Consider the following 56,285-nt stretch of genomic DNA (forward strand, 5'->3'; position numbering starts at 1 on the left):
ACTTCTGGTACAAGTACGTTGGTTTCGGTGGCAAGATCATCGGTATGACAACGTTCGGCGAATCTGCACCAGCAGGCGAGCTATTCAAGATGTTCGGTTTCACTACTGAAAACGTAGTAAACACCGCGAAAGAGCTTCTTGCTTAATCATTGATTGCTAGCTTAGTGCTAACAATGAAATGAATAAAAAAACCGAGCGCTGAGCTCGGTTTTTTGTCTCTGGGATTTGTTTCTCCTAGACTCATCTCTATAAGCAACAGATCAATCTGTCATGAACAAGCTGAGTTATTCAAGTAATGCCTTTTGGGTAGGATTCAGTTATCATCTGTTGCACGAAATTTTGGTTAGATGTACGGAACTATGCTAAAAGTCGCGATAAATGGATTTGGACGAATAGGGCGTAATGTATTGCGCGCTGTCTATGAAAGTGGCAAAAGCCAACAAATCAAAGTAGTAGCGGTCAATGAGCTTGCTCAGCCTGACGCTATGGCTCACCTATTGCAGTACGACACCAGTCACGGCCGCTTCGGTAAGAAAATCTCTAACGATCAAGAGCACATTTATGTCCATCATGGCATTGGTGCTGAAGACAAGGGTGAGTTTGATACCATTCGTATCTTACATCTTGCTGATATTGAGCTGTTGCCTTGGCGTGACCTTGAGGTGGATATCGTTCTCGATTGTACCGGTGTTTATGGTTGCCGAGATGACGGCCTCGCGCACATTGCTGCAGGGGCGAAAAAGGTACTGTTTTCTCACCCCGGTGCCAATGACCTCGATAACACCATTATCTATGGTGTGAACCACGATACCATCGAAGCGGACCACCAAATCGTTTCTAATGGTTCGTGCACCACCAACTGTATTGTCCCTATCATTAAGGTTCTTGATGACGCCTTTGGTATCGAGTCCGGTACGATTACGACTATTCACTCTTCAATGAATGATCAACAAGTTATCGATGCGTACCACAGCGATTTGCGTCGTACTCGAGCAGCAAGCCAATCGATCATTCCTGTCGATACCAAGTTGCATAAAGGTATTGAAAGAATCTTCCCGAAATTTTCCAACAAATTTGAAGCTATATCTGTGCGTGTGCCGACGGTAAACGTAACAGCGATGGATTTAAGTGTCACAATTAATGCAAATGTGAAAGTTAATGACGTAAATCAAACCATTGTTAATGCATCCCAGTGTACATTACACAATATAGTTGACTATACTGAAGCGCCGCTCGTTTCCATCGACTTTAATCACGATCCCCATAGCGCAATCGTTGATGGTTCACAAACGCGAGTGAGCAACGGCCACTTAGTTAAAATGCTAGTGTGGTGTGATAATGAATGGGGCTTTGCGAACCGAATGCTGGATACGGTTCTTGCAATGCAAGCTTCTGAAGGCAAGAAGTAAGACCTAGAAGCAAATGTGCGGATTATTTATTTTTTAGCTTGAAATAAATACTAAGAGTCCACATATTATTAGTAGTGAAAGAATTACCAGTTGAATAATTTATAGGCTTAGCAGGGTTGCTGAGTTTCCAAAACTTTATATTTATTTAAATTTGAGAGGACAAATCATGTCTGTGATCAAGATGACTGACCTGGAACTTGCAGGTAAACGCGTATTTATCCGTGCTGACCTAAACGTACCAGTAAAAGACGGTAAAGTAACTTCAGATGCACGTATCCTTGCATCTCTACCAACTATCAAACTTTGCCTAGAAGCTGGCGCAAAGGTAATGGTTACTTCTCACCTTGGTCGTCCTACTGAAGGCGAATACAACGAAGAGTTCTCTCTAGCTCCTGTAGTTAACTACCTAAACGACGCACTAGACTGCGAAGTTAAACTAGCTAAAGATTACGTAAACGGCCTAGAGCTAAACGCTGGTGAACTTGTTGTTCTTGAAAACGTTCGTTTCAACAAAGGCGAGAAGAAGAACGAAGAAGCACTTTCTAAGCAATACGCTGCACTATGTGACATCTTTGTAATGGATGCATTCGGTACAGCTCACCGTGCTCAAGCTTCTACACACGGCGTTGGTACTTACGCTCCTGTAGCATGTGCTGGCCCTCTTCTAGCTGCTGAGCTTGAAGCGCTTGGTAAAGCAATGGACAACCCAGCTCGCCCACTAGTGGCTATCGTTGGTGGTTCTAAAGTTTCTACTAAACTAACCGTTCTAGAATCTCTTTCTAAAATTGCTGACCAGCTTGTTGTTGGTGGTGGTATCGCGAACACATTCATCGCTGCTGAAGGCCACAACGTAGGTAAGTCTCTATACGAAGCTGACCTAGTTGAAACGGCTCAAAAGCTAATGAAAGAGTGTGCTATCCCAGTAGCAACTGACGTTGCATGTGCTAAAGCATTCGACGAAAACGCAGAAGCTGAAATCAAGCACGTTTCTGAAGTTCAAGACGACGACATGATCTTCGACCTTGGTCCAGATTCAACTGCGGCACTAGCTGAAATCATCGGCAACGCGAAAACAATCCTTTGGAACGGCCCTGTAGGCGTATTCGAATTCAAGAACTTCGAAGCGGGTACAGCTGGTATCTCTAAAGCAATCGCTGAGTCTGCAGGTTTCTCTGTAGCAGGTGGTGGTGACACGCTAGCAGCTATCGATAAGTTCGGTATCAAAGCTGACGTTTCTTACATCTCTACTGGCGGTGGCGCTTTCCTTGAATTCGTTGAAGGTAAAGTACTTCCTGCAGTAGCAATGCTTGAAGAGCGTGCTAAAGCATAATTGATTTAGAAAGGCGAGATGTGAATCTCGCCTTTTAACGTTTGCTGCATATCACACTTTTTTGCTAGAATGGCATAAGTTGTGAGCAAACGATTGCAAGTTTTTAAACTTAAGTTTTTTAATCTTAAAACGATAGAATAAATAGGACTATTTCCATGTCTAAGATCTTCGATTTTGTAAAACCTGGTGTGATTTCTGGCGATGACGTACAGAAAGTATTTGAAGTAGCAAAAGAAAACAAATTTGCTCTTCCTGCTGTAAACGTTGTTGGTACTGACTCTGTAAACGCAGTACTAGAAGCAGCTGCTAAAGTTAAAGCTCCAGTAGTTGTTCAGTTCTCTAACGGCGGCGCTGCATTCTTCGCAGGTAAAGGCGTTAAACTTGAAGGTCAAGGCGCACAAGTTCTTGGCGCTGTAGCTGGTGCAAAATACGTACACGCTGTAGCTGAAGCTTACGGTGTTCCAGTTATCCTGCACACTGACCACGCTGCTAAGAAACTTCTTCCATGGATCGACGGTCTACTAGACGCTGGTGAAGAGTTCTTCGCACAAACTGGTAAGCCTCTATTCTCTTCTCACATGCTAGACCTTTCTGAAGAGTCTCTAGAAGAGAACATCGAAACATGTGCTAAGTACCTAGAGCGCATGGCTAAAATGAACATGACAATCGAGATCGAACTTGGTTGTACTGGTGGTGAAGAAGACGGCGTTGATAACTCTGATATGGACGCATCTGAGCTTTACACTTCTCCAGAAGACGTAGCATACGCTTACGAGAAACTAATGGCTGTTAGCCCACGTTTCACTATCGCTGCATCTTTCGGTAACGTACACGGTGTTTACCAAGCTGGTAACGTTGTACTTACTCCAACTATCCTACGTGACTCTCAAGCATACTGTGCAGAGAAGTTCGGTATCGCACCTAACGCTCTAAACTTCGTATTCCACGGTGGTTCTGGTTCTTCTGAAGCAGAAATCCAAGAGTCTATCGGCTACGGTGTTATCAAAATGAACATCGATACTGATACACAGTGGGCAACTTGGGACGGTATCCGTCAGTACTCTGCTGACAACTTCGATTTCCTACAAGGTCAAATCGGCAACCCAACTGGCGAAGCTGCTCCAAACAAGAAGTACTACGATCCACGCGTATGGCTACGTGCTGGTCAAGCTTCAATGGTTGCTCGTCTAGAGAAAGCATTTGCTGACCTTAACGCTGTAGACGTACTATAATTCTTTGAATTAAGTACTCTTTAAGTTTTAAAAACCCGCTCATTGAGCGGGTTTTTTTATATCTGATAAAAACTTGTACTAAATATGTGAAAAACCTAGCGTGCGGTGAATAAATTTCGTAGTCTTTTAGTTATCGGTATTTGTGTTTATCGGTAAGTTTTAATAATTCAAAAGCTTACATAAATATGACTTTGCAATCTGTCAAAGATAGGATATCGTGCCGAAAAACTGAACTTGGTTCAGTTTATAAAAAGGACTTGGCTTTAATTTACTTTTAACACAATGACTTAACGGTAATTACACTGTTTATTATATTGCAGAGTAAATGAGGCTTAAGGCAGTTTAGCCCATAGCATATTATATAGAGGATGCACATTATGGCTGATAGTTCGACAGCGATTGAGACTCCACTTGTGGATGGTTTGTCTCAAGCAGAGCAGTGGTTAACAAATAATTCAGATTTATTTATCCAATATGGCGTAAATATCATTTCAGCACTGATAATTCTATTTATTGGTAACCTTATTGTTAAAGCAGTAGCGAATAGCGTGTCTAAGGTTCTTCAGAAGAAGAAAATGGACCGAGCAGTTGTGGAGTTCGTCCATGGTTTAGTTCGTTACTTGTTGTTTGTGATTGTTTTAATTGCTGCACTTGGTCGTTTAGGTGTTCAAACGGCATCTGTAGTTGCTGTTATTGGTGCGGCTGGTTTAGCCGTTGGTCTTGCACTACAAGGCTCACTATCTAACTTTGCTGCTGGTGTACTTATCGTTGCATTCCGTCCATTTAAGTCTGGTGACTATGTGGAAATTGGTGGTGTGGCAGGTTCAGTTGATTCTATTCAAATCTTCCAAACGGTTCTAACAACGCCAGACAACAAAATGGTTGTAGTACCTAACGGTAGCGTTATCGGCAGCCCAATCACAAACTATTCTCGTCATGCGACGCGCCGTATTGATCTAATGATTGGTGTTTCTTACAACGCTGATCTTCAGAAGACAAAAGCGCTACTGACTAAGATCTGTGAATCTGATGAGCGTGTACTGAAAGAACCTGGCGTTCAAGTTGGTGTTCATACGCTTGCTGATTCTTCAGTTAACTTCGTTGTTCGTCCATGGGTTAGCACTGCTGACTACTGGAATGTTTATTTCGACCTGATGCAAGCAATCAAAGAAGGCTTGGATAACGAGGGTATCGAAATTCCATTCCCGCAAATGGATGTACATATGAATAAAGTAGAAGCTTAATTCCTAGTTAGTTTTTATAACTATAAGCTTTTATAAGGAAAGGCGGATAACTTAGGTTATCCGCCTTTTTTGTTGGTTTCATGAAGCTAAATAGATTTACCAGTATTGCTCAATAAGTCCATCGGTAAGCACCGTTGCTATGGCGAACATCATGGTTGCGACTGCGATATCAATGCCTTTCTTAACCTTAGGTTTAGATAGCGTCGGGCCTAGTTTTGCAGCGCCTAATGACAAAGAATAGAACCAGACGAACGAAGCCAATATAGTCCCCATAGCAAATGCAATTCTGTCGTTGCCTTCAAATTGCCCACCAATGGATCCAAGAATTACCACGGTATCCAAATAGAGATGTGGGTTTAATACTGTTACTGCCAATGCCCCTAAAATAACGGTGCGCTTGCCACGCGCTAATATCTCACCTTTCGACTCATCACTGGTGCGCACTTTGAATGCACTGCGTAGTGAGAGCAAACCATACACAGTCAGAAAAGCGATGCCACCTAGTGTCACTGAGGTAAGCAGTAATTCATTTTGCGACAAGATCGCTCCGCCGCCAAAAATGCCTAATGAGATAAACAGAGTATCGAGCAGGCTACAAATCGTTGCTGTCGTTAAATGATGATTGCGTTTTATCCCTTGATTTAGGACGTACGCATTCTGAGCGCCAATAGGGATAATCATACTTGCCCCTAGACCAAAACCTTGTAATAAAACCCAAAAACTCATTTTAACCTCCACTTATTTAACGATATTTACGTGCTATATGGCGAAGATACTCTGACCCTTTAAATAAGTATAATTAATGATTTTAATCCATTATTAGAGTTGCTAATGTGGTGATGAGTTAGCTTAAAAAGGAAGCAAATTGATGCGCGGATTGGATTATAAATGGATTGAAGCACTGGATGCTGTAGTAAAACAACGTAGCTTCGAAAGGGCTGCTGAGCAGTTATATATCTCCCAGTCGGCGGTATCTCAACGCATCAAACAGCTGGAAAAGTGGTTGGCTCAGCCAGCCTTGGTGAGAGAAAGCCCGCCTAGGCCAACGCCTGCGGGTAAAAAACTACTGGGCTTATATCGCCGTGTTCGTTTGTTAGAGCACGAGCTTGTGCCTGAGTTGATGAATGAAGAGGGTAATCAACCACTATCGATATCCATAGCCACCAACGCTGATAGTTTGGCGACATGGTTGCTACCAGCTTTGTCGGATGTGATTAAGTCTCGCCAAGTCGAGTTGAACCTCGCGATTCATGGTGAGTCGAGAACCATTGAAAAGATTAAAAGTGGCGAGGTGGCCGGTGCAATCAGTTTGGAGTCTCAAGCGATTCCTGGCTGCAGTGCTGACTATCTCGGTAGGATGGATTATGTGTGCGTGGCTAGCCCTGACTTTCATCAGCGTTACTTTGCAGAGGGCGTAAACTACGCCACCTTAAGCAAAGCACCTGCGGTTTCCTATGATCAATACGATGATCTGCATAAGAAGTTTCTGCATGATCATTTTAACGTCCCGAGAGACAGTGTGATCAATCATACAGTCGGCAGTTCAGAAGCATTTGTGCGCTTGGCATTATCGGGTGTAGCCTATTGCTTGATCCCCCGATTACAGATTATCGATGAGCTCGAGTCTGGTGCTCTGATTGATATTACCCCTGGCTTTCTGCTCTCTTATCGCATCTATTGGCACCATTGGCAGCTTGAGAGCGGAGTATTAAAAGAGGTATCCCAAGCAATATTGAGTTTTGCTCACAATCACTTACCTCAGTAAACTGTTGGTTTTTTTAGCGTCAAAGTTCTGTTAGAAGTGTGTGCTCTGGATTGGCTAAACGATAAATTGCTCTATGATGAAAGGACATTTGTTTAGCATAGGTCATACCTAATGAAGCTTGTACCAAAGATGTTAGCAACGTCTCTTACTCTTACTGTGGCGTTGAGTGCTGTGAGTTTTCCATCATTGGCTGACTCTCCATCCTTTCCTCATATTTCAACGACAGGCTATGGTGAAGTGATCGCTACACCTGATATGGCGACATTCTCTGTGAGAGTCGTGGAATCGACGATGACTGCTGAACAGGCTAAAAATACCGTTGATAAAGTCGTGACAGGCTTTCTAAACAAGCTGCATCAAGCTGGTGTTGATGAGGCGAGTGTACACAGCTCTAACCTGTATTTATCTCCTCAATATCATTACCCGAAAGATGGCAAACCGGAACTGGTTGGCTACCGCGCCTCACGTAATGTGACCGTTCAAGTGACTGAGCTAGCTAATCTTAATGAGTACATGGATATTGCGATTGGAGAAGGCATTAATCAGATCGACAACATCCAACTGCAAGTTCGCGACCAAGCTAAGTATCAAGAGCAAGCGCGCTTAGAAGCCATTAAAGATGCGACATCAAAAGCTAAATCATTGGCGAGTGGTTTTGAGCGCGAGTTAGGTGATGTATGGCGCGTGGATTACAACGCCCAATCTTCTCAGCCAGTACTCATGCGTTCAATGGCGATGGATGCAAGAACAGAATCGAACTCTTATGAAGACTCAACGATCACCATTCGTGATCGCGTGAATGTGATCTACCAGATCGAAGAGTAATGACAGTGCTATAGAAGGTTTTGGATCATGACGACCTAATTACCTACGATAGGCCAAATGCTAAAAAGGCTCTCATGATGAGAGCCTTTTTTATGCATTTTGAGTGCGATGATTAGTGAAGAAGACGAGCACGGATTGTGCCTTCGATCTCTTTCAGTTTAAGCAGTGCTTCTTCAGAGCGATCGGCTTCTACATCGATAACGACATAACCCATATCAGCCGCAGTCTGTAGGTATTGACCCGCGATGTTGATCCCTTCCTCAGCGAAGATGGTGTTGATCTGAGTTAGGATGCCTGGGCGGTTTTCGTGAATGTGTAATAAACGAGACGTTCCAGTATGCAGTGGTAGTGATACCTCAGGGAAGTTAACACTTGATAGCGTAGAGCCGTTATCAGAGTATTTCGCTAGCTTACCAGCAACTTCAACACCAATGTTCTCTTGTGCTTCTTGAGTTGAACCACCCACGTGAGGCGTTAGGATCACGTTATCGAACTGCATTAATGGAGACTCAAACGGGTCTGCATTGGTTTTTGGTTCTGTTGGGAAAACATCAATAGCCGCACCTGCAAGGTGTCCAGACTCCAGAGCGCCACACAGAGCAGGAATATCGACTACCGTGCCACGAGCTGCGTTGATAAAGATAGAACCAGGCTTCATGCGCTCGAACTCTTCTTTACCCATCATGTCTTTTGTTTCGTTGGTTTCAGGTACATGCAAAGAGATTACGTCACACTTGTTCAGTAATTCCGTCATGGTATGAACTTGCGTTGCGTTACCCAGAGACAGTTTGTTTTCAATGTCGTAGAAGTAAACACGCATGCCAAGGTTTTCAGCAATAATACCCAGTTGAGTACCGATGTGACCGTAGCCAATAATACCTAAACGCTTACCACGGGCTTCGTAAGAGTTGTCGGCACTCTTTTTCCAGATGCCACGGTGTGCAAGCGCGTTCTTTTCTGGAATGCCACGTAGTAGCAATAGAACCTGACCAAGAACGAGCTCAGCAACGCTTCGAGTGTTTGAGAACGGTGCGTTGAACACAGGGATACCGCGTTTTGCTGCTGCTTGAAGGTTGACTTGGTTAGTACCAATACAGAAACAACCGACGGCAACCAGCTTTTCAGCTGCATCAATAACTTCTTGGGAGATATTAGTGCGAGAACGAATACCAATGAAATGAGCATCTTTTACTGCTTCAAGAAGTTCATCTTCCGGTAGCGAGCCTTTGTGGTACTCAATGTTTGTGTAACCAGCGGCTTGCAGTACTTCTACAGAAGAAGGGTGAAGACCTTCTAGAAGTAGAATTTTAATTTTTTCTTTTTCCAGTGAAACTTTGGCCATTGTTCTCGTCCTTAAAATGGAAAGGTTGGGCAAATGCGGCGCACGTGCTACAAAATGGCTGAAAGGGGAACAAATTCACCACTTTGTTAGGAGACAAACGTTTTCCCTGTGCGTCTTCTGAACAATAAAGTAACAAAAAAAAAATGTTTTGGGTAAGAAAATTACGGAATAAGACATAATTTTACAGCAATAAAGCAAAAAAAACGGCGCCCTAGGGCACCGTATGTAATGAAGTAACAGAAAAACTCAATCTTCTATTATTTATTCTTCGATTTTTGCACCTTCAGGCGTGCCGGTGATAACCACATCAGCACCACGGTGAGCGAACAGACCAACCGTCACCACACCAGCTATACCATTGATGATATCTTCTAGTTGTTTCGGGTTTTCGATCGCCATGCCGTACACATCTAGGATCACGTTGCCGTTATCGGTTGTGCAGCCTTCGCGGTAAACTGGGTCACCACCAAGCTTAACCAACTCACGTGCCACGTATGAACGTGCCATTGGGATTACTTCAACAGGCAGTGGGAATTTACCCAACACATCAACTGCTTTAGTACCGTCAACAATACACACAAACTTATCAGAGATAGCCGCTACGATTTTTTCACGAGTCAAAGCAGCGCCGCCGCCTTTGATCATATCGCGAGTTGGGTTGATTTCATCTGCGCCATCAACATAGATGTCTAGCTTAGCGACATCGTTACACTCATACACTTTGATCTCTAGCTCTTCTAGTCGCTGCGTTGAAGCAACAGAGCTTGAAACCGCACCTTTGATTTTGTCTTTCATTGTGCCTAGTGCGTCGATGAAGTGATTTACTGTAGAGCCAGTACCTACACCTACAATGCTGCCTTCTTCAACATATTGAAGTGCTGCCCAGCCAGCTGCTTTTTTCATTTCATCTTGAGTCATGCCATTCTCCTGAATAAGGTCTTGCGCTTTGAATTGATCGTTTGCGTAATGATGAAGTTAACGTTTAGATATTGAGTTAACGTTTCTATATCGAGGTTAACGTTTGCGGCGCGATTATAGCGCTTTAATGGTTGTTTTCCCATTGCCAAGTTTTACTCGGAGTCACGATTTTAGGTAACGGAATGTCCCATTCTTCAATCGGTAGCGTATCAACATGTTGGCAATCATGAGCCAAACCAATAGGAGCTGCACCTTCGCCCGTCTCGAACCACTTTGCCAAGGTGCGATCGTAATATCCGCCGCCCATACCTAAACGATGGCCATGGGAGTCAAAGCCGACAAGGGGCGTAAGAATAAGGTCGAGTTGCTGACAAGGTTTAACCAGCATTTGATTGAGCTGAGGTTCGACAATACCGTACTTATTCAAGACCGTCGGTGTGGTTGGCGAGTAGTGTAAAAACAGCAGGTGCCCGGCAGAGAAGGGGTGCAATACTGGTAAATAAGTTTGCTTACCTTGCGCCCATAACCATTCGATTAAAGGCTGAGTATCGAGTTCGCCATCGATAGAGATATAGAGGGCAATATGCTGAGCAGACTGAATTTCATCAAGCTGCATGCACTGCTTAACTAAGTCGATACCGGATTGAGTTTGTTGGTCGCCAGATAAGGCATTGCGTTTGATACGGATCTGTTTGCGAAATTCGCTGCGTGTGAGCGTCTTCATAAGAAGGGATACCCCAAAGTGCCGTTGAGAATAGATGGCCCTTGAACCAGCGAGTTCAAGGCGGATCAGCAATGATTACCGTAGGCTTCTCGGTCGGGCCGAGCATGCTCAATAGCACTCAAGTACTAACCCTTAGGGATTGCTTATCGGCTCGGGGACGTGAATCCTCTGACAAACACTCCAGGGTAAATTTTGTGTACGCTATTGCTGTCCGTGCTTAACTTTACTGAGGACATCTGAAAGTGATGTCGTGAGCTGTTCCATTCGCTCGGTCAGTGCGTTTTGTTCATCATTTGCTTCAAACTTCTTGGTTTGTAATTCGTAGCAAATATTCAGAGCTGCGATAGTCAGCAGCTTCACTTCATTGGTTACCTTAGTACGTTCAGCCATCTCTTTCAATCGATTATCAAGATCGGCCGCCGCTGCAATCAATGACTCTTCTTGCCCTGGTGGACAATTCACTCGAGTCAGTTTTCCTAATATTTCAACGTCTACCGCTTGATTACTCATGATGGATGAACTCTTTAACGCGCTATTTTAAGGCTGTTGCCCTTCGCCATTTTTTGAGAAAGAAAAAGTGCAAGTACCGATGAGGAAGCAATCTCCTCTGAGGGAGAAACTATAGGTAAACCGCTATTAAGATTCAAGCTTTTCAGAGTGACTGTTTGTAAATGAGAGCTTGAGCACACAGTAATTCAGCAAATTGAACAATTGGTAGTCAGTCATCCTTCAATTGCTGGGGATCGATGCTTACCAGAATTGGGGTGAAGTGGTACGATTATACTATCGATATAAAGAATAACTGAGCGAGCTATCTGATGAGCGAAACTACTTTACCTGACTACCTAACGGTTGCGACTGAACTTCAATCGGCAAGTCTAGCCGTAACCCCTGCTGAGATGCACGGTTTATTAACGGGTATGTTAAGCGGAGGCTTAAGCCTTGCAGATAAAAGCTGGCAACCACTGATCTTCGATTACACCAATGAAGGCATGGGTTGGCCAGATCGCGCATTAACGCTAGCGGAAGCGACACTGAAAGTAACGACCAGTGAAATCACAGGTTCGGGTATGGAATTGTCTATGTTGCTGCCTGACGAAGACGCAAGCGCAAGCCTATTTGACTTGGCTGATGGTGTGTCTGATTGGATTAACCATTTCATTTCTGGTCTAGGCTTGGTTGGCGCTCAATTGAATAAAGCGTCTGACAGTACAAAAGAAGCATTAGCTGATCTAGAAGAGATGGCCAAGCTAGGCATTGACGAAGAAGATGATCTGGAAGAGCAAGCGCAGCTTCTAGAGCACGTTATTGAGCACGTAAAAGCGTGTGCACTAACGATTCATGCTGAATTTGGTGCTCGCCCATCTGAAGATGCGGCGCCTACCATTCATTAATTCGTTGGCCGGTTTGAGGTTATGATGGCTCAGTATGATGTTGTAATTGCTGGTGGCGCAATGGCAGGGGCAACCTTAGCCCTTGCTTTGAATCACCTAAGCCAAGGTTCACTGTCGATTGCGGTAGTGGAGCCTTATCAGGTTGATCATCAAGCTCACCCTGGGTTTGATTCTCGTTCGATTGCTTTGTCCTATGGCACGGTGCAGATCCTGGATTCTTTGCGCTTATGGCAATCTATCGCTCCGGTCGCGACCCCGATTAAAGATATCCATGTTTCGGATCGCGGGCATGCCGGAATGACAGACATCTACAGTGAAGAGCTTGCTGTAGATGCGCTTGGCTACGTGGTCGAGTTAGCAGATGTGGGTCGAATCTATCAGCAGAAACTTGAATCAGAAGCGGCAATTACCATGCTTTGTCCTGAGTCTGTTAGTAAAGTTGAACGTGAAGAAGCGTTGACGACGATTGAACTGACAAGTGGGCAAACAGTAACCACTAAGTTACTGGTTGCTGCTGACGGTGCAATCTCAACCTGTTGCCAACAGCTCAATATCTCATTGAGTGAGCACGACTTTGAGCAAGTCGCTGTGATTGCCAATATTGTGGCGAGTGAACCTCACCAAGGTCGCGCATTTGAGCGTTTTACCCATCATGGGCCAGTTGCTCTATTACCGATGAGTGACAACCGTTTATCGCTGGTTTGGTGTTTAACACCAGAGCAAGCACAAAAAGTGATGACGCTAAACGACAATGAATTTCTTGAGCAATTGCAGAATGACTTTGGCTGGCGACTTGGCCGATTAGAGAAGGTCGGCAAGCGCGCGAGTTACCCTCTGATTCTTCGTCACCGACAGCAAAATATCTCTCATCGATTTGCCATTGTTGGTAATGCTGCTCAAACGCTTCACCCAATTGCGGGGCAAGGCTTTAACCTAGGCATCCGAGATGTGGCTTCCTTGGCAGAAGAGTTGTGTACCCAGTTAGATGATGTAGGTCGTTACCGTGGTCTTGTTAACTTTAGAAAGCGTAGAGAACAAGACCGAGACGCAACGATCACGTTGACTTCAAGCCTAGTTCACCTGTTCTCAAACGATTATATGACCGCTCGCATTGGGCGTAATCTTGGGTTAGCCGTAATAGATAACCTTCCACCACTTAAAGGTCCACTTTTGCGTCATACGCTTGGCCTAGTAGAAAGATAAGGTAATAAATAATGATGCAAAGTGTTGATATCGCGATTGTTGGTGGTGGCATGGTTGGCCTAGCGCTTGCTGCTGCCCTAAAAGACAGTGACCTAAGAATCGCTGTCATTGAAGGCAGAGCGCCTAGTGAAGGGCTGAGTGAGCTGCCTGATGTGCGTGTATCCGCGTTGAGTCGTTCTAGTGAAGTGATTCTTCGTAACCTAGGTGCATGGCAAGGTATCGAACAAAGACGCGCTGCACCGTATCAAGCGATGGAAGTGTGGGAACAAGACAGTTTCGCTCGTATTGAGTTTGACTCGACACGCTTGGCTCAGCCTAATCTTGGTCATATCGTTGAAAACCGTGTGATTCAATTAGCGCTGCTTGATCGGGTTAAGAAACAAGACAACGTCAGCCTGTATATGCCCGCAACGTGTAAAACGATGGCGATTGGTGAAAGTGAAGCTTGGTTAACATTGGACAATGGTCAAGCACTGACAGCTAAGTTAGTTGTTGGAGCAGACGGCGCAAACTCTTGGGTTCGTAAGCAGCAAGATATCCCATTAACACATTGGGATTACGGACACAGTGCGATTGTCGCGAACATCAAAACCACAGAGCCGCACCACAGCGTTGCTCGTCAAATCTTCACGCCTCAAGGCCCATTGGCATTCCTACCAATGCAACCAAGCAACATGAGCTCGATTGTTTGGTCTACGGAACCAAATCGTGCCGAGAACCTCGTATCAATGTCGGATGCTGAATTCAACAAGCAGTTAACAGCTGAGTTCGATGCAAAGCTGGGCTTATGTGAAGTGGTTGGTGACCGTTTTGCCTTCCCACTGCGCATGCGTTATGCGCGTGACTTTGCGGTAGAGCGTGTGGCTTTGGTTGGTGATGCTGCTCATACCATTCACCCATTAGCAGGGCAGGGCGTGAACCTTGGCCTATTAGACGCAGCAAGCCTAGCGCAAGAGCTGTTAAAGCTATGGTCTGCGGGTGAAGACATTGGCACCAAGCGTAATCTTCGCGGCTACGAGCGCTGGAGAAAAGCAGAGGCGGCGAAAATGATTGCTTCAATGCAGGGCTTTAAAGATCTGTTTGAAGGCGATAACCCAGCTAAGAAGCTGATTCGTGGCATTGGTATGAAGCTTGCGGGCCAATTACCGGGTGCGAAAGATGAGATCATGAAGCGCGCACTGGGTTTGTCTGGCAATCTTCCTGACTTAGCTAAGCGTCCAGTGACTCATCGATAATGACATAGTGTTCTGGTGGTATATCGAATCATCATTGATACGAAAATTGGTACGAAAAAAGGGTTGGCATAATGCCAACCCTTTTTGTTTTTAATTCTGTAGATAATCAGGTCATGCGTACGCGCAGCGCAGTTTCATGATTTCACTATTTATTTCTTTCACTGTTTGAAAGTGACGTTTTTCTGCTCGGTCTGGTAGCACTAGCTTACCGTTATCAAACTCAAATTTTCCTACGCCGTAAATGTAGATTCGTCCTTTGAAAAGTCGACTTACATGTTTAGCAATCATACTCGGTGTATAGCGCTTAAACAGTCTCATTCTTAATTATCCTTATATTTACCTAGCCTGCATATTATAGAAAAACTCCGAGATAATAATTGTGATAAGCATGGAGTTATATGCAGTAGCGTTGACGTTAATTAGATATTTGTGCTGTTCTAAGCACTTTCTTCAGTAAATATCTATTTTTACGTGAGCTCCTCCCCAAAATAATACTGAGTAGTGAACTGCCGTGAACTTTTCTGTTCAGTATTAAGCAGTGATAATGTTACAAGTATAAGAATAGGCGGGATTTTTTTGTTTGTGTAATCAAATTGTAAATTTCGGACAAAAAAAAGCCCGTCTAAAACGGGCGAATAGTCACAGATGCATTACACAAAAGTGGATACTGATGTTACTCAGTGGATTCACTTGCACTGATTTGCTTAATAGCTAGTCAGTAAATTTACAATAACGCAAATTTAACTTTGTGACTACTTATGCTTTTATTTTGAGTAACTATTTATTAATGGTGTGTTCTTCTTATGACGAGGTTCACACTAAAAATGTACTCAATGAAATATTAAAATGAAGTTTGCGAAGCATGATCTAAACGATCATCGACTGATGTCCGCGACGGTCGGTGCACATAGCGCCATAAGATCATTGAGATCCAGCGCAACGCCAGCCATTCGGTCGCCGGAGCTAATGGTTACGGTCGAGTTGTTTTGAATGGAAGGATCAAAAATGATCGGCATGTGTCTCTTGAGAGCGAGCGGACCAACACAACCCACTTTAAAACCGGTGATCGCTTCAACATCAGCGAGCGACACGCAGGTCATTCGACGGTAATTCAGTACCGAGCGTACTTTCTTGGGGTCGACAGAGCGATCGCCAACAGTACAGGCTAACGCATACTGGTTGCCCATATCCTTGAGCAGGATGCACTTCACCATTTGAGAGGCGTCGATGCCTCGCTCTTGTGCAGTTTCTTCAATGCTGGTGGTTGGCTTGCTTTGCATCAGCAGGCGATAATTCACCTGCTGTTGATCCAGCCATTGTGTAATCTGCGTTTCCACGTGGTTACTCGTCGTCAAGGCTGTACGGCAGTGGCAGGATATTCCATGTTTGATCAGGCTGCGCGGTCAGTCGCAGCTGAACATCGTCATCAAGGTTGTTTGGCAGTACCATCAAACCAATCGCTCGGTTATCAGCAAATTGATAGACGTTTAATAGTCGGCCTGCGCCACGCCAGTTCTCACCCACGCTACGCTCTAGTTCAATTGGGTTCTCTAGAGACAATACTTCTGCTGTCGTTCCTGAAACAATGCGCATCTCACGCTTGTTCATGCCACGGTACTTAGCACGAGCAACCGTTTCTTGACCTGTGTAACAGCCTTTTGAAAAGCTGATACCGCCAATCGCTTGCAGGTTAAGCGCTTGAGGGATGTGCTCGTTTTGCTCTGCTTTCGATAGGTTAGGCTGAGCATCAAGAATTTCATGATATTGCCAAAGTGTTTCTGATACTTTCTCCGCAGCGCTGTTTGATACCAAGGCTTCAGCGGCTTCTTCTGTCACAAGTAGAGCCCAGCGGTTATCTGCAACTTGAACCGCTGTACCACCAGAGATAGCACGCACATTACCTTGGCTTTCTGAAATAGAATCAATGTATTGATTAGCTGACGAACCCATCACACCGATAACAACGTCAGACGTTTGCTCGATATCGACCTTAGAGAACACCGCGTACTTCTTGATTTCAACGAGCTCGACTTCAATCGCTGATTTAGGTTGCATGAGTGCGTAGCCACCGTTGTGGTGGAACAAACGAAAGATACTCCATACCTTTCCTTTTGCATCACAGTGCGCGCCTAATGTGGATTCATCATTAGGAAGAGTGACGACATCGCACGTTACTTGACCCTGTAGGTACGACTTTTTGTCATCGCCTATCATGGTAATTGCACTCCAGTCTGATACGTGTGTCATCATCAGTTCTGGAAGCGATTCATTTTGCGTATGAGCGAGTGGCTGAAATATGTTTTTCCAATCCATTTTATCTTTCCTAAGAATTTTATTTGGCTCTATGTTAATCCGGTTCTGTTTCTTTGTCAGCCTAGGTTTTTTTGTGAGCTTAGATAGGGACTGTGACTCACATAGTAGTTGCAGGGCGTATGACTTGTTACACTCCGAGAAAGAAAAATTATAGGTGAGGATAGCCAATGTACACTGCAGAGCAGAAAGCACGAATTAAATGGGGTTGCCGTCGCGGCATGTTAGAACTTGATGTAGTCATCATGCCATTTTTCGAAGAGTGTTTTGATTCATTGCAAGAGCAGGAACAGCGCGAGTTTGTTTCTCTATTAGAGTGTGATGATCCAGATTTGTTTACTTGGGTAATGGGCCACGGACGCAGTGAAAACCTAGGCCATGCATCAATGGTTGATAAAATTGTCGCACACAACCTCAGCAAGGTTCGTTAAGCTTCAGCTTAACCCTTCGTATTCCGCATTATTTGCAAAAGGCACTATTTTTGGGTGCCTTTTGTTTTTCATCGTCCTGTCTTCTATTCCACTTGCCGCCAGCCTTTATTGCTTAGCTTTAATGATCCGCTTGTTCAGAAACAATCATGTGATTCTAAATAGTGTCTATGGGCGTTTTGATTACAGAGAGGATGGTGATATTCGACTCAATGACCGAACTTACCGACTCAAGTCCGTTGATAAGATCTGGGCGCAGTTCTTCGTTAAATTGCAGTTTGAATGTGGGCACTCGGTACTGCTTTGGCGGGACAGCTGTTGCGAGCGAGAATATCGCCATTTTCTGGCGAACTTACAACGAGCGCGCTAGAGAAGCCAAACTATTCGATGAAAGAAAGTATTAGATAAAAGAAAGCGTTAGACAAAAGAAAAGGGAGCACTCGGCTCCCTTTCGTTTAATCATTTTCCGCTGACGGCTAATTCGCTAAGCACGTTTAACCAATTATTATGATTGGCGTTTCTCTGGCGTCAGAATCGTTGGGCCACTGTCTTCTGCAAGTTCAGGGTAATCCAACGTGTAGTGGAGGCCGCGGCTCTCTTTACGTTGCATTGCACAACGAACCATTAGCTCTGCCACTTGTAGCAAGTTACGCAGTTCTAATAGGTTATTCGAAACCTTGAAGTAGCTGTAGTACTCATGAGTTTCTTGTTGCAGCATCTGAATGCGACGCAATGCTCGCTCTAGTCGTTTATCCGTTCGAACAATGCCCATGTAATCCCACATGAATAGGCGCAGTTCGTGCCAGTTGTGTTGAATGATAACTTCTTCATCACTGTTGGTGACCTGGCTTTCATCCCATGCTGGCAGTTCAGCGCACAGTTGAGATTGGTCGATGTTCTCAACGATATCTTTTGCTGCTGCCCATGCGTAAACCACACACTCAAGCAGTGAGTTAGAAGCCATTCGGTTTGCACCGTGTAAGCCGGTGTAGCTCACTTCGCCAATCGCATACAAGTTCGTTAGGTCGGTTTGACCCTGCTTATTCACCATGACACCACCACACGTGTAGTGAGCGGCTGGTACGATAGGGATCGGCTCTTTGGTCATGTCGATGCCCAAGTCCATCAAGCGAGTATGGATCATCGGGAAGTGCGCTGTGATGAATTCTTCAGGCTTGTGGCTGATATCAACATACATACAGTCGGCACCTAAGCGCTTCATTTCGAAGTCAATTGCACGAGCAACCACATCACGTGGCGCCAGTTCACCGCGCTCATCGAAGTCCTTCATAAAGCGAGAACCATCTGGACGACGCAAGTAAGCACCTTCACCACGCAGTGCTTCCGTTAGTAGGAAGTTACGCGCTTCTGGGTGGAATAAACAAGTTGGGTGGAACTGGTTGAACTCAAGGTTTGCCACACGACAACCCGCACGCCAAGCGATAGCAATACCATCACCTGAAGAAACATCTGGGTTAGAGGTGTATTGGTAAACCTTTGAAGCGCCGCCTGTTGCTAATACAACAAACTTAGCGCGCACGGTTTCAACATGTTCTTGGTTACGGTTCCAAATGTAGGCACCGATCACCTTGTCTTTTGAACCACCAATCTTATCTTCCGTGATCAAATCCAGCGCATTGTGGCGCTCGAAGATCTCGATATTTGGGTGGTTGTTGACGTTATCTTGTAGTGAGGTTTGCATCGCCATGCCAGTTGCATCGGCAGCGTGCAGAATTCTGCGGTGACTGTGGCCACCCTCACGAGTGAGGTGATATTTTGGTTGGCCTTCTGTGCTGTTCTCATCTTTATCAAATGGAACACCACCATCAATCAGCCATTGCACACACTCTTTCGCATTTTCAGCAATGAATTGAACTGTATCTTCTTCGCATAACCCAGCCCCAGCGATTTGAGTATCCTCTACATGAGACTCAATACTGTCCGACTCATCGAACACCGCGGCGATACCACCTTGTGCGTAATACGTCGATCCTTCGCTGCGTGGTCCTTTGCTTAATACAATTACTTTTGCATGTTCTGCTACGCGTAAGGCTAATGACAAGCCTGCCGCACCACTTCCTACCACTAATACATCACACTGATGTTCACGGTTTGCGTTCATAAAACTTATTAAATCCCGGGCTATAGTCGAGTTGTCCACTCTCAATTGACTTTGTCTTGTTTTAGGAGTTTGGCTAAGACTGTTATAATCTCTCCAGAGTCATCCTTAAACGCTATGCAAAATCAATATATAGACAGCTATCTAGAAATATTTAATTGCTCAATACCATTGCTTTTGCTCAAGTTTCCCCAAATTGATAGGGATAGCTATTTTTATTACATCACATTGTGAAACAATAATGGCAAATAATTTTAAGAAAGTTGGAACTTTCGGTATTTGGCTTAGTCACAATAGTGCTCTTGTAGACGGTGGTGTCAATACTACATTTCGCATAATTAGTACCCATATCTGTGAAGGTGAGGGTTATAACAATAGGAGTACCCGCTCGAATGAACGAGCAGCTAACCGATCAAGTGTTGATTGAGCGAGTTCAGAGTGGAGATAAGCAGGCATTTAACTTACTAGTGGTTAAGTATCAAAACAAAGTTTGTAATCTTATCTCTCGATACGTGAATAATTCCGGTGATGTACCTGATGTAGCACAAGAAGCTTTTATTAAAGCTTACCGCGCGATACCTAACTTTCGTGGCGAGAGTGCCTTCTATACATGGTTATACCGAATTGCCGTGAACACCGCTAAAAATCATATCGTTGCCCAAAGCCGTAGGCCGCCAGCAACCGATGTAGATGCAGAAGATGCAGAATATTACGAAACAGGCAGCGCGTTAAAAGAAATATCGAACCCTGAGAACTTAACGCTGTCTAAAGAATTGAAACAAGTTGTTTTTGGAGCGATTGAAGCGCTACCAGAAGACTTAAAAACTGCAATGACGTTGCGAGAGCTCGAAGGTTTGAGCTACGAAGAGATTGCAGAAGTAATGGATTGCCCTGTAGGAACCGTACGTTCGCGTATTTTCCGAGCTCGTGAAGCGGTGGAAAAGAAAATCAAACCTCTTTTGCAACGCTAGAACTTGTAATAATTATGGTGAAAATAATGGCTGATAAAGAAAAGCTTTCGGCACTCATGGATGGTGAAACGATCGATAAAGCTCTCATTGTAGATCTAGAATCTGATCAAGAAAGCATGGATACTTGGCAGAGTTACCATTTAATTGGTGATGTTATGCGTGGGGATTCGCCAGAAACTCCAGAGTGGAACATTGCTAATAGTGTAGCGGCAGCGCTTGAGAACGAGCCTGCACATGGTTCAATGTCGAACCTGCACCAAGTGAATGTTGAACCTACTGTTGCTCCAATTGAAGAGCAACCTAAACCTCAGCAAGCGAAGCGTCAGCTTCCGGCGTGGTTACAACAGTTTGGACAAGTTGCCGTGGCAGCGTGTGTTTCATTAGCCGTTGTATTAGGTGTTCAACAATATGGTGGTAGCGACCCTGCAGCACCAGAGCAGTTGCCTGTACTCCAGACGATTCCATTTGCCGGTTCTGCGGAACCAGTAAGTTTAACGCGTGACTCTGTTGAGAAACCAGCATCTGAAGCTAACTTGCAAGAGCAGCGCAAACGCGTTCATGCATTGTTAGAAGATTATGAGCTGCAGCTAAGATTAAACAGTGATGCATCGCCAATGCAAGATGCACATCTAGAATCGGACATTGAATGAAGAAAATCCTGGTCAGTGCACTGACACTGTTCAGCTTGATGTCTCCAACAGCCTTTGCAGAGGAAACCACTGCAAAGGCCTTGTTGCATCAAATGAACGAGGCCAGTCAGCATCTAAATTACGAACTCTCCTACATTTTGATAAAGAAGAGCAGTATTGAGCCTCTTGTTTATCGCCATGCGGTTAACGACGACCAACAACTTGCACACCTTGTTTATCTAAGCGGCCCTGTTCGTGAAGTCATTCGACGTGGCAACGAAGTTAGCTACATCGAGCCGGGTTCAGAGCCATTTACGATTCAGTCAGGCAGCATGGTTGCGCCTGTTATTCCGATGATTAATCGAGATATCGAATCTCTGAATCAGTACTACGACTTTGTGAAAGTTGGTCGCTCTCGTGAAGCAGGTAGCACCACTCAAGTGCTGCGTGTCGTGCCGAAAGATGGCCTTCGCTACTCTTACGTGGTTTGGGTAGACGAAAAAACGAATCTTCCTTTGCGTGCCGACCTTTTGGATCGTGATGGCGAAGTGCTTGAACAGTACCGCACTATCTCTTACGTGGTGAACGATAAGATTGCTGAGGCTATGGGTGGCTTGAGCCAAGCTCAATTGCCGAAAGTTTTATCATTACCGGAAGGCTTAGTGAGTGAAACTAACTGGCAAGCGTCGTGGATTCCTGAAGGGTTTAAATCAAAAGAGCTTAGCCGCTATCAAATGGCTGCGACCGATAAAATGGTTGAAAGTCAGCTTTTCAGTGATGGACTGTTTAACTTTTCGGTTTATATCGCGGAAAAAGATGAGCATTCATTGAAAGGGCAGCTGGTGCGTCAAGGGCGTAGAACCTTGCACAGCTTAGTGATTGGCGATAAAGAGATCTCTGTGGTTGGTGACATTCCGCCGGCAACTGCAAAACGTATTGCTCAGTCAGTTACATTTAATAAATCGGTACAAGCGCAATGATGACCGCGCTGGCGACCGTTAGCTCGGTTGAACAAAAAGGTAAGCAATACTTTGTTCAATTGAGCTGCGAACAACAAACCAGTTGTAGCAGCTGTTCTTCTCAAAAAAACTGCGGTACGGGTATTGTGACCAAGGCTGTTGGCAATAAATCTTTGTTTTGGCAGCTTAAAACCAAAAGCTTAGTCAAAGCTGGACAAATCGTAGAAATTGGCTTTCCAGAAAAAAGCCTACTTCAGTCGGCGGCGATTGTTTATCTCATCCCACTTTTCATGTTGATGATTGGTGCTGGTTTTGGGCAACTCTTGTTACAACCCTTACTCCAGGGGGGCGAGGGCATTGTTATCTTAAGTGCAGCACTGTTTACTGCTGGTGGGATTGCCTTAGCGAAGCGGTTAGCCAAACCCATGGAAGACAAATCCAAGCAAGAAGTCGTCTTGATTCGAATCCTAGGTGAGTCTCTCGTCTAATTTATGATGCTTCTTGCCCTTAAATTGGGTAGAATCTGCCAACTTGATTGAAATGCCGCCACCAATGCTGACTGTAGATTGGACGCGTCGCGGCTTTCTTATTATCCCTATTCAAAGAGTTTAGTCACACCAAGCCTATGAAGCACATTCGTAATTTTTCGATTATCGCCCACATCGACCACGGTAAGTCGACCCTTTCTGACCGCTTAATCCAAGTTTGTGGAGGATTAAGTGAACGTGAGATGGCAGCTCAAGTCCTCGATTCTATGGATATAGAACGCGAGCGTGGTATTACAATTAAAGCGCAGAGTGTGACTTTAGATTACAAAGCTAAAGATGGTAAAACTTACCAACTTAACTTTATCGACACTCCTGGACACGTAGACTTCTCTTACGAAGTATCTCGTTCTCTAGCGGCTTGTGAAGGCGCACTACTTGTAGTGGATGCTGGCCAAGGTGTTGAAGCACAAACTCTAGCAAACTGTTACACAGCAATCGAAATGGAACTGGAAGTAGTGCCAATCTTGAACAAGATTGACCTACCAGCTGCTGAACCAGAACGTGTTGCTGAAGAAATCGAAGAGATCGTTGGCATCGATGCGATGGAAGCGACTCGCTGTTCTGCGAAAACAGGTTTGGGTGTTGATGATGTTCTAGAAAACATCGTGACGGCAATCCCGCCACCGGAAGGTGATCCTGAAGCGCCTCTACAAGCGTTGATCATTGACTCTTGGTTCGATAACTACCTTGGCGTAGTTTCTTTGGTTCGTATCAAAAACGGTAAGCTGAAGAAGAACGATAAGATCAAAGTAATGTCGACAGACCAAGTATGGGGTGTTGACCGTCTAGGTATCTTCACGCCTAAGCAAATCGATACTACAGAGCTAAATACTGGCGAAGTAGGTTGGGTTGTTTGTGGTATTAAAGACATCCTAGGTGCACCAGTTGGTGATACGTTGACGCTTGCAAAAGGCGGCAGCACTGAACGTCTACCTGGTTTCCAAAAAGTGAAGCCTCAGGTATACGCTGGTCTATTCCCTGTATCATCTGATGACTACGAAAACTTCCGTGACGCGTTAGGCAAATTAAGCCTGAACGATGCATCACTGTTCTTTGAACCAGAAAGTTCAGCAGCACTTGGTTTTGGTTTCCGTTGTGGCTTCTTAGGAATGCTTCACATGGAGATCATCCAAGAGCGTCTAGAGCGTGAATACGACCTAGACCTAATCACAACTGCTCCAACAGTAGTGTATGAAGTTGTAAAAACAGATAAAACGGTTCTTTACGTTGATAGCCCGGCTAAACTGCCAGCGGTTAATGACCTAGAAGAAATTCGTGAGCCAATTGCACGCTGTAATATTCTGGTACCTTCGGATTACCTAGGTAACGTAATCACACTGTGTGTTGAGAAGCGTGGCGTACAAGTAGACATGGTCTACCACGGTAACCAAGTTGCTGTGACGTACGATCTTCCTATGGCAGAAGTAGTTCTAGACTTCTTCGACCGTCTGAAGTCAACGTCTCGCGGCTATGCATCATTGGATTACAACTTCCAACGTTACGAGCCATCAAACATGGTACGTGTAGACGTACTGCTGAATGGCGAAACAGTTGATGCACTAGCTATCATTACGCACAAAGATATTGCTCAGTCTCGTGGTCGTCTACTGGTAGAGAAGATGAAAGAATTCATCCCTCGTCAGATGTTCGATATCGCGATTCAAGCAGCGATTGGTAACCACATCATTGCTCGTTCTACAGTGAAACAACTGCGTAAGAACGTAATCGCAAAATGTTACGGTGGTGATATCAGTCGTAAGAAGAAACTTCTTAAGAAACAAAAAGAAGGTAAGAAGCGTATGAAGCAGATCGGTAACGTTGAACTGCCTCAAGAAGCTTTCCTTGCAATCCTTCATGTTGGCAAAGATTAACTTTATCCAACATTAAACGAATAATTGAAAGTGAAAGAGTAGCTCGCTACTCTTTCACTTTCGTTATTTTTAAAGAAATGAAATTTAAGGGATATCAATGGCTAATACATTTTCGCTTATCTTAGTGATCGTAACTCTAGTGACCGGCATTGTATGGGCGTTGGAAAAGTTTGTGTGGGCGAAGAAGCGCCAGCAAAAGCTTGCTGACGTTGAAGCACAATCGAATGGCCTAGACGCTGAAACTAGCGCAAAAGTTACGGCTCAACCTTGGTGGGTTGAGAACAGTGTGTCCATTTTCCCGGTAATTGCATTTGTTTTGGTTCTGCGTTCATTTATTTATGAACCGTTTCAAATCCCTTCTGGCTCGATGATGCCAACGCTTTTGGTTGGTGACTTCATCTTGGTAGAGAAGTACGCGTACGGTCTAAAAGACCCAGTATGGCGCACTCAACTGGTAGAAACGGGCAAGCCAGAGCGTGGTGATTCAATCGTATTTAAGTACCCACCTCAGCCTAACATCGACTACATCAAGCGTGTTGTTGGTATGCCAGGTGACACCATTCGCTACAGCAGTCGTAAAGAGATCTGCATTCAGGCGAAGGGTACAAGTAGCTGTGAACCAGTGAAACTAAGTAATGTTGAAGAGAGCCAATTTATTCAAGATGGTGTGCCTCTGATTCAGCTGAACGAACAGCTTGGAGACGTAGAACACCAGATTTTAGTTAACCCATTGCGCCGCGATCGTGTGCAAGCATATCAGCCTCGCAATGGTGTTAACGAATGGGTCGTTCCAGAAGGCCAGTACTTTGTGATGGGTGATAACCGTGACAACAGTGCCGATAGCCGTTACTGGGGCTTTGTCCCTGAAGCAAACCTTGTTGGTAAGGCCGTTGCTATTTGGATCAGCTTCGAATTCGAACGCGGTTCAGACAGTGTACTTCCAACATGGATTCCTACTGGTGTGCGTTTTAATCGCATCGGTGGGATTCATTAATCGATCACATAACACATCGAGAGAGCATGAATTCTCCAATTGATAAACTAGAGAGAAAGATTGGCTATCAGTTTAATGATGCCGATCTTATCCACTTGGCGCTGACTCACCGCAGCGCCGCAGGTAAACATAACGAACGTCTTGAGTTTCTGGGCGATTCAATTTTAAGTTTTGTTATCGCTGATGATCTTTACCACCGTTTTCCTAAGGTAAACGAAGGTGATATGAGCCGCATGCGCGCAACATTAGTACGTGGTCATACATTGGCAGAACTAGGTCGTGAATTCGAACTAGGAGATTACTTAAAATTAGGTCCAGGTGAGTTGAAGAGTGGCGGTTTCCGTCGTGATTCTATTCTAGCGGATGCGGTTGAAGCGGTCATCGGCGCTGTCTATTTAGATAGTGATACCGAGACGGTTCGCGGCATTATTTTAAGCTGGTACCAATCTCGCCTAGATGCTATTCAGCCTGGAGTATCTCAAAAAGATCCGAAAACTCGCCTACAAGAGTTTTTGCAAGGTCGAAGAAATCCTCTACCTGTCTACACAGTGACTAATATTAAAGGTGAAGCACACAACCAAGAGTTTACGGTTGAGTGTGAAGTGGCAGGTGTGGATAAACCTGTTATCGGTAAAGGCACTAGCCGCCGCAAGGCAGAACAAGCGGCTGCTGAAACAGCATTAGAGCAACTAAGCAATGTCTGATAACAACCAAGATTTCGATATCGATGCATTCTTTTCATCTGATAGCAAAAAAACAGGCCTACCGGAAAACCAACACTGTGGCTTCATCGCTATTGTCGGTCGCCCAAATGTAGGTAAGTCGACGCTTCTGAACCATATTCTGGGTCAGAAGATTTCTATTACATCACGTAAACCACAGACGACACGTCACCGTATTATGGGCGTTGAAACTGAGGGTGATTACCAAGCGATCTTTGTTGATACTCCTGGACTTCATATTGAAGAAAAGCGTGCCATCAACCGCTTGATGAACCGTGCGGCGAACAGCTCATTGAGTGATGTAAACCTAGTATTCTTCCTTGTCGATGGTACTCACTGGACTGACGACGATGAGATGGTTCTGAACAAACTGAAGAAGACTGACTTCCCAGTTGTACTTTGCATCAACAAAGTAGATAACGTTCAAGACCGTACTAACGTGATGCAGCACATGATGGAAGTCTCTAAGAAGATGGACTTCATTGATGTAGTGCCAATCTCAGCGAAGCAAGGTAAAAATATTGATGTACTGCGTAAGCACGTACGTGAACATTTACCTAAAGCGACACACCACTTCCCTGAAGAATACGTGACTGATCGCTCGCAACGTTTTATGGCCTCTGAAATTATCCGTGAAAAGCTGATGCGCTTTACGGGTGACGAGCTACCTTACTCGGTAACGGTTGAAATCGAACGTTTCGATTACAACCCAGATAACGATGGCTTCCACATCAATGCACTGATTCTTGTTGAGCGTACAGGCCAGAAGAAAATGGTGATTGGTAAAGCGGGCGAGAAGATCAAAACGATTGGTCGTGAAGCGCGTATCGATATGGAAGAGCTATTCGGCCGTAAGGTTTACCTAGAGACTTGGGTCAAGGTTAAATCTGGCTGGGCTGATGATGAGCGTGCACTTCGCTCGTTAGGCTACATCGACGATCTATAATATATTGAACGTCACTTTCTGAGATTAAGAAAGTTGAACTGAAGATAAATCCAAGAGAGAGTGCGAACTCTCTCTTTTTGTATCTGTAATAAGGGTAAGTGATTGAGCGAAGGGTTACAGCGATGCTTTGTGTTGCACCGTCGACCATACAGTGAGTCGAGCCTGATCTTGGACGTCTTCAGCGAAGAGTTCGGTCGGGTGACGTTGATGTCTAAAGGCGCTCGCAGCAAGCGTTCCAATTTGAAAGGTGCATTACAACCTTTTACGCCGCTATTGCTTAAGTGGTCTGGTAATGGTTCGATGAAAACCTTACGCCAAGCTGAACCCATCAGCTTGGGGCTCCCTCTCGCCGGTATTAATCTGTATTCAGGCATGTACGTGAACGAGCTTATCGGTCGGGTATTGATGGCGGAAGTACCGATGCCTGCACTTTTTCACGACTATCTTCATGCTTTAACAGAGCTGGCGCATAATGATAATCCTGAGCCAGCACTGCGTCGCTTTGAGCTGGCTCTATTATCTGCTATGGGTTACGGCGTCGACTTTTTACACTGCGCGGGCACTGGCGAAGCGATTGATCCGAGCATGACTTATCGCTATCGAGAGCAGAAAGGTTTCATCGCTTCAGTACGTCGAGATAACCTGACTTTTATGGGCGATGAACTTATTGCAATCAGCGAACGTAGGTTTATCACTAAAGAGCAGTTAAAAGCGGCAAAACGCTTTACACGCATAGCCTTAAAGCCGTATCTTGGCGGCAAACCATTAAAAAGTAGAGAGCTATTTATGCCAACAATAGCCCTCTCCAGAGCACGGAGTATTGGAAAATGAGCTCAATCCTTTTAGGCGTTAATATCGACCATATTGCAACACTACGTAATGCACGTGGTACTAAATACCCAGATCCAGTACACGCAGCTGAAATCGCTGAACGTGCTGGTGCAGATGGCATTACTATTCACCTGCGTGAAGACCGTCGTCACATCGTTGATCGCGATGTGCGTATTCTGGCTGAAACACTTCAAACTCGCATGAACTTGGAGATGGCCGTAACGGACGAGATGGTTCAAATTGCACTCGATACTAATCCTGAGTTTGTTTGTCTGGTTCCTGAAAAACGTGAAGAGCTAACCACTGAAGGTGGCTTGGACGTAGTTGGTCAACTAGAGAAGATCAAAGCGGCGACACAAAAACTGTCTGCAGCAGGTATCAAGGTATCTCTGTTTATCGATGCTGACCGTGAGCAAATCGATGCTGCAAAAGCGTGTGGCGCACCGTTCATTGAACTGCACACGGGTCACTATGCTGATGCTAAGACAGAAGAAGATCAACAAGACGAGCTTAAGAAGATCGCAGCAGGCGCAAGCTATGCAGATGACTTAGGTATCACAGTCAATGCGGGTCATGGTCTGACTTACCACAACGTAGCACCGATTGCGGCACTTCCAGAGATCTACGAGCTGAACATCGGTCACTCGATCATGGGACGTGCAGTGTTTGATGGCTTAAACAAAGCCGTTGCAGACATGAAAGCAATCATGGAAACAGCACGTAACAACGCTTAGTTCGGCAAGTCGTCGGCACTAAGCGATGTACAGTTAATCATTAGACAGAAGTTAAGTAGTAGAGGAAACATGGCAGTTGTTGGATTAGGTACAGATATCGCAGAAATCGAACGTGTCGAGAAGGCGCTGTCGCGAAGTGGCGACGCTTTTGCTCAGCGTATTTTGACGGATTCTGAGTTTGAAGTATTCCAACAGTTGAAGCAAAAAGGCCGTTACCTTGCAAAACGTTTTGCTGCTAAAGAAGCTGCATCTAAGGCGTTAGGTACGGGGATTGCGCTGGGTGTTACCTTCCACGACTTTGAGATTTCAAACGATGAGCATGGTAAGCCAGTATTGAGCTTACACAAGAAAGCGCGTGAAATCGCAGAGGCGAATGGCACAACATCGATTCATCTGACTATCTCGGATGAGCGTCACTACGCTGTGGCAACGGTGTTACTCGAATCGTAAACAGATTATCGCGACTTTATATCTAGTGCTCTTGGCTCTAGACAGAAAAAAGCAGAGCTCATGAGCTCTGCTTTTTTATTGGCGGGTAAACCCTCTAAAGAATACTAGTGAGTAACAAGTACCCGCTAGGCCTTCGCCGGTTTCAAGTAGTGAATCGCGGTTGCTTGAACCTTATCTAATTCATCCTGAAGCTCGAAAAGCTCAGGTTCAATGTCTTCAACAGAAGTACCTGAACGCAGCTCTTTCTCTATTGTCGCACATACCGATTTTAGCCTTGGTACGCCGCTGTACGAGCTGCTGCCATGCATCTTGTGAATGATGTGTATCAGCTCTTCAACTGGATAGTCACTGTCTTCTATCGCTTTGTCTGCTGCCTCATACACCTCTGGAATAAAGTCGACGAGCATTTGCAGCATATCGCGTGCGAGGTCTTCTTTATTGGCGGCTTGTTTCATCGCAGCTTGCCAATCAATGATGATGTTTGTGTGCACGCTGGCTTCAGTTTCTGACACCGGACCGTTGTCGACTTCAGCAGAGACCGCTGGGTGGTCTGGATCTATTCTTTCGATGAGCTCAACCTCAGAGGTCGAGCTCCAATGAATCAGAACCTGCTGTAAAACATGCTCTTCAATAGGTTTGGTTAGGTAGTCATCCATGCCCGCTTCAAGTAGTCGATCTCGTTCGCCAATCATTGCATGCGCGGTTACGGCTATCACAGGTGTGTTCGCATTGTTCGCCAGTTTTTTGATGTTCTGGCAAGCGGTCACACCGTCCATCTGTGGCATTTGAATATCCATGAAGATGATATCAAATGGCGTCTCTGTCGCTTTGTCTATAGCCTGCTGACCACTGGTACAACTGATGACGGTTTCTACACGCTCTTTAAGCAGCGCGGTAATCAACTTAAGGTTGGCTGGGTTGTCGTCTACTGCCATCACAGTATACGGTAACTTCTCTTCAGAATGCGTTTCAATCGCTGGTGCAATCAAGGTAGGTGCCTGATTCGATACCAGAGTTTGCAGCAACTTCTTACGAGAAAGAGGCTTAGTGATGCACTGAACATCGACCTCTTTCATTAGTTGCTCACCCAACGCTAGCTCGGTACTTGGTGTACCAATAATCACGTTTTGAGCAATCTTCTTCGCACCGATCGCCCAACCACTCACAGTATCAAATTGATACTCTTGGTTGGCGGCTAGGTTAAGCAGAACGTAGTCATACGAGGTCGTCTCATCTGGCATCACCGAACGATACGTTACCACTAAGCCTTCTTGGGTTAGGATTTGCTGAGTAATCGATGCCGCTTGCATGTTTGGCTCGATAAGCAGCAGTTGTTTGTCTTGCAGACACTGCGTCTCAATCAGCTCTGTCATCGGCATATCAGTCGTTGATAGTCTCAAGGTGAACCAGAAGGTAGAGCCTTGGTGAAGACGACTGGTTAGGCTGATCTCTCCGCCCATTTGGCTGACCAGTTTTTGGGTGATAACCAGACCTAAGCCTGTACCACCATAGCGACGAGAGATACTTGCATCGGCTTGGCTGAAGGCTTGGAACAGCTGAGCTTGTTGACGCTCCGAGATACCAATACCCGTATCGCGAACCATGAACTGCAGCTCGATGTTGTCTTCGCTTTGTGAACGCAGCTCAACGCTGATATCAATATTGCCGCGCTCGGTAAACTTGATTGAGTTACCCACTAGGTTGGTTAGGATCTGCTGAATACGCAGTGGATCGCCCACCACACCTGGCGGTACTTTAGGGTCGATCTTCAGTGTCAGTTCTAGGCCTTTCTCATGAGCGTTGGTTGCTTGAAGGTTTACTACCTCTTCAAGGCTGGCTTGGAATTCAAATGGGATGTTCTCTAGGGCTAATTTACCGGCTTCAAGTTTCGAGAAGTCCAAGATATCGTTGATGATGCTAAGCAGGTTGTTTGCCGAGCGTTCAATGGTTTGCAGGTAATCGGTTTGACTGTTCGATAGGTGAGTCTTGAGCATTTGACGAGTAAAGCCAATCACACCGTTCAGCGGCGTTCTCAATTCGTGAGACATATTCGCTAAGAACTCAGACTTAACACGAGCCGCTTCTTGAGCGCGTTTCTTCGCGATGTCTAACTCAACGTTTTGAATCTCTAGCTGTTCAAGAGTTTCACGCAAATCTGATGTGGCCTGGTCGATACTGTGCTGCATCTCGACGTGATACTCTGATAGCGATACCGCCATCGCATTGATACCGTTTTTCAGCGAGTCTAGCTCACCATGCATCTTACCTTCGATACGCACATCTAGGTGACCTCGACGAATTCGGTCGACCATGTTTTTCATGTGTGTGATCGGTTGAGTGACATCGTGCATTAAGCGGAACGCAAACACGCCCGATAAACCAAGCCCGAGAATCAACACTAAGAATGCAGAGAACACTTCTTGATATTGCTGCAATCGAAGTGATGAAAGATCTAATTCAATCGCAATGTAGCCGATCGCTTGATTAGCTTGAGACTGACCGTTGGCTGAATTGATGTACTGGCCTTCGGCGATGATAGGTGTCCGCAGAATCAGCGTATTATCGAGAAGGTTCGATGAGCTTAAATGCGGGATCGGTTTATCTTTGGGGTAGGTCAGGCTTTCAAAATCGGGGTGGAAGTTTGAGGTTACAAACAACTCATGACGCTCATCAAACACCGCGATACTGCGCACTAGCTTAGAATTCTTTCGATGCGCATAGCTAATAAGCTGACGAACAGACTCTCGACTTTCGAGCTTCATGCCTGATTCACTCGTAATCGCAAGTGGCTCAATGATGCTAGTACCAGTGTTAACCACTTGACCTTCAAGGTCTTGATAGCGGTTAAATGAGAAAAATGCACTCAATAGCAACCCAATAATCAGGGTTGGAGCTAGAGTTAAGGTAATTACACGGGCTCTTAAGCCATATCTGGTCATGTTCTTTAATTACATCGAGGTCTGGATATGGGAAAATAACGCACACAATGGCGGTTAAGTGAACGGTAAGCTTAATCAAAGCCGTGACGTTCGACAATGATTCCAAGACATAATAGTGAGTCCTGGATACCAATTACTTATTAAAAGATACATTAGGCACAAGCAATGGCACGTTTTTTCCAACCAAAAAAGAAAACTCAACTCGAGACCAAGCATCAATCGGTTTTGGTTGAACGAATGGATCACAATGGCGCTGGCATCGCTTATCAAAAGAATAAACCGGTTTTCATTGATGGCGCATTGCCCGGTGAGCAGGTGGTTATTCAACTTACTGAGAGCAAAAGTAAGTTTTCGCGAGCTAAACTCATCAAGTTATTGAAGCCGAGCGAGCAGCGTTTAAAGCCGTTTTGTAAGCACTTTAATCAGTGTGGTGGCTGTCACCTTCAACACCTAGGTTACTCTTCTCAGGTTGAGCATAAATCGCAATCTCTGACGCACCTGATGAGCCAATACCAAACGGCGAACACTGAAGTTGCACAACCTATTGTCGGTGATGAAACCGGTTATCGACGTCGCGCACGTATCAGCCTATTTGTTGATAAGAAGACACAACAGCTTCAATTCGGTTTCCGTAAGAAGCAGAGTAAGCAGATTGAAAACATCACCGACTGTGCCGTGCTTGATCCTCGCCTTAATGTGTTGCTGCCAAAACTGAAAAATTTACTGAACACTTTCAACAGCCTTACGTCTTTAGGACACGTTGAATTGGTGTTGGGCGATACTGGCCCTGTTATGGTGCTACGTCACCTTAAGCCTCTGGTTGAAAAAGATGAGCAAGCGCTGATTGCGTTAGCAAAAGAAGAAGGCGCTACGCTGTATTCGATGCCTGAAACCGATAAGTTGGTTCGCTTAGTCGGCGATACACCTTCTTACAGCGAAACTGGCGTGACGTTACCGTTTGAGCCAAACCACTTTATCCAAGTAAACCAGAAAGTGAATCGGCAGATGGTGGCTCAAGCGATTGAGTGGCTAGAGCCTCAAGCGGATGAGCGAGTGCTAGACCTGTTTTGTGGTCTCGGTAACTTTAGTCTGCCTATCGCGCAACAATCGGCGTTTGTGGTTGGTGTAGAAGGCGTTGATGAAATGGTTCAGCAAGCCGCATCTAATGCAGCGTTAAACCAGTTAAGCAATACAGAATTTTACCAAGCTAACCTTGAAGAAGACTTATCTTCACAGCCTTGGGCAAAAGAGAAATTCGATAAAGTATTGCTTGACCCGGCACGTGCGGGAGCGAGTGGGATCGTTGATCAAATTTCAGCGTTAGGAGCGAAGCGTGTGGTTTATGTTTCGTGTAATCCTGCTACTCTAGCTAGAGATTCTGAGAGCTTAGAAAAACAAGGCTATCAATTAGCCAAACTGGGTATGTTGGACATGTTCCCACACACCAGTCATCTAGAATCGATGGCTCTCTTTATCAAGGCTTAGAGGCCCTTAAACAAGGCTTCAAATGAATCACAAAGGCGCAGGGAAGCCTGCGCTGATATCAATATGGTCGAACTAACTTGGAACCAGTTAGTCATATTGAATTGGGTATAAAACATAATAACTAGGAAGGCATGATGGTTGCGGTACGAAGCGCACATTTAAACCCAAGCGAACAGTTTGAGCTAGAAAGTTGGATTGCGTCATTGAATCAAGACGCAAAAACCTCGAATAAACTGATTAAAGTTTATCGTCACTGTGAAGAACTTTTAAAAGATCACGAGCAAGCATCGCTCTTGCTTTGGCGTGGCCGTGAGATGATCGAAATCTTGGTCACCTTGTCCATGGACCGTGCCACTTTAATTGCTGCACAACTTTTCCCCGTCGTCTCAAGCGGCGTTTTTGAGCGCGAAGCGTTTGAAGAAAGCTACGGTAAAGAAACCGTAAAGTTGATCGATGGCGTTGAAGAAATGGCGGCCTTAGGCCAGTTAAACGTGACCCTTGAAGGCAGTGCTGCCTCGGGTCAAGTTGATAACGTTCGACGCATGCTACTGGCTATGGTCGATGATTTCCGCTGCGTAGTCATCAAACTCGCTGAACGAATCTGTAACCTTATCGAGGTAAAAAAAGCGCCTGATGCTGTGCGTCGCGCGGCCGCAAAAGAGTGTTCTAACATCTATGCCCCACTGGCAAACCGTTTAGGTATCGGCCAACTTAAGTGGGAAATCGAAGATTACGCATTCCGCTACCAACAACCAGATACCTACAAGCAGATTGCAAAACAGCTGTCTGAGCGTCGTATCGTTCGTGAACAATACATCACAGATTTCGTTGATGACTTAACGGCGGAAATGAACCGTTCAAGCATCAATGCTGAAGTCAGCGGTCGACCAAAACACATCTACAGTATCTGGCGTAAGATGCAGAAGAAAGGTTTGGACTTCGATGAGCTTTTTGACGTACGTGCGGTACGTATCATCGCCGACCAGCTTCAAGACTGCTATGCCGGCTTAGGTGTGGTTCATACCAAATACAAACATCTACCAAGTGAATTCGATGACTATGTGGCGAACCCTAAGCCAAATGGTTACCAGTCGATTCATACCGTAGTACTTGGCCCTGAAGGCAAGACCATTGAGATTCAGATCCGTACTAAGCAAATGCACGAAGACTCTGAGCTTGGTGTGGCGGCGCACTGGAAGTACAAAGAAGGAGCTTCAAGCGGCCGTAGTGGCTACGATGAGAAAATCACTTGGTTGCGTAAACTTATCGACTGGCAAGAAGAGATGTCGGACTCTGGCGAGATGCTGGATGAGGTACGTAGCCAAGTCTTCGATGACCGTGTATACGCATTTACTCCACGTGGTGACGTGGTCGACTTACCAATGGGCGCAACCCCGTTGGATTTCGCCTACCACATCCACTCGATGGTCGGACACCGCTGTATCGGTGCCAAAGTAGCGGGGCGTATCGTACCGTTCACTCATAAACTATCGATGGGCGATCAAGTTGAGATCATCACGCAGAAAGAGCCGAACCCATCTCGTGACTGGTTAAATCCAACCACAGGTTTTGTTCATTCTGGTCGAGCTCGAGCGAAAATCAACGCTTGGTTCCGCGCACAAAGCCGTGAGAAAAACCTAGAAGCGGGTCGTGATATCCTGGAAGTTGAGCTAGCGAAAGTAGGCGCAACCCTAAAAGATGCTGATCAATACGCACTAAAACGCTTTAACGTGAATACGCCAGACGAACTCTATGCAGGTATTGGTAGTGGCGACTTGCGTATTAACCAAGTGGTTAATCACATCAATGCGCTAGTGAATAAGCCAACGGCGGAAGAAGAAGACAAGAAAGCGCTAGAGAAACTGCTTGAGTCGGAAAACAAGCCGGCACAACAGAGTCGTCCGAAGAAAGATGCGGTAGTGGTTGAGGGCGTTGATAACCTAATGACGCACCTAGCGCGTTGCTGTCAGCCAATCCCAGGTGATGTGATTAAAGGTTACATCACTCAAGGTCGTGGTATCTCAGTGCACCGCGCTGACTGTGAACAGCTAGGCGAGCTAAGCGTGCATGCGCCAGAACGTATCATTGATACCGTTTGGGGTAATGGCTTTGTCGGCTCATACATCCTAACGCTGCGTGTTGAAGCGCTAGAACGTAATGGCTTGTTGAAAGACATCACCTCACTGTTCTCGAACGAGAAGATCAGTGTGACGACAATGAAGAGCCGCATCGACTACAAGCGTCAGCTATCGGTAATGGATTTCGATTTGGAAGTGACCAATATTGAGATTCTGAGCCGAGTGACAAGTCGAGTCGAGCAGATCAAAGATGTAATGAGCGTTAAGAGACTTGGATGATCCTTTTGTGTCATTTATGTCATTCCCTACAGTGAGGGACGAACGTGATAGGGAATCTCGCCAAGCGGTTTGAGATCCCCAACTCGCTCATACTTCACTCTTGGAGATGACGAAAAATAGAAAGGTGAGTGGTTTTGGCTGCTCACCTTTTTTAGTTTTAAGAAAAGAATTAGATTAAAACAATCAAACAGAATAATAGGAAAGCACCATGAGCCACCCGATTGAACAACTAGAACAAATTATGACTAAGCTGCGCGATCCAGAAGGTGGCTGTCCTTGGGATTTAAAACAAAATTTTGAAACAATTGTCCCGCATACTATCGAAGAGACGTACGAAGTGGTGGATGCGATTCACAACAAAGATTGGCCGAACCTACAAGAAGAGTTGGGTGACTTGTTGTTTCAGGTGATCTTCTATAGCCAGTTAGCGAAAGAACAGGGGTTGTTTGAGTTCTCTGATGTGGTTGATGGCATTAACGAAAAGCTAACACGCCGCCATCCGCATGTGTTTTCTGATACCGAGTTTGCGAGCGATGAAGAAATTAATGTCAACTGGGAAGCTGAAAAAGCCAAAGAAAAAGCTCAGGCAGGCAAAACTCAAGAAAGTATTCTAGACTCAATACCAAACTCTCTACCTGCGCTTTCACGTGCTACAAAGATTCAAAAACAGGTAGCGAAATATGGCTTTGATTGGGACTCTATTGGCCCAGTGGCTAATAAGGTTTTAGAGGAAGTCGATGAGGTGCTGGAAGAGGCACTTCAAGTGACGCCAAATGAAGATTTGGTTGAAGAAGAGTTGGGAGACTTGCTGTTTGCGACGGTCAATTTGGTACGACATTTAGGTAAAAACCCAGAATCGGCACTCAATAAAGCCAATCTCAAGTTTTCGCGTCGCTTTAAAGGGGTGGAACAAAAAGTTCGTCAGCAAGATAAAAATTTGACTGACTTTTCACTACAACAGCTTGATTCCATGTGGGATGAAGTCAAAGTGGCGGAGAAAAGATAACCAAAGCTTTTATCATGAATTGATTTGAAGCAAAAAATAAAAAATAGCAGTGTGATAGATTTCACGTTGTGGCGATAAGGGGCTTCTGGTATATTTTCATCCCGTCCAGAAGTAGTCCATTTCCCTCATTCAACCAATTTCAGGTTAAACATGACGACAAATTACATTTTTGTTACTGGCGGGGTTGTATCCTCTCTAGGTAAAGGTATTGCTGCAGCATCTCTTGCAGCTATTTTAGAAGCTCGTGGTCTTAAAGTGACCATGATGAAGCTTGACCCTTACATCAACGTTGATCCAGGCACTATGAGCCCGACTCAGCACGGTGAAGTGTTCGTTACGGAAGATGGCGCTGAAACAGACCTTGACCTTGGTCACTATGAGCGATTCATTCGCACCAAGATGACTAAGCGTAACAACTTCACTGCAGGTCGTGTTTACTCAGACGTACTAGCAAAAGAGCGTCGCGGTGATTACCTAGGTGCAACTATTCAGGTTATCCCACACATCACTAACTCTATCAAAGAGCGTGTAATTTCTGGCGCAGCTGGCCACGATATCGCGATCGTTGAAGTTGGTGGTACGGTTGGTGATATCGAATCTCTACCATTCATGGAAGCGATTCGTCAGCTAGCAGTAGAACTAGGCCGTGAACGCGCAATGTTCATGCACCTTACTCTAGTGCCATACCTAGCAGCTGCGGGCGAAGTGAAAACTAAGCCAACGCAACACTCTGTAAAAGAGCTACTGTCTATTGGTATTCAGCCAGACATCCTAGTTTGTCGTTCAGACCGCAACATTCCTTCGAACGAGCGTAAGAAAATTGCTCTGTTCTGTAATGTGCAAGAAAATGCAGTTATTTCTATGCGCGATGTTGACTCTATCTACAAGATCCCTCAGCTTATTAAAGCTCAAGGTACTGATGAACTTGTATGTAAGCGTTTCGGCATCACAGCTCCAGAAGCAGACCTGTCTGAATGGGAACAAGTAATTTACGAAGAAGCTAACCCAACGGGTGAAGTGACGATTGGTATGGTTGGTAAGTACATTGAACTACCAGACGCATACAAATCAGTAAATGAAGCGCTAAAACACGCGGGCTTGAAAAATCGCCTAAGCGTTAATATTAAATACGTAGATTCACAAGACGTTGAGTCTCGTGGCGTAGAAGTTTTAGAAGGCCTAGATGCAATCCTAGTTCCTGGTGGCTTTGGTGACCGTGGTGTTGAAGGTAAGATTCTTGCTGCTCAATACGCTCGTGAAAACAAAGTACCGTACTTAGGTATCTGTCTAGGTATGCAAGTAGCACTTATCGAGTACGCTCGTAACGTTGCGAAAATGGAAGGGGCACACTCTTCTGAATTCTGTACTGAAACTAAGTACCCAGTTGTTGGTCTTATCACTGAGTGGACTGATGGCGAAGGTAAAGTTGAAGAGCGTACAGAAACATCTGACCTTGGCGGCACAATGCGTCTTGGTTCACAGCTTTGTCACCTAGCGAAAGGGACGAAAGCTTACGAATTATACGGTAGCGCGACGATCCATGAACGTCACCGTCACCGTTACGAAGTGAACAACAATCTTCGTCCACAAATCGAAAAAGCGGGCCTAAAAGTATCGGGTCTATCTGCGGACAAGAAACTGGTTGAAGTTATTGAGAACCCGAACCACCCATGGTTCGTTGCTGCTCAATTCCACCCAGAGTTCACTTCAACACCTCGCGATGGTCACCCATTGTTTGCAGGTTTCGTTAAAGCGGCTGGTGAGTTCCAGCGCGGCGAGTTAGAGAAGTAAAAAGGAATACAGGTAGCTGCGTAAGTTGTGCTGCTACCTTTAAATTTGACATTTATATATTCAACGAGAAGGAAACATTCAATGTCTAAGATCGTTAAAGTTCTAGGTCGTGAAATCATCGATTCACGTGGTAACCCAACTGTAGAAGCTGAAGTACACCTAGAAGGCGGTTTCGTAGGTATGGCTGCTGCTCCATCTGGCGCATCCACTGGTTCTCGCGAAGCTCTTGAGCTACGTGACGGCGACAAATCACGTTTCCTAGGTAAAGGTGTTCTTAAAGCTATTGAAGCTGTAAACGGCCCAATCGCTGAAGCTCTAGTTGGTACTGACGCTAAAGCACAAGCTGACGTTGACCAAATCATGCTTGACCTAGACGGTACTGATAACAAGTCTAAGTTCGGCGCGAACGCTATCCTAGCTGTATCTCTAGCTAACGCAAAAGCTGCTGCTGCTGCGAAAGGCATGCCTCTATACGAGCACATCGCTGAGCTAAACGGTACTGCTGGTCAGTTCTCTATGCCTCTACCAATGATGAACATCATCAACGGTGGTGAGCACGCAGATAACAACGTTGACATCCAAGAGTTCATGATCCAACCAGTTGGCGCTAAAACTCTTAAAGAAGGTCTACGTATCGGCGCTGAAGTATTCCACAACCTAGCTAAAGTTCTTAAGTCTAAAGGCTACAGCACTGCAGTTGGTGATGAAGGTGGTTTCGCTCCTAACCTTAAGTCTAACGCTGAAGCTCTAGAAGTTATCGCAGAAGCTGTTGCAGCTGCTGGTTACGAACTAGGTAAAGACGTTACTCTTGCTATGGACTGTGCAGCATCTGAGTTCTTCGACAAAGAAGCTGGCATCTACAACATGAAGGGCGAAGGTAAAACTTTCACTTCTGAAGAGTTCAACCACTACCTAGCTGAGCTAGCGAACAACTTCCCAATCGTTTCTATCGAAGACGGTCTTGACGAGTCAGATTGGGATGGCTTCAAGCACCAAACTGAACTTCTAGGCGACAAGCTTCAAATCGTTGGTGACGATCTGTTCGTTACAAACACTAAGATTCTTGCTGAAGGTATCGAGAAAGGCGTAGCTAACTCTATCCTTATCAAGTTCAACCAAATCGGTTCTCTAACAGAGACTCTAGCTGCTATCAAGATGGCTAAAGACGCTGGCTACACTGCAGTAATCTCTCACCGTTCTGGCGAAACTGAAGATGCAACTATCGCTGATCTAGCGGTAGGTACAGCTGCAGGTCAAATCAAAACTGGTTCTATGAGCCGTTCTGACCGTGTTGCTAAGTACAACCAACTTATCCGTATCGAAGAAGCTCTAGGTTCTAAAGCTCCTTACAACGGTCTTAAAGAAGTTAAAGGTCAATAATTCGTCCTATTTGGCACTGTAGCTGCGTTAACTGCAGAAGATTCACTAAGTCACATAGGAAACTATGCTCCATAGCTGAATCTTCTTTGTTGCCTTGCTACAGCACCAACTAGTTAGAATTATGCACTAATACTTTTGAATGCCTCGCTTATGCGGGGCATTTTTTTGTCTGTAGAAAACTGAATGAAAGAAGCTCTAGGCTCTAAAGCTCCTCCTTGTCACATATAAAGTTCGTCATTCCCTAGACTGACGAAGGAAGGAGTAGGGAATCTCATTGTTTTCCTGACAATGACTCCCCGACTTATTGATTCCCTGACACCACATATCTCGCACCAATAAGCTCATTATGGTATATATGTGCCTTATTCTAGTTCCTTCTTTTTCAACCGGCGAAAGGTGTTATGCGAATTTTTGCTTTAGTACTGCTCATAGTGTTTGGCTGGCTACAACACACACTGTGGCTCGGTAAAAATGGTATCTCTGATTACTACGGTGTGAACAACGAAATCCAAGTTCAACAGCAAGTAAATGAAAAGCTGCATATTCGAAATGCAGAAATGTTTGCTGAAATTGACGATCTACGCCAAGGCTTAGACGCGATAGAAGAACGCGCACGTCATGAACTTGGAATGGTCAAAGAAGGTGAAACGTTTTATCGCATCATTGGTGAGGAATCCCATTAATGTCGACTCAACTTCAAAGCGTGATTGCCGTTGTACCTGCGGCGGGCGTCGGTAGCCGAATGAAGGCAGACCGCCCTAAGCAATATCTCAAGATTAACGGCTCAACGATTTTAGAGCACACCGTAGATAAATTATTGTCTCATCCACAAGTCTCTCAAATTATCGTCGCGATTAGCGATGATGACCCATACTACCCAGAGCTTGCTCTAAATCAGAACCCACAAGTGATCAGAGTGTCGGGTGGAAGCGAAAGAGCGGACTCCGTACTCTCTGCTTTAGATTACATTGCAGAGCAACAGCTCGGTGAGTGGGTAATGGTGCACGATGCTGCAAGACCTTGTGTCCAGTTGGGTGACATCGATAAGTTGATTTCAGGCGCGATGAACCACGATGTCGGGGCTATTTTGGCCGCGCCCGTTCGTGACACGATGAAGCGAGGTGCCCAAGGGCAGATTGAGCATACCGTTGAACGAGCTGATCTATGGCACGCACTGACGCCGCAAATGTTTAGAGCAGAACCTCTCTGGAATACATTAAGTGAGGCGCTTCAACAAGGTGTTTCAATTACCGATGAAGCTTCAGCCTTTGAGTGGAAAGGTTTATCGCCCGCATTAATCGCTGGGCGTTCAGATAATTTTAAGATTACTCAGCCAGAAGATTTAGCGCTCGCTGAGTTCTATTTAAGTCAGAATAAGGAATAATGATGATTCGTATTGGCCATGGCTTTGATGTACATAAGTTTGGTGGTGAAGGCCCGGTAATTATTGGTGGCGTGAGCGTCCCTTATGAACAAGGTCTTATTGCACACTCAGACGGTGATGTTGCCCTACATGCGTTATGTGACGCTCTATTAGGTGCGATTGCTGCGGGTGATATTGGACGTCATTTCCCAGACACTGATGACGAATGGAAAGGTGCGGATAGCCGTGAGCTATTGAAAGATGTTTATCGTCGAGTAAAAGAGCAAGGCTACGTGATTGGTAATGCCGATATTACTATCATGGCGCAAGCACCAAAAATGGCGCCTCATATAGACTCTATGTGCCAAGCTATTGCACAAGACTTAGAAACCAGCATCAGTAATGTGAATGTAAAAGCGACGACCACAGAGCGTTTAGGTTTTACAGGTCGCAAAGAGGGCATCGCATGTGAAGCGGTGGTCCTAATTACCAAAAGTGCGTAAGCACCAACACGAAAAGAACAGCATGTCAGATATTTTATCTTCATTGGCTTATCTAAACGGTAAACCAACTGCGAAAGCAAAACTAAAAGCAAAAGCCGAACACTTTGTCGTTAATGAAGACTTGGGTTTTGAATTTACCGGCGAAGGCGAGCATCTCATGGTTCGCATCCGTAAAACGGGTGAGAACACGAGCTTCGTGGCCAATGAGCTGGCTAAAGCTTGCGGTGTTAAGTCGAAAGACGTGAGCTGGGCGGGTTTGAAAGACCGCCACGCTGTGACAGAGCAGTGGTTGAGTGTACACCTACCAAAAGGTGAGCCTGACTTTTCAGGGTTCTTAGCACAGTACCCAAGCATTGAGATCTTGGCGACAGCAAGACACAACAAAAAGTTACGTCCGGGTGATTTAGTTGGCAACCAATTCGAGCTGACTTTGTCTGAAGTAACAGACTGTGATGATGTCGTAAAACGTTTGGAAAAAGTCGCTCAAGTCGGTGTGCCAAATTACTTCGGTGCTCAGCGTTTTGGTAATGAAGGTAACAACTTATCTGAAGCTCGTCGTTGGGGCCGTGATAACGTTCGTACTCGTAACCAGAATAAGCGCAGCTTGTACCTTTCTGCGGCTCGCTCGTGGATTTACAACCTGATCCTGTCGGACCGTATTGAGCAAGATGCGTTTGCATCGGCATTGGTTGGCGATATTGTCATGAAAGACGGCGCTCAACTGGCAGTAACAGCAGACAACATTGAAGCTGTAAACCAAGACATTGCGAACGGTTCTGCTTTGATAACTGTTGCTTTGGCTGGCGATAATGCCTTACCAACGATTGATGAGTCTCAAGCGTTAGAGCAAAAACATCTTGATTCTGAACCTGACCTAATGGCGCTGATTCGCGGTAACCGCATGCGCCATGACCGTCGTGAAGCATCGTTAAAACCAACCGATTTAACTTGGGAAGTGAACGAAGATAATGTCACTCTTAAGTTCTCTCTAGACGCAGGTTGTTTCGCAACCGCTATCGTTCGAGAGTTGGTTGAAGAAGTACACGTAGAGAGAACCTACGAGCAATAACGATTCTGCTTGGAGCTGAGTCACTTGATATTGGAATTTAAGTGACTTGGCTTAGCATGGGAACAAAAGAAAGGATACAAGATGAAGATTTTACTCAGCAATGATGATGGTGTGCACGCTCAAGGTATTCATGAGCTAGCAAATGAATTACGTGATCTTGCTGACGTTATCATTGTGGCACCTGACCGAAATCGCTCAGGTGCTTCAAATTCATTAACTTTAGAACAACCTTTGCGCGTTCAAGAAATTGCAGAAAATACCTACTCGGTACAAGGCACGCCGACCGACTGTGTGCATTTTGCGTTAAATGAACTGCTCAAGAACGATATGCCCGATCTGGTTTTAACGGGTATTAATCACGGTGCTAACCTTGGTGACGATGTGCTTTATTCAGGCACAGTCGCAGCCGCAATGGAAGGGCATTTCTTAGGCGTTCAATCGGTGGCATTTTCATTGGTGGGTAAAAAACATTTTAAGACAGCGGCAGCGATTGCTCGTCGTATCGTCGAACAACATTTAGTCAACCCAATCCCAACTAATCGCCTGTTAAACGTCAATGTGCCTGATTTGGCTTTAGAACAACTCTCTGGTACTCAAGTTACGCGCCTCGGTGCTCGTCACCATGCCGAAGATATGATTAAGCAAAAAGACCCTCGTGGTCATGATATCTATTGGCTTGGTCCTCCGGGTAAAGAGCAAGATGCTGGCGAAGGTACCGATTTTTACGCAATCGAACATGGCTTTGTATCGGTAACACCGTTACAAGTTGATCTGACGGCGCACGAGTCGTTAGGTGCGATGACAACATGGTTAGGGGAGAAGTAAGTGAGCAATCCACAAGCCGAGCGCTTAGTTACTTTTCTGATTGAAAATGGTATCCGAGACCAAAAGGTTCTTGATGCGATTTACCAACTGCCGAGAGAGAGCTTTTTATCACAGGCGATGTACCATCAAGCTTATGATAATAATGCGCTGCCGATCGGACAGGGGCAAACCATCTCGCAACCATATATTGTTGCTAAAATGACAGAGTTACTTGAGTTACAACAAGATAGCCGCGTTTTGGAGATTGGAACGGGTTCTGGTTACCAAACCGCAGTATTGGCTCAGCTTGTTGATCATGTCTATTCGGTTGAAAGAATAAAGTCGCTACAATGGGATGCTAAGCGTAGGTTGAAGCAACTCGATTTCTACAATATTTCAACTAAGCATGGTGATGGTTGGCAAGGGTGGTCTTCAAAGGCGCCTTTTGATGCGATTATTGTTACCGCTGCTGCAGAGTCGATTCCTCAAGCGCTTCTGCAACAGCTGAAAGATGGTGGTCGTTTACTGATTCCTGTTGGGGATGATGAACAACAACTGTTGAAGATCGTTCGTCACGGCGATGAATTTTTGTCGAGTGTTATCGAAATGGTGAGATTTGTACCTCTTGTTCCTGGTGAACTAGCTTAATAACAAGATTAATGGTGTAGGTGGATAGAGAGTCGATGCGTTCGAAGTTGTTTAAAGGAAGTACTTTACTGCTTAGCTGTGCCCTTGTTGGGTGTGCAGCGAATTCGCCTGCGCCGGTTTCAAGCCTTAACAAGAAATACTCATCGATTGATCGTGGTAGTTATCGCGGCAGTTACTATGAAGTGAAAAAAGGCGATACGCTTTATTTCATCGCTTATGTGACCAATAAAGACGTCAATGACCTCGTCAGCTACAACAAATTGTCTGCGCCTTATACTATCCACCCCGGGCAGAAGCTTAAGTTGTGGCGTCCTAGCTACAATGCGCCAGCGTATGGTAAATCAACGGTAGCGGCAGCAGCAGTTGCTGCGCCTGTCGCGGCATCGACAACGTCATCTGCGGCAAGTAAACCGAAAACCACACCACAAAAGAGCAAAAACTCTAAACCGGCTCCAGCTCAAACTACCACCAAAGTGGTGAAAAAAGATCCACCAAAGAAGGTTGAACAATCCAAATCAAAGGAGTATGTTGGTTCTAAAGGTAAACAGAATGTTACACCGCCCACCAAACCAACAAGTGATAAAGTATCCAAATGGTTATGGCCAACTAAAGGGAGAGTAATCAAGAGTTTCTCTGTAGGCGAACAAGGAAATAAAGGCATAGACATAGCAGGACAGCGAGGTCAGCCAATAGTATCTACTGCAGGGGGAACGGTTGTTTATTCGGGTAATGCACTACGAGGCTACGGCAATCTAGTGATTGTGAAGCACAATGATAATTACTTAAGTGCATACGCGCACAACGACCGACTATTAGTATCTGAAGGGCAAAGTGTGAAACCAGGGCAGAAGATTGCAACAATGGGAAGCTCTGGAGCCAGCAGTGTTAGGCTGCACTTTGAGATTCGTTACCAAGGTAAGTCCGTTAATCCAAAACGATATTTACCTTAAATACAATATGCAAAAATTACGTATTGTATGGAGTGACATAGTCATTTAGCGACATATGAAGTTGTAATGTCATGCTAATTTCGCCAGGGGGAGGCGTTATGAGTATAAGCAATGCAGTAACCAAAGAAGAGTTCGATCTTGACCAAGCAACCACGGAACCGGAAGCTCTTGGAAAAGCAAAACGAACAGTCACTAAGAAAACTGAAGCGAAAGAAGAAGTTGAAGTTACGTCTAAAAGTTTAGATGCCACTCAACTCTACTTAGGCGAAATTGGTTTCTCACCACTACTAACCGCTGAAGAAGAAGTGCTATATGCACGTCGAGCTCTACGCGGTGATGAAGCAGCACGTAAACGCATGATCGAAAGTAACCTGCGTTTAGTGGTAAAAATTTCACGTCGTTATAGCAACCGCGGCCTTGCACTTCTCGATCTAATCGAAGAAGGCAACCTAGGTTTGATTCGCGCCGTAGAGAAGTTTGATCCAGAGCGTGGCTTCCGCTTCTCAACTTACGCGACATGGTGGATTCGTCAAACCATTGAACGTGCGTTAATGAATCAGACTCGCACTATCCGTTTGCCAATCCATGTTGTGAAAGAGCTGAACATCTACCTACGTACTGCAAGAGAGCTATCACAAAAGCTTGACCATGAACCAACGGCAGAAGAAATTGCTTCTAAGCTAGATAAGCCGGTTGGTGATGTGAGCAAGATGCTTCGTCTAAACGAAAGAGTGAGCTCTGTTGATACGCCAATTGGTGGTGACGGTGAGAAAGCGCTGTTGGATATTATTCCAGACATCAATAATTCAGATCCTGAGGTTTCAACTCAAGATAGCGATATCAAGAACTCGTTGATTTTCTGGCTTGATGAGCTGAATCCTAAGCAGAAAGAGGTGCTTGCGCGTCGCTTTGGACTACTGGGTTATGAACCGTCAACATTAGAAGAAGTGGGCCGCGAAATCAGCCTGACTCGTGAACGTGTTCGTCAAATCCAAGTTGAAGGTCTTCGCCGTCTACGTGAGATTCTTATCAAGCAAGGTCTGAATATGGAAAACCTGTTCAACGTAGAAAACGACTAATTGAACGGATGATGCTTCTCTAAATAGAAGACAAATAAAAACGCTGACTTTAAGTCAGCGTTTTTTTGTTTGTGGCTTTGGTATTTCATGCCGTCTAATCAAAATAGCAGTACGGCCATAACAAGCTACTTGGTAAGAAACTAAAGCAGCTTCTTCAAGCGGTAAAGTTCTTCTAATGCTTGGCGAGGAGTTAGATCATCAGGATCAACATTCGCTAGCGCTTGCTCTACTTCACTCGGTTCTGGGATCAGGCTCAGTTGGTTTGCGATATCGACACCGCTTGGCTTCGATGTTGGCGACTCCATACTTAACGCTTCTAACTGAGTCAGCTTCGCACGAGCATTCTTGATCACTGCTTTCGGTACGCCAGCTAAACCTGCAACCGCTAGACCATAAGATTTACTTGCAGCACCTTCTTGAACTGCGTGCATAAAGGCAATGCTATCACCATGCTCAACCGCATCTAAGTGTACGTTTGCTAAAGTTGGAAGTTGGTTAGGTAGTTCAGTTAGCTCAAAGTAGTGCGTTGCAAACAGTGTCATCGCATTGATTTGATTGGCTAGCCACTCTGCACTTGCCCAAGCCAGAGACAGGCCATCGTAAGTACTGGTACCACGACCGATTTCATCCATTAGCACAAGGCTGTTTGGTGTTGCATTGTGCAGGATATTTGCGGTTTCTGTCATCTCAACCATGAAGGTTGAACGGCCAGAAGCCAAATCATCGGATGCGCCAATACGCGTAAAGATACGGTCGATAGAGCCGATGGTTGCGCTTTCTGCAGGAACATAACAACCGATATGAGCCATCAATGCGATGAGTGCCGTTTGGCGCATGTAGGTCGATTTACCACCCATGTTGGGACCCGTGATGATCAGCATCTTACGTTGATCATTCAGGTCGATAGGGTTAGCAATGAAAGGTTCGTCCATCACTTGTTCAACAACAGGGTGACGACCGGCCTGAATTTGTACGCCAGCAGACTCTGTCATGGTTGGACGACAGTAATCAAGGGTATCTGCACGCTCAGCCAAGTTCTGTAGAACATCAAGCTGAGATACTGAAGAGGCGATATTTTGTAGGCGCTCTAGATACGGCAGTAGTAAGTCAAACAACTCTTCCCACAGCTGTTTCTCGATAGCGAGTGCTTTCGACTTAGAGTTAAGTACTTTGTCTTCGTGCTCTTTTAGCTCAGGAATGATGTAACGCTCAGCATTTTTCAGCGTTTGACGACGAACATAGTGTGGCGGCACAAGATGGCTTTGCCCACGGCTTACTTGAATGAAGAAACCATGTACGTTGTTGTAGCCAACTTTTAGCGTGTCGATGCCATGACGTTCACGCTCTTCTTGCTCAAGCTTATCAAGAAATTCAGTTGCGCCTGCTGCAAGGTCGCGCCATTCGTCTAACTCGGCATTGTAGCCTTCTGCAATCACACCACCGTCACGGATAACCACCGGTGGGTTCTCTTTGATTGCACGTTCAAGCAGCTCAGAAACCTCATCCACAGGAGAAGCATATTGAGCAAGTTGAGTTAGGTATGGGTGCTTCAGTTGCGTCAGTGTTTCAGCAAGCTCTGGCAAATATTCCATTGCTTGGCGAAGACGCGCCATATCGCGAGGGCGAGCAGAGCGAAGTGCTAATCGAGCGAGAATACGTTCGATATCACCAATCTGTTTTAAGGTTGGCTGTAGTTCTGTGAATAGAGCCAAATCTTTCATTTCACCAATTGCATCTAAGCGCTGATCGAGTGCAGATATATTGCGCATTGGTTGATGTAACCAACGCTTAAGCATACGGCTACCCATTGCTGTCGCAGTGTGATCAAGTACTTCGGCAAGGGTGTTATCAGTACCACCCCCAAGATTTTGCGTGATCTCCAAATTACGACGAGTTGCAGCATCAAGGATCACCGAGTGATCTTGTTTATCCATCGTGAGTGAACGGATATGAGGGAGGGCAGTACGTTGGGTATCTTTCACGTATTGGATCAAACAACCAGCCGCACATAGACCCAGTTTCGCGCTTTCTACGCCAAAGCCAACCAGATCGCGAGTACCAAACTGCTTATTCAATTGCTGCTTAGCGGTGTCTAATTCAAATTCCCATACAGGGCGGCGGCGGTTGCCATTACGGCTTGCCATTAAATCGACGGGTTCGAAATCTTCAGGGAACAGCAGCTCACGCGGAGAGGTTCTTTGTAGCTCAGCGGCCATCGCTTCTTCTGTTTCTGGCTCGCAAAGTTGGAATCGGCCAGAGGTAATATCAAGTGTCGCATAACCGAATTTACCGTTGTGGTGATAAATGGCTGCAATTAGGTTATCAACGCGTTCAGAAAGCAAGGCTTCGTCGGTTACGGTACCCGGTGTCACGATACGCACTACTGCGCGCTCAACAGGGCCTTTTGAAAGTGCTGGATTACCAATCTGTTCACAAATGGCTACGGACTCACCAAGTTGCACTAACTTTGCAAGGTATCCTTCAACCGCATGGTATGGAACACCTGCCATCGGAATCGGTTCACCATTTGATGAGCCACGCTTAGTCAGTGAAATATCGAGGAGTTGAGAGGCTTTTTTAGCGTCATCGTAGAAAAGCTCGTAGAAATCGCCCATGCGGTAGAACAGCAGAATTTCTGGGTTTTCTGCTTTCAGTTTTAGATACTGCTGCATCATGGGAGTATGTTTTTGATCGGCTTTCACAGTTAACTTCTTTCGTTTATTTCTATTGCGGCTTAGGATACGTGAAAGCGTTTCGTGCGAAAAGCGGCTGATGCGAAAAGATGCGAATCCAAATGATATGACAGTAAATAAAGGGAAGCAGATGATGCAGATGACTCAAGACCTTAGTGAGCAGCTTGGACATTTACTCGCTAAACACAAACACGTGTTAGTGACGGCTGAATCTTGCACTGGCGGAGGTGTCGCGAGTGCAGTCACCGATATTGCGGGCAGCTCTGGATGGTTTGATCGCGCTTTTGTTACGTACAGCAATGAAGCCAAACAAGAGATGATCGGTGTACAGCTTAAAACCTTAATGGAGTTCGGCGCCGTGAGTGAGCCTGTCGTAATAGAAATGGCGAGCGGGGCATTGCAACATTCAAACGGGACGATCTCTGTATCAATCAGTGGCATCGCTGGCCCAGGTGGCGCGACCGAAGATAAGCCTGTTGGTACAGTATGCTTCGCGTGGAAAGCGCTAAATGGCTGGGATAAAGTAGAAACGCATGTATTTACAGGCGACAGATCACAAGTACGCCAACAAGCCACGCACCATGCCCTGCAAGTTATTTATGATTACCTATCAATGGAAGGTAAGTAACATTTGTACAAATTATTTTCATACAGGTATAGACACTGTATGAATCAACAGTATAATGAAAGCCAATTAGTCACCCCTATGTGGGTTAGAAATAGATTCTAGATCGCTTGTTGAGACAACCGATTATGTGGAGATAGAAATGGACGAGAATAAACAAAAAGCGTTAGCCGCAGCCCTTGGTCAGATTGAAAAGCAATTTGGTAAAGGTTCTATCATGCGTCTTGGTGATAACCGCACAATGGACGTAGAAACTATTTCTACAGGTTCTCTATCTCTAGATATCGCACTAGGTGCTGGTGGCCTACCGATGGGACGTATCGTAGAAGTTTACGGTCCAGAATCATCAGGTAAAACAACGCTAACGCTTGAGCTTATTGCTGCAGCACAGAAAGTGGGAAAGACGTGTGCATTCGTTGATGCGGAGCACGCACTAGACCCTATCTACGCTCAAAAGCTTGGTGTTGATATCGATGCACTTCTTGTTTCTCAACCAGATACTGGTGAGCAAGCGCTGGAAATCTGTGATGCACTGGCTCGTTCAGGTGCAATCGACGTTCTTGTTATTGACTCAGTAGCAGCCCTAACACCAAAAGCAGAAATCGAAGGCGAAATGGGCGACAGCCACATGGGTCTTCAGGCTCGTATGCTTTCTCAAGCAATGCGTAAGCTGACGGGTAACCTTAAGCAGTCTAACTGTATGGCTATCTTCATTAACCAAATTCGTATGAAAATTGGTGTGATGTTCGGTAACCCAGAAACAACAACAGGTGGTAACGCACTTAAGTTCTACGCATCTGTTCGTCTTGATATTCGCCGTACTGGTGCGATTAAAGATGGTGATGAAGTTGTTGGTAACGAAACTCGTATCAAGGTCGTTAAGAACAAGATTGCTGCACCATTCAAACAAGCTGAGACTCAAATCCTTTACGGTAAAGGCTTCAACCGCGAAGGTGAGCTTATCGACTTAGGTGTTAAGAATAAGCTAGTAGAAAAAGCAGGCGCTTGGTACAGCTACAAAGGCGATAAGATCGGCCAAGGTAAAGCTAACGCTGGTAAATACCTACGTGAAAACCCAGAAGTTGCTCTAGAGATCGATACTAAACTTCGTGAGTTACTACTGACTCCTGCTGTTCTTGAAGAGAAAGACGTAGAGAAAGAAGAAGAAAACGAAGAGCTATAAGCTCACGTTTTATAGAGTGGATGTTTGAAAGAAGCATCCGCTTTGAAAGAATTTAAAGCCTCGCATATTTTATGCGGGGCTTTTTTATTGGATCTGCTCCGTCGAGCATGTCTTTGGTCAAATCTCTTTCGTTGACTGAGTTTCTTCGGTACTAGGTCGTCAATTTAGTTCTGCTTTTCCACGGCAAGATATAGTGGAATATTCTTCATTTTATCGAATTCCCACTAAAATCCTGCCCAAGGGTGTCTTTTCTACAAGAAAACTAGTCGAAGCCTTAACCATGATCTACAATACGGCAAAATTCTAACTCGACTATTTTCAGGAAGAGCTGCATGTACATGAGCACTGATGAGGTTCGCAACGCGTTCCTTAAGTTCTTTGAGAGCAAAGAACACCAAATCGTAGACAGTTCATCGTTAGTTCCACATAACGATCCAACCCTGCTATTCACTAACGCAGGTATGAACCAATTCAAAGATTGCTTCTTAGGCGCCGAAAAGCGTGCCTACACTCGAGCAACTACGGCTCAGCGTTGTGTACGTGCGGGTGGTAAACACAATGACCTTGAAAACGTAGGTTTCACGGCTCGTCACCACACGTTCTTCGAAATGCTAGGCAACTTCAGCTTTGGCGACTACTTCAAAGAAGAAGCGATTGGATTTGCTTGGGAATTCCTGACTGAAACTCTTCAACTGCCAAAAGATCGTCTACTGGTAACGGTATACGAGACAGATGATGAAGCATTCGATATCTGGAACAAGAAAGTAGGTGTTCCTGCTGACCGTATCGTTCGCATTGGCGACAAAGAAGGCGGTAAACAGTTCGAGTCTGATAACTTCTGGACGATGGGTGACACAGGTCCTTGTGGTCCATGTACTGAAATCTTCTACGATCACGGTGAGCACATCTGGGGCGGCCGTCCTGGTACACCTGAAGAAGATGGTGACCGTTTCATCGAGATCTGGAACAACGTATTCATGCAGTTCAACCGTCACGCTGACGGCACAATGGAACCGCTACCTAAGCCTGCTGTAGATACAGGTATGGGTATTGAGCGTATTTCTGCAATCATGCAGGGCGTTCACTCTAACTACGAAATTGATGTATTCCAAAAGCTAATCAAAGCGACTGCGGAAGTTGTTGGTCATGACGATCTATCTAACCAATCGCTACGCGTTATTGCTGACCACATCCGTTCTTGTTCATTCCTAATTGCTGACGGTGTTATGCCTTCAAACGAAGGTCGTGGCTACGTTCTACGTCGTATCATCCGTCGTGCAGTTCGTCACGGTAACAAGCTTGGCGCACAAGGCGTGTTCTTCCACAAACTTGTGGGCGTACTGGCTGAAGTGATGGGCTCTGCGGCAGATGAACTTAAGAAACAGCAAGAGCTGGTTGAAAAAGTACTTCGCATTGAGGAAGAGAACTTTGGTCGTACGCTAGAGCGCGGCATGGTTATTCTTAATGACGCACTAGATGCACTTGAAGGCAAAGAGCTTGACGGCGAAACAGTTTTCAAACTTTACGATACATACGGCTTCCCAGCTGACCTTACTAACGATGTAGCTCGCGAACGCGATTTTACTATCGATGAAGAAGGCTTTGAGAAGGCGATGGAAGCACAGCGTAAGCGTGCACGTGAAGCTGGCCAATTCGGCACGGATTACAACGCGACAATCAAAGTAGACACCAATACTGAGTTCTGTGGTTACACAGCAACTGAAGGTGCTGGTGAAATCTCTGCGCTATTCGTTGACGGCGAAGAAGTATCTTCACTATCGGCTGGCGACAAAGCAATCATCATCCTTGAAGAGACACCATTCTACGCTGAGTCAGGCGGTCAATGTGGTGATGCTGGTACACTAAAAACAGCGTCGGGTCTTTTCAAAGTACAAGACACTCAGAAGCTAGGTAACGCATTTGCGCACCACGGTGAGCTAGTTGAAGGTGTATTTGCTAAGGGCGATAAAGTAGAAGCAACGGTTGACGCTGAGCGTCGAGCTGCTATCTCACTAAACCACTCTGCCACTCACTTACTTCACTCTGCATTGCGCGAAGTGCTAGGTGAGCACGTTGCTCAGAAAGGTTCTTTAGTTAAGCCAGACAACCTACGTTTTGACTTCTCTAACCTTGAAGCGGTAACACCAGCACAGATTAAAGAAGTAGAGCGTCTAGTTAACGCACAAGTTCGTAAGAACCATGTGATTGAAACGAACATCATGGACATCGAGTCAGCGAAAGAAAAAGGTGCAATGGCACTGTTTGGCGAGAAGTACGATGATGAAGTTCGCGTTCTATCTATGGGCGATTTCTCTACTGAACTTTGTGGTGGTATCCACGCAAGCAACACGGGTGATATCGGTCTATTCAAGATCACTTCTGAAGGTGGTATTGCTGCGGGTATTCGTCGTATTGAAGCGGTAACAGGTGAAGCTGCACTAGATGCAGTAGAAGCTCAAGCTAACGCTTACGAAGAGAAACTGGCTGAGTCAGCTAAGAAAGCGAAATCGCTAGAGAAAGAAATCCAACTGCTTAAAGAAAAGATGGCTGCTGCAGAAAGCGCAAACATCATGGGCAAAGTAGAAGACATCTCTGGTACTAAAGTTTTGGTTGCTGCAATTGAAGGCGCAGACAACAAGAACCTACGTACTATGGTTGATAACGCTAAAAACCAAGTAGGTAGCGGCATCATCCTGATCGCGAACGTAGCAGACGGTAAAGTTGGCTTGATTGCTGGTGTAACCAAAGACCTAATCGGCAAAGTAAAAGCGGGTGATCTCGTCAAGATGGTTGCTGAGCAAGTTGGCGGTAAAGGCGGCGGTCGTCCAGATATGGCTCAAGCGGGCGGTACAGACGTTGCAGCACTTCCAGAAGCGCTTAAATCTGTGCGTACTTGGCTAGAAGAGCGTCTTTAAGCTTAAGTAATTGATACAAAGATGCCCAATCAGTTGATTGGGCATCTTTTATTTTGCCTATTGGAAGTGTGTTTAAACAAGGTTTGATTGAGATTAACCAAGAAGTCTAATGGTGGCGTTAGACTCCTTGGTTAATTTTTTATTGCTTCGCCCTGACGCGGAGTATGTGTTTTTTTGTCATATATAGACATTGGTCTTGGGAAGGTGAGGACGGGTGAAAATGCCTCTTATCGTGCAGAAATTTGGTGGAACGTCGGTGGGTTCAATTGAACGAATCCATCATGTAGCAGAAAAAATCATTGAAGCGAAAAATGAAGGGAACCAGATCGTGGTTGTCGTTTCTGCTATGTCTGGTGAAACAAATCGGTTAGTTAATTTAGCCACGCAAGTTGATAGCGTACCAAACGCTAGAGAACTGGATGTGTTGTTAACGGCTGGCGAGCAAGTTTCCATGGCCTTGTTAGCAATGACGTTACACAAGTTAGGTTATGAAGCGACATCGATGACTGGCTATCAAGCCAAGATACACACGGATTCTAATCATAATAATGCAGCGATTGAGCGTATTGATACTGCTCCGATTCAAGCTCTGCTAGATGACAACCAGATTGTTATTGTTGCAGGCTTTCAAGGATTCAATGCGAAAGGTGATATCACGACATTAGGCCGCGGTGGTTCAGATACTACAGCGGTCGCGCTTGCAGGTGCCTTGCAGGCGAAAGAATGCCAGATCTATACTGATGTAGATGGTGTTTACTCTTGTGACCCTAGAGTCGTAAAACAATCTCAGAAATTAGATACTTTAGACTTTCCTTCTATGGAAGAGATGGCTCGCCGAGGCGCTAAGGTATTGCACCTTCCTTGTGTTCAGTATGCATGGCAGCACAACGTGTCATTGCGAGTGCTTTCAAGCTTTGAACAAGGCGAGGGCACATTGATCGCGGGTAATCAGTGTTTGAATGATATTGCTGGCATCGCCATCCAAAGAGATATGGTGCGTATCGAGTGTTTGAATGAAGATTTACCGTCTTTCATTTCACATTGCCAACTGTTGGGGATCGAAGTCTGTAGTGTGATCGAGGAAACAGAACGGGCAGCACTCATTATTAAACAAGACATAAGTGCCAAATTAAAACTAGTTTTTGCTGAGAAAATCCGTAATAGTGAACAGGTTAGTTTGTTAACTGTGGTAGGAAGCCGAACACAAGAAATTGTGGTCAGTTCACATGGATTGTTGTCTGAAGGCGAAATTGATGTACAGCATCACTTATTGCAGCAGCAGTCTTTAACTTTGGTGATATCACCAACGCAAGTCGATATGGCTGCTAACATATTACACAATGCATACATCGTAGCGCGTGAAACACAGGGTTATCCTAAAAAAGAAGTGCATTTTGGTTAAATAAACTCAATCGATAGTTTACGAAAATATAACTTTTGTTGGATAATGCTCTCGTAGCTAGATAAATTTAGAGATTACTCAAGGAGCAAAGAATGCTAATTTTGACTCGCCGCGTTGGCGAAACACTGATGATTGGTGATGAAGTAACAGTTACTGTACTAGGCGTTAAAGGTAACCAAGTACGTATCGGTGTTAACGCACCTAAAGAAGTATCTGTTCACCGTGAAGAGATCTACATGCGCATTCAAGCTGAAAAAGGTAATGGTAACGTTGCATCTGGCAACTACTAATACTTTTGCGTAGAGAAGAGGCTAGCATTGTTGCTAGCCTTTTTTGATCTTGGGGAACCGAAACACTGATTGGGACATAGATGGGTTGGATAACGGATCGGTCTCAAAGTGGTGAAGTGAATGCTTTGTGATGCTGCGAGATACAGACAAGGTTGAACAGAACTGTTGCTCTGTATTTTGTTTGGCAAAACTCAAGATTTATTCGCTTCCCCTATGGCGAAAATACGCATCCCGTAGTATTGTGCCATCAGCGGTAGCACTTGCTGCTGGAGAAGTTAGATAATTGTTTTCGGCTGTTTATTATTGCCAATCTTTCACCTTAATTTTTAAGGGAAAAAGCGCGATTTGAATCTTATAAGTTCAATTTGCAAGCGCTTTGATTAAATAGCAAACGGTTGAGTGTTTTTGTCCAATTTTTTTCAATAAAGTGTTTGACATATTTTCGGTAAAACGTAATATGTGCCTCCGCAAGACGGTGAGGTGGCCGAGAGGCCGAAGGCGCTCCCCTGCTAAGGGAGTATGTGGTTTGTAGCTGCATCGAGGGTTCGAATCCCTCCCTCACCGCCATTTCTTGCGAGTCTAAAATTAGCAATTTAGACAATGTAAATGTGCGTCCTTAGCTCAGCTGGATAGAGTACCTGGCTACGAACCAGGCGGTCGGAGGTTCGAA

Annotated in this window: 52 protein-coding genes, 1 tRNA gene and 1 other RNA gene; 42 read left to right on the forward strand and 12 right to left on the reverse strand. The window is 45.2% G+C overall.

What is annotated here, in order from left to right; genetic code table 11:
* The 5 genes from AB6F11_RS13755 to mscS all read left to right on the forward strand — a co-directional run.
* Window positions 1-146, forward strand: a 146-nt coding sequence (locus tag AB6F11_RS13755) for a transketolase-like TK C-terminal-containing protein (protein ID WP_372003228.1), incomplete at its 5' end; no start/stop codon positions are given.
* A 213-nt stretch (window positions 147-359) separates the two neighbouring features.
* Complete coding sequence (epd, locus tag AB6F11_RS13760; protein ID WP_032545627.1) at window positions 360-1,409, forward strand: erythrose-4-phosphate dehydrogenase; 1,050 nt, start codon at window positions 360-362, stop codon at window positions 1,407-1,409.
* Window positions 1,410-1,575: 166 nt separating this feature from the next.
* Window positions 1,576-2,739: a phosphoglycerate kinase gene (locus tag AB6F11_RS13765; RefSeq protein ID WP_017059064.1), complete on the forward strand. Its 1,164-nt coding sequence runs from the start codon at window positions 1,576-1,578 to the stop codon at window positions 2,737-2,739.
* 155 nt (window positions 2,740-2,894) lie between these two features.
* The gene (gene fbaA / locus AB6F11_RS13770; protein ID WP_010435694.1) at window positions 2,895-3,971 is read left to right on the forward strand and encodes a class II fructose-bisphosphate aldolase; all 1,077 of its coding nucleotides are present in this window, start codon (window positions 2,895-2,897) and stop codon (window positions 3,969-3,971) included.
* A gap of 377 nt (window positions 3,972-4,348) precedes the next feature.
* Entirely contained in the window at window positions 4,349-5,215 is an 867-nt protein-coding gene (gene mscS / locus AB6F11_RS13775) for a small-conductance mechanosensitive channel MscS (RefSeq protein WP_017063201.1), read from the forward strand.
* A 96-nt stretch (window positions 5,216-5,311) separates the two neighbouring features.
* Here the strand turns inward: mscS and AB6F11_RS13780 are convergent, their stop codons facing one another.
* Window positions 5,312-5,941, reverse strand: a complete 630-nt coding sequence (locus AB6F11_RS13780; protein WP_017059061.1) for a LysE/ArgO family amino acid transporter — start codon at window positions 5,939-5,941, stop codon at window positions 5,312-5,314.
* Window positions 5,942-6,083: 142 nt separating this feature from the next.
* Here AB6F11_RS13780 and AB6F11_RS13785 point away from each other — a divergent pair, with 142 nt between their 5' ends.
* A complete protein-coding gene (locus AB6F11_RS13785) occupies window positions 6,084-6,980 on the forward strand; it encodes a LysR family transcriptional regulator ArgP (protein WP_017068706.1) in 897 nt (298 codons plus the stop codon).
* Window positions 6,981-7,091: 111 nt separating this feature from the next.
* Window positions 7,092-7,805 carry an oxidative stress defense protein gene (locus AB6F11_RS13790; RefSeq protein ID WP_102394119.1) on the forward strand — a complete coding sequence of 238 codons (714 nt, stop codon included), beginning with the start codon at window positions 7,092-7,094 and terminating at the stop codon, window positions 7,803-7,805.
* A 112-nt stretch (window positions 7,806-7,917) separates the two neighbouring features.
* On the opposite strand, the gene serA is transcribed toward AB6F11_RS13790, so the two are convergent.
* From serA to zapA, 5 genes are all read right to left on the reverse strand, one after another.
* Window positions 7,918-9,147, reverse strand: coding sequence for a phosphoglycerate dehydrogenase (gene serA / locus AB6F11_RS13795; protein WP_017059058.1), 1,230 nt, complete (start codon window positions 9,145-9,147; stop codon window positions 7,918-7,920).
* A gap of 261 nt (window positions 9,148-9,408) precedes the next feature.
* Complete coding sequence (gene rpiA, locus AB6F11_RS13800) at window positions 9,409-10,065, reverse strand: ribose-5-phosphate isomerase RpiA (RefSeq protein ID WP_017059057.1); 657 nt, start codon at window positions 10,063-10,065, stop codon at window positions 9,409-9,411.
* A gap of 124 nt (window positions 10,066-10,189) precedes the next feature.
* On the reverse strand, window positions 10,190-10,789 hold the full coding sequence (locus AB6F11_RS13805; protein WP_017059056.1) for a 5-formyltetrahydrofolate cyclo-ligase: 600 nt from the start codon (window positions 10,787-10,789) through the stop codon (window positions 10,190-10,192).
* A 6-nt stretch (window positions 10,790-10,795) separates the two neighbouring features.
* Window positions 10,796-10,979, reverse strand: a non-coding RNA gene (gene ssrS / locus AB6F11_RS13810) — 6S RNA.
* Window positions 10,980-10,990: 11 nt separating this feature from the next.
* Window positions 10,991-11,299, reverse strand: coding sequence for a cell division protein ZapA (gene zapA / locus AB6F11_RS13815; protein WP_004735366.1), 309 nt, complete (start codon window positions 11,297-11,299; stop codon window positions 10,991-10,993).
* Between the two features lie 308 nt (window positions 11,300-11,607).
* On the opposite strand from zapA, the gene AB6F11_RS13820 reads away from it, so the two are divergent.
* The 3 genes from AB6F11_RS13820 to AB6F11_RS13830 are packed head-to-tail and all read left to right on the forward strand — an operon-like array spanning window position 11,608 to window position 14,621.
* Window positions 11,608-12,183, forward strand: coding sequence for a YecA family protein (locus tag AB6F11_RS13820; RefSeq protein ID WP_017070457.1), 576 nt, complete (start codon window positions 11,608-11,610; stop codon window positions 12,181-12,183).
* Window positions 12,184-12,207: 24 nt separating this feature from the next.
* Window positions 12,208-13,386: a 2-octaprenyl-6-methoxyphenyl hydroxylase gene (ubiH, locus tag AB6F11_RS13825; RefSeq protein WP_017059054.1), complete on the forward strand. Its 1,179-nt coding sequence runs from the start codon at window positions 12,208-12,210 to the stop codon at window positions 13,384-13,386.
* A gap of 11 nt (window positions 13,387-13,397) precedes the next feature.
* Window positions 13,398-14,621 (forward strand): FAD-dependent 2-octaprenylphenol hydroxylase, encoded by a 1,224-nt coding sequence (locus AB6F11_RS13830; protein WP_102394118.1) that lies wholly within the window; start codon window positions 13,398-13,400, stop codon window positions 14,619-14,621.
* 111 nt (window positions 14,622-14,732) lie between these two features.
* Here AB6F11_RS13830 and AB6F11_RS13835 read toward each other — a convergent pair whose 3' ends face one another.
* The 3 genes from AB6F11_RS13835 to ygfZ form a co-directional block, all read right to left on the reverse strand.
* Window positions 14,733-14,939, reverse strand: coding sequence for a DUF1107 domain-containing protein (locus AB6F11_RS13835; protein ID WP_009847660.1), 207 nt, complete (start codon window positions 14,937-14,939; stop codon window positions 14,733-14,735).
* A 557-nt stretch (window positions 14,940-15,496) separates the two neighbouring features.
* Window positions 15,497-15,958 carry an aminoacyl-tRNA deacylase gene (locus AB6F11_RS13840; RefSeq protein WP_102394128.1) on the reverse strand — a complete coding sequence of 154 codons (462 nt, stop codon included), beginning with the start codon at window positions 15,956-15,958 and terminating at the stop codon, window positions 15,497-15,499.
* Between the two features lie 4 nt (window positions 15,959-15,962).
* Window positions 15,963-16,934, reverse strand: a complete 972-nt coding sequence (ygfZ, locus tag AB6F11_RS13845; protein WP_017070455.1) for a tRNA-modifying protein YgfZ — start codon at window positions 16,932-16,934, stop codon at window positions 15,963-15,965.
* A 167-nt stretch (window positions 16,935-17,101) separates the two neighbouring features.
* Here ygfZ and AB6F11_RS13850 point away from each other — a divergent pair, with 167 nt between their 5' ends.
* Both AB6F11_RS13850 and AB6F11_RS13855 read left to right on the forward strand, forming a co-directional pair.
* Window positions 17,102-17,362 (forward strand): succinate dehydrogenase assembly factor 2, encoded by a 261-nt coding sequence (locus AB6F11_RS13850; protein ID WP_004735374.1) that lies wholly within the window; start codon window positions 17,102-17,104, stop codon window positions 17,360-17,362.
* Complete coding sequence (locus tag AB6F11_RS13855; protein ID WP_324295273.1) at window positions 17,310-17,729, forward strand: protein YgfX; 420 nt, start codon at window positions 17,310-17,312, stop codon at window positions 17,727-17,729. Before AB6F11_RS13850 ends, AB6F11_RS13855 begins: the two co-directional genes overlap by 53 nt.
* A 135-nt stretch (window positions 17,730-17,864) precedes the next feature.
* On the opposite strand, the gene nadB is transcribed toward AB6F11_RS13855, so the two are convergent.
* Complete coding sequence (gene nadB / locus AB6F11_RS13860) at window positions 17,865-19,481, reverse strand: L-aspartate oxidase (RefSeq protein WP_017059049.1); 1,617 nt, start codon at window positions 19,479-19,481, stop codon at window positions 17,865-17,867.
* 389 nt (window positions 19,482-19,870) lie between these two features.
* Here nadB and rpoE point away from each other — a divergent pair, with 389 nt between their 5' ends.
* From rpoE to acpS, 11 genes are all read left to right on the forward strand, one after another.
* Complete coding sequence (rpoE, locus tag AB6F11_RS13865) at window positions 19,871-20,449, forward strand: RNA polymerase sigma factor RpoE (RefSeq protein WP_008223963.1); 579 nt, start codon at window positions 19,871-19,873, stop codon at window positions 20,447-20,449.
* Window positions 20,450-20,475: 26 nt separating this feature from the next.
* Window positions 20,476-21,099 carry a sigma-E factor negative regulatory protein gene (locus AB6F11_RS13870; RefSeq protein WP_017063205.1) on the forward strand — a complete coding sequence of 208 codons (624 nt, stop codon included), beginning with the start codon at window positions 20,476-20,478 and terminating at the stop codon, window positions 21,097-21,099.
* Window positions 21,096-22,058 (forward strand): sigma-E factor regulatory protein RseB, encoded by a 963-nt coding sequence (gene rseB / locus AB6F11_RS13875; RefSeq protein WP_102394117.1) that lies wholly within the window; start codon window positions 21,096-21,098, stop codon window positions 22,056-22,058. The genes AB6F11_RS13870 and rseB overlap by 4 nt, the downstream gene beginning before the upstream one ends.
* Window positions 22,055-22,525: a SoxR reducing system RseC family protein gene (locus AB6F11_RS13880; RefSeq protein ID WP_017059046.1), complete on the forward strand. Its 471-nt coding sequence runs from the start codon at window positions 22,055-22,057 to the stop codon at window positions 22,523-22,525. Before rseB ends, AB6F11_RS13880 begins: the two co-directional genes overlap by 4 nt.
* Before the next feature lie 137 nt (window positions 22,526-22,662).
* Window positions 22,663-24,456, forward strand: a complete 1,794-nt coding sequence (gene lepA, locus AB6F11_RS13885; RefSeq protein WP_017070453.1) for a translation elongation factor 4 — start codon at window positions 22,663-22,665, stop codon at window positions 24,454-24,456.
* A 97-nt stretch (window positions 24,457-24,553) separates the two neighbouring features.
* Window positions 24,554-25,450 (forward strand): signal peptidase I, encoded by an 897-nt coding sequence (lepB, locus tag AB6F11_RS13890; protein WP_017068697.1) that lies wholly within the window; start codon window positions 24,554-24,556, stop codon window positions 25,448-25,450.
* A 26-nt stretch (window positions 25,451-25,476) separates the two neighbouring features.
* A complete protein-coding gene (gene rnc, locus AB6F11_RS13895; RefSeq protein WP_017066012.1) occupies window positions 25,477-26,154 on the forward strand; it encodes a ribonuclease III in 678 nt (225 codons plus the stop codon).
* Window positions 26,147-27,118, forward strand: coding sequence for a GTPase Era (gene era / locus AB6F11_RS13900; protein WP_017059042.1), 972 nt, complete (start codon window positions 26,147-26,149; stop codon window positions 27,116-27,118). The genes rnc and era overlap by 8 nt, the downstream gene beginning before the upstream one ends.
* Window positions 27,119-27,220: 102 nt before the next feature.
* Window positions 27,221-27,949 carry a DNA repair protein RecO gene (gene recO, locus AB6F11_RS13905; RefSeq protein ID WP_019826299.1) on the forward strand — a complete coding sequence of 243 codons (729 nt, stop codon included), beginning with the start codon at window positions 27,221-27,223 and terminating at the stop codon, window positions 27,947-27,949.
* Window positions 27,946-28,683 (forward strand): pyridoxine 5'-phosphate synthase, encoded by a 738-nt coding sequence (gene pdxJ, locus AB6F11_RS13910; protein ID WP_017059040.1) that lies wholly within the window; start codon window positions 27,946-27,948, stop codon window positions 28,681-28,683. Before recO ends, pdxJ begins: the two co-directional genes overlap by 4 nt.
* A 69-nt stretch (window positions 28,684-28,752) precedes the next feature.
* On the forward strand, window positions 28,753-29,133 hold the full coding sequence (gene acpS / locus AB6F11_RS13915) for a holo-ACP synthase (RefSeq protein ID WP_017059039.1): 381 nt from the start codon (window positions 28,753-28,755) through the stop codon (window positions 29,131-29,133).
* Between the two features lie 125 nt (window positions 29,134-29,258).
* Here acpS and barA read toward each other — a convergent pair whose 3' ends face one another.
* Window positions 29,259-32,072: a two-component sensor histidine kinase BarA gene (gene barA, locus AB6F11_RS13920; protein WP_102394116.1), complete on the reverse strand. Its 2,814-nt coding sequence runs from the start codon at window positions 32,070-32,072 to the stop codon at window positions 29,259-29,261.
* Between the two features lie 165 nt (window positions 32,073-32,237).
* Here barA and rlmD point away from each other — a divergent pair, with 165 nt between their 5' ends.
* The 13 genes from rlmD (at window position 32,238) to rpoS (ending at window position 46,507) form a co-directional block, all read left to right on the forward strand.
* Window positions 32,238-33,557 (forward strand): 23S rRNA (uracil(1939)-C(5))-methyltransferase RlmD, encoded by a 1,320-nt coding sequence (gene rlmD / locus AB6F11_RS13925; protein WP_102333133.1) that lies wholly within the window; start codon window positions 32,238-32,240, stop codon window positions 33,555-33,557.
* 134 nt (window positions 33,558-33,691) lie between these two features.
* Window positions 33,692-35,914 carry a GTP diphosphokinase gene (gene relA, locus AB6F11_RS13930; protein ID WP_102394115.1) on the forward strand — a complete coding sequence of 741 codons (2,223 nt, stop codon included), beginning with the start codon at window positions 33,692-33,694 and terminating at the stop codon, window positions 35,912-35,914.
* A gap of 208 nt (window positions 35,915-36,122) precedes the next feature.
* Complete coding sequence (gene mazG, locus AB6F11_RS13935; RefSeq protein ID WP_102394114.1) at window positions 36,123-36,920, forward strand: nucleoside triphosphate pyrophosphohydrolase; 798 nt, start codon at window positions 36,123-36,125, stop codon at window positions 36,918-36,920.
* Between the two features lie 150 nt (window positions 36,921-37,070).
* A complete protein-coding gene (locus AB6F11_RS13940; protein WP_017063214.1) occupies window positions 37,071-38,711 on the forward strand; it encodes a CTP synthase in 1,641 nt (546 codons plus the stop codon).
* Window positions 38,712-38,792: 81 nt separating this feature from the next.
* The gene (gene eno, locus AB6F11_RS13945; protein ID WP_017059033.1) at window positions 38,793-40,091 is read left to right on the forward strand and encodes a phosphopyruvate hydratase; all 1,299 of its coding nucleotides are present in this window, start codon (window positions 38,793-38,795) and stop codon (window positions 40,089-40,091) included.
* A 401-nt stretch (window positions 40,092-40,492) separates the two neighbouring features.
* Window positions 40,493-40,774, forward strand: coding sequence for a cell division protein FtsB (gene ftsB / locus AB6F11_RS13950; protein ID WP_010435786.1), 282 nt, complete (start codon window positions 40,493-40,495; stop codon window positions 40,772-40,774).
* Window positions 40,774-41,475 (forward strand): 2-C-methyl-D-erythritol 4-phosphate cytidylyltransferase, encoded by a 702-nt coding sequence (ispD, locus tag AB6F11_RS13955; protein WP_102333131.1) that lies wholly within the window; start codon window positions 40,774-40,776, stop codon window positions 41,473-41,475. Before ftsB ends, ispD begins: the two co-directional genes overlap by 1 nt.
* Before the next feature lie 2 nt (window positions 41,476-41,477).
* Complete coding sequence (gene ispF, locus AB6F11_RS13960; RefSeq protein WP_017067356.1) at window positions 41,478-41,957, forward strand: 2-C-methyl-D-erythritol 2,4-cyclodiphosphate synthase; 480 nt, start codon at window positions 41,478-41,480, stop codon at window positions 41,955-41,957.
* Between the two features lie 22 nt (window positions 41,958-41,979).
* On the forward strand, window positions 41,980-43,026 hold the full coding sequence (gene truD / locus AB6F11_RS13965) for a tRNA pseudouridine(13) synthase TruD (RefSeq protein ID WP_102394113.1): 1,047 nt from the start codon (window positions 41,980-41,982) through the stop codon (window positions 43,024-43,026).
* Window positions 43,027-43,107: 81 nt separating this feature from the next.
* Window positions 43,108-43,851, forward strand: coding sequence for a 5'/3'-nucleotidase SurE (surE, locus tag AB6F11_RS13970; RefSeq protein ID WP_102394112.1), 744 nt, complete (start codon window positions 43,108-43,110; stop codon window positions 43,849-43,851).
* Window positions 43,852-44,478, forward strand: coding sequence for a protein-L-isoaspartate(D-aspartate) O-methyltransferase (locus tag AB6F11_RS13975; RefSeq protein WP_017633213.1), 627 nt, complete (start codon window positions 43,852-43,854; stop codon window positions 44,476-44,478).
* Window positions 44,479-44,513: 35 nt separating this feature from the next.
* Window positions 44,514-45,428: a murein hydrolase activator NlpD gene (gene nlpD, locus AB6F11_RS13980; RefSeq protein WP_102394111.1), complete on the forward strand. Its 915-nt coding sequence runs from the start codon at window positions 44,514-44,516 to the stop codon at window positions 45,426-45,428.
* A gap of 98 nt (window positions 45,429-45,526) precedes the next feature.
* Window positions 45,527-46,507: an RNA polymerase sigma factor RpoS gene (gene rpoS / locus AB6F11_RS13985; RefSeq protein ID WP_017059027.1), complete on the forward strand. Its 981-nt coding sequence runs from the start codon at window positions 45,527-45,529 to the stop codon at window positions 46,505-46,507.
* Between the two features lie 140 nt (window positions 46,508-46,647).
* On the opposite strand, the gene mutS is transcribed toward rpoS, so the two are convergent.
* Window positions 46,648-49,209 carry a DNA mismatch repair protein MutS gene (gene mutS, locus AB6F11_RS13990; RefSeq protein ID WP_017059026.1) on the reverse strand — a complete coding sequence of 854 codons (2,562 nt, stop codon included), beginning with the start codon at window positions 49,207-49,209 and terminating at the stop codon, window positions 46,648-46,650.
* A 124-nt stretch (window positions 49,210-49,333) separates the two neighbouring features.
* Here mutS and pncC point away from each other — a divergent pair, with 124 nt between their 5' ends.
* The 6 genes from pncC to AB6F11_RS14020 all read left to right on the forward strand — a co-directional run bounded on the left by pncC (window position 49,334) and on the right by AB6F11_RS14020 (window position 56,182).
* Window positions 49,334-49,828: a nicotinamide-nucleotide amidase gene (pncC, locus tag AB6F11_RS13995; protein ID WP_029235458.1), complete on the forward strand. Its 495-nt coding sequence runs from the start codon at window positions 49,334-49,336 to the stop codon at window positions 49,826-49,828.
* 139 nt (window positions 49,829-49,967) lie between these two features.
* A complete protein-coding gene (gene recA, locus AB6F11_RS14000) occupies window positions 49,968-51,008 on the forward strand; it encodes a recombinase RecA (RefSeq protein WP_017056586.1) in 1,041 nt (346 codons plus the stop codon).
* Window positions 51,009-51,340: 332 nt separating this feature from the next.
* On the forward strand, window positions 51,341-53,923 hold the full coding sequence (gene alaS, locus AB6F11_RS14005) for an alanine--tRNA ligase (protein ID WP_017059024.1): 2,583 nt from the start codon (window positions 51,341-51,343) through the stop codon (window positions 53,921-53,923).
* Window positions 53,924-54,143: 220 nt separating this feature from the next.
* The gene (locus AB6F11_RS14010; protein WP_017063224.1) at window positions 54,144-55,325 is read left to right on the forward strand and encodes an aspartate kinase; all 1,182 of its coding nucleotides are present in this window, start codon (window positions 54,144-54,146) and stop codon (window positions 55,323-55,325) included.
* 92 nt (window positions 55,326-55,417) lie between these two features.
* On the forward strand, window positions 55,418-55,615 hold the full coding sequence (gene csrA, locus AB6F11_RS14015; RefSeq protein WP_004415691.1) for a carbon storage regulator CsrA: 198 nt from the start codon (window positions 55,418-55,420) through the stop codon (window positions 55,613-55,615).
* Between the two features lie 474 nt (window positions 55,616-56,089).
* Window positions 56,090-56,182 (forward strand) — tRNA-Ser (locus AB6F11_RS14020).
* Window positions 56,183-56,285: the final 103 nt, after the last annotated feature.

It is taken from the genome of Vibrio sp. 10N.247.311.14 (genome assembly GCF_041467715.1).
Taxonomy (GTDB): Bacteria; Pseudomonadota; Gammaproteobacteria; order Enterobacterales; family Vibrionaceae; genus Vibrio; species Vibrio crassostreae_C.

Bases quoted from the DNA above. Each gene is read 5' to 3' on its own strand.
- epd (WP_032545627.1), top strand. From the start codon at position 360: ATGCTAAAAGTCGCGATAAATGGATTTGGACGAATAGGGCGTAATGTA.
- AB6F11_RS13765 (WP_017059064.1), top strand. From the start codon at position 1,576: ATGTCTGTGATCAAGATGACTGACCTGGAACTTGCAGGTAAACGCGTA.
- fbaA (WP_010435694.1), top strand. From the start codon at position 2,895: ATGTCTAAGATCTTCGATTTTGTAAAACCTGGTGTGATTTCTGGCGAT.
- mscS (WP_017063201.1), top strand. From the start codon at position 4,349: ATGGCTGATAGTTCGACAGCGATTGAGACTCCACTTGTGGATGGTTTG.
- AB6F11_RS13780 (WP_017059061.1), bottom strand. From the start codon at position 5,941: ATGAGTTTTTGGGTTTTATTACAAGGTTTTGGTCTAGGGGCAAGTATG.
- AB6F11_RS13785 (WP_017068706.1), top strand. From the start codon at position 6,084: ATGCGCGGATTGGATTATAAATGGATTGAAGCACTGGATGCTGTAGTA.
- AB6F11_RS13790 (WP_102394119.1), top strand. From the start codon at position 7,092: ATGAAGCTTGTACCAAAGATGTTAGCAACGTCTCTTACTCTTACTGTG.
- serA (WP_017059058.1), bottom strand. From the start codon at position 9,147: ATGGCCAAAGTTTCACTGGAAAAAGAAAAAATTAAAATTCTACTTCTA.
- rpiA (WP_017059057.1), bottom strand. From the start codon at position 10,065: ATGACTCAAGATGAAATGAAAAAAGCAGCTGGCTGGGCAGCACTTCAA.
- AB6F11_RS13805 (WP_017059056.1), bottom strand. From the start codon at position 10,789: ATGAAGACGCTCACACGCAGCGAATTTCGCAAACAGATCCGTATCAAA.
- zapA (WP_004735366.1), bottom strand. From the start codon at position 11,299: ATGAGTAATCAAGCGGTAGACGTTGAAATATTAGGAAAACTGACTCGA.
- AB6F11_RS13820 (WP_017070457.1), top strand. From the start codon at position 11,608: ATGAGCGAAACTACTTTACCTGACTACCTAACGGTTGCGACTGAACTT.
- ubiH (WP_017059054.1), top strand. From the start codon at position 12,208: ATGGCTCAGTATGATGTTGTAATTGCTGGTGGCGCAATGGCAGGGGCA.
- AB6F11_RS13830 (WP_102394118.1), top strand. From the start codon at position 13,398: ATGATGCAAAGTGTTGATATCGCGATTGTTGGTGGTGGCATGGTTGGC.
- AB6F11_RS13835 (WP_009847660.1), bottom strand. From the start codon at position 14,939: ATGAGACTGTTTAAGCGCTATACACCGAGTATGATTGCTAAACATGTA.
- ygfZ (WP_017070455.1), bottom strand. From the start codon at position 16,934: ATGGATTGGAAAAACATATTTCAGCCACTCGCTCATACGCAAAATGAA.
- AB6F11_RS13850 (WP_004735374.1), top strand. From the start codon at position 17,102: ATGTACACTGCAGAGCAGAAAGCACGAATTAAATGGGGTTGCCGTCGC.
- AB6F11_RS13855 (WP_324295273.1), top strand. From the start codon at position 17,310: ATGCATCAATGGTTGATAAAATTGTCGCACACAACCTCAGCAAGGTTC.
- nadB (WP_017059049.1), bottom strand. From the start codon at position 19,481: ATGAACGCAAACCGTGAACATCAGTGTGATGTATTAGTGGTAGGAAGT.
- rpoE (WP_008223963.1), top strand. From the start codon at position 19,871: ATGAACGAGCAGCTAACCGATCAAGTGTTGATTGAGCGAGTTCAGAGT.
- AB6F11_RS13870 (WP_017063205.1), top strand. From the start codon at position 20,476: ATGGCTGATAAAGAAAAGCTTTCGGCACTCATGGATGGTGAAACGATC.
- rseB (WP_102394117.1), top strand. From the start codon at position 21,096: ATGAAGAAAATCCTGGTCAGTGCACTGACACTGTTCAGCTTGATGTCT.
- AB6F11_RS13880 (WP_017059046.1), top strand. From the start codon at position 22,055: ATGATGACCGCGCTGGCGACCGTTAGCTCGGTTGAACAAAAAGGTAAG.
- lepA (WP_017070453.1), top strand. From the start codon at position 22,663: ATGAAGCACATTCGTAATTTTTCGATTATCGCCCACATCGACCACGGT.
- lepB (WP_017068697.1), top strand. From the start codon at position 24,554: ATGGCTAATACATTTTCGCTTATCTTAGTGATCGTAACTCTAGTGACC.
- rnc (WP_017066012.1), top strand. From the start codon at position 25,477: ATGAATTCTCCAATTGATAAACTAGAGAGAAAGATTGGCTATCAGTTT.
- era (WP_017059042.1), top strand. From the start codon at position 26,147: ATGTCTGATAACAACCAAGATTTCGATATCGATGCATTCTTTTCATCT.
- pdxJ (WP_017059040.1), top strand. From the start codon at position 27,946: ATGAGCTCAATCCTTTTAGGCGTTAATATCGACCATATTGCAACACTA.
- acpS (WP_017059039.1), top strand. From the start codon at position 28,753: ATGGCAGTTGTTGGATTAGGTACAGATATCGCAGAAATCGAACGTGTC.
- barA (WP_102394116.1), bottom strand. From the start codon at position 32,072: ATGACCAGATATGGCTTAAGAGCCCGTGTAATTACCTTAACTCTAGCT.
- rlmD (WP_102333133.1), top strand. From the start codon at position 32,238: ATGGCACGTTTTTTCCAACCAAAAAAGAAAACTCAACTCGAGACCAAG.
- relA (WP_102394115.1), top strand. From the start codon at position 33,692: ATGGTTGCGGTACGAAGCGCACATTTAAACCCAAGCGAACAGTTTGAG.
- mazG (WP_102394114.1), top strand. From the start codon at position 36,123: ATGAGCCACCCGATTGAACAACTAGAACAAATTATGACTAAGCTGCGC.
- AB6F11_RS13940 (WP_017063214.1), top strand. From the start codon at position 37,071: ATGACGACAAATTACATTTTTGTTACTGGCGGGGTTGTATCCTCTCTA.
- eno (WP_017059033.1), top strand. From the start codon at position 38,793: ATGTCTAAGATCGTTAAAGTTCTAGGTCGTGAAATCATCGATTCACGT.
- ftsB (WP_010435786.1), top strand. From the start codon at position 40,493: ATGCGAATTTTTGCTTTAGTACTGCTCATAGTGTTTGGCTGGCTACAA.
- ispD (WP_102333131.1), top strand. From the start codon at position 40,774: ATGTCGACTCAACTTCAAAGCGTGATTGCCGTTGTACCTGCGGCGGGC.
- ispF (WP_017067356.1), top strand. From the start codon at position 41,478: ATGATTCGTATTGGCCATGGCTTTGATGTACATAAGTTTGGTGGTGAA.
- truD (WP_102394113.1), top strand. From the start codon at position 41,980: ATGTCAGATATTTTATCTTCATTGGCTTATCTAAACGGTAAACCAACT.
- surE (WP_102394112.1), top strand. From the start codon at position 43,108: ATGAAGATTTTACTCAGCAATGATGATGGTGTGCACGCTCAAGGTATT.
- nlpD (WP_102394111.1), top strand. From the start codon at position 44,514: ATGCGTTCGAAGTTGTTTAAAGGAAGTACTTTACTGCTTAGCTGTGCC.
- rpoS (WP_017059027.1), top strand. From the start codon at position 45,527: ATGAGTATAAGCAATGCAGTAACCAAAGAAGAGTTCGATCTTGACCAA.
- pncC (WP_029235458.1), top strand. From the start codon at position 49,334: ATGCAGATGACTCAAGACCTTAGTGAGCAGCTTGGACATTTACTCGCT.
- recA (WP_017056586.1), top strand. From the start codon at position 49,968: ATGGACGAGAATAAACAAAAAGCGTTAGCCGCAGCCCTTGGTCAGATT.
- alaS (WP_017059024.1), top strand. From the start codon at position 51,341: ATGTACATGAGCACTGATGAGGTTCGCAACGCGTTCCTTAAGTTCTTT.
- AB6F11_RS14010 (WP_017063224.1), top strand. From the start codon at position 54,144: ATGCCTCTTATCGTGCAGAAATTTGGTGGAACGTCGGTGGGTTCAATT.
- csrA (WP_004415691.1), top strand. From the start codon at position 55,418: ATGCTAATTTTGACTCGCCGCGTTGGCGAAACACTGATGATTGGTGAT.